Annotated in this window: 51 protein-coding genes (1 of these 51 running past the window's edge); 17 read left to right on the top strand and 34 right to left on the bottom strand. The window is 61.2% G+C overall.

The features are described from left to right. The 10 genes from ABID37_RS22380 to ABID37_RS22335 form a co-directional block, all read right to left on the bottom strand. On the bottom strand, positions 1-363 hold the 5' end (the start) of the coding sequence (locus tag ABID37_RS22380; protein WP_435521618.1) for an HAD family hydrolase. Its footprint begins 663 nt before the window's first position; 363 of the gene's 1,026 nt are visible here — the first part of the coding sequence; it begins with the start codon at positions 361-363; its stop codon lies beyond the left edge, outside the window. Positions 364-367: 4 nt separating this feature from the next. After that, on the bottom strand, positions 368-1,312 hold the full coding sequence (locus tag ABID37_RS22375; RefSeq protein ID WP_354198855.1) for a DUF2950 domain-containing protein: 945 nt from the start codon (positions 1,310-1,312) through the stop codon (positions 368-370). A gap of 19 nt (positions 1,313-1,331) precedes the next feature. Next, the gene (locus tag ABID37_RS22370) at positions 1,332-2,660 is read right to left on the bottom strand and encodes a DUF3300 domain-containing protein (RefSeq protein ID WP_354198853.1); all 1,329 of its coding nucleotides are present in this window, start codon (positions 2,658-2,660) and stop codon (positions 1,332-1,334) included. A 10-nt stretch (positions 2,661-2,670) separates the two neighbouring features. Further along, a complete protein-coding gene (locus ABID37_RS22365; protein WP_354198851.1) occupies positions 2,671-3,885 on the bottom strand; it encodes a hypothetical protein in 1,215 nt (404 codons plus the stop codon). 86 nt (positions 3,886-3,971) lie between these two features. Continuing rightward, entirely contained in the window at positions 3,972-4,358 is a 387-nt protein-coding gene (locus ABID37_RS22360; RefSeq protein ID WP_354198850.1) for a DUF1622 domain-containing protein, read from the bottom strand. After that, complete coding sequence (locus tag ABID37_RS22355; RefSeq protein ID WP_354198922.1) at positions 4,355-5,281, bottom strand: formylglycine-generating enzyme family protein; 927 nt, start codon at positions 5,279-5,281, stop codon at positions 4,355-4,357. The genes ABID37_RS22360 and ABID37_RS22355 overlap by 4 nt, the downstream gene beginning before the upstream one ends. Positions 5,282-5,343: 62 nt before the next feature. After that, positions 5,344-6,270 carry an HAD family hydrolase gene (locus ABID37_RS22350; RefSeq protein ID WP_354198848.1) on the bottom strand — a complete coding sequence of 309 codons (927 nt, stop codon included), beginning with the start codon at positions 6,268-6,270 and terminating at the stop codon, positions 5,344-5,346. Further along, complete coding sequence (locus ABID37_RS22345) at positions 6,267-7,127, bottom strand: bile acid:sodium symporter family protein (RefSeq protein WP_354198846.1); 861 nt, start codon at positions 7,125-7,127, stop codon at positions 6,267-6,269. Before ABID37_RS22345 ends, ABID37_RS22350 begins: the two co-directional genes overlap by 4 nt. A 74-nt stretch (positions 7,128-7,201) precedes the next feature. Next, entirely contained in the window at positions 7,202-8,764 is a 1,563-nt protein-coding gene (locus ABID37_RS22340) for an arylsulfatase (protein ID WP_354198844.1), read from the bottom strand. A 73-nt stretch (positions 8,765-8,837) separates the two neighbouring features. Continuing rightward, entirely contained in the window at positions 8,838-9,284 is a 447-nt protein-coding gene (locus tag ABID37_RS22335) for a YidH family protein (protein WP_354198842.1), read from the bottom strand. 456 nt (positions 9,285-9,740) lie between these two features. On the opposite strand from ABID37_RS22335, the gene ABID37_RS22330 reads away from it, so the two are divergent. The 3 genes from ABID37_RS22330 to ABID37_RS22320 all read left to right on the top strand — a co-directional run bounded on the left by ABID37_RS22330 (position 9,741) and on the right by ABID37_RS22320 (position 12,918). Beyond that, a complete protein-coding gene (locus tag ABID37_RS22330; protein ID WP_354198840.1) occupies positions 9,741-10,346 on the top strand; it encodes a response regulator transcription factor in 606 nt (201 codons plus the stop codon). A 62-nt stretch (positions 10,347-10,408) separates the two neighbouring features. Continuing rightward, the gene (locus tag ABID37_RS22325; protein ID WP_354198838.1) at positions 10,409-10,807 is read left to right on the top strand and encodes a response regulator transcription factor; all 399 of its coding nucleotides are present in this window, start codon (positions 10,409-10,411) and stop codon (positions 10,805-10,807) included. A gap of 194 nt (positions 10,808-11,001) precedes the next feature. Further along, positions 11,002-12,918 (top strand): sensor histidine kinase, encoded by a 1,917-nt coding sequence (locus ABID37_RS22320; protein ID WP_354198836.1) that lies wholly within the window; start codon positions 11,002-11,004, stop codon positions 12,916-12,918. A 52-nt stretch (positions 12,919-12,970) separates the two neighbouring features. Here ABID37_RS22320 and ABID37_RS22315 read toward each other — a convergent pair whose 3' ends face one another. The 11 genes from ABID37_RS22315 to ABID37_RS22265 all read right to left on the bottom strand — a co-directional run bounded on the left by ABID37_RS22315 (position 12,971) and on the right by ABID37_RS22265 (position 26,823). Continuing rightward, complete coding sequence (locus tag ABID37_RS22315) at positions 12,971-14,020, bottom strand: helix-turn-helix domain-containing protein (protein ID WP_354198834.1); 1,050 nt, start codon at positions 14,018-14,020, stop codon at positions 12,971-12,973. Positions 14,021-14,029: 9 nt separating this feature from the next. Then, positions 14,030-15,100, bottom strand: coding sequence for a helix-turn-helix domain-containing protein (locus ABID37_RS22310; RefSeq protein ID WP_354198832.1), 1,071 nt, complete (start codon positions 15,098-15,100; stop codon positions 14,030-14,032). 506 nt (positions 15,101-15,606) lie between these two features. Then, positions 15,607-16,584: a helix-turn-helix domain-containing protein gene (locus ABID37_RS22305; protein ID WP_354198830.1), complete on the bottom strand. Its 978-nt coding sequence runs from the start codon at positions 16,582-16,584 to the stop codon at positions 15,607-15,609. 468 nt (positions 16,585-17,052) lie between these two features. Beyond that, positions 17,053-18,495, bottom strand: a complete 1,443-nt coding sequence (locus ABID37_RS22300; RefSeq protein ID WP_354198828.1) for a metal-dependent hydrolase family protein — start codon at positions 18,493-18,495, stop codon at positions 17,053-17,055. A gap of 158 nt (positions 18,496-18,653) precedes the next feature. After that, positions 18,654-18,983, bottom strand: coding sequence for a hypothetical protein (locus tag ABID37_RS22295; RefSeq protein WP_354198826.1), 330 nt, complete (start codon positions 18,981-18,983; stop codon positions 18,654-18,656). A 29-nt stretch (positions 18,984-19,012) separates the two neighbouring features. Then, positions 19,013-19,750, bottom strand: coding sequence for a L,D-transpeptidase (locus ABID37_RS22290; protein WP_435521617.1), 738 nt, complete (start codon positions 19,748-19,750; stop codon positions 19,013-19,015). Then, positions 19,738-20,691 (bottom strand): ABC transporter substrate-binding protein, encoded by a 954-nt coding sequence (locus ABID37_RS22285; RefSeq protein WP_435521616.1) that lies wholly within the window; start codon positions 20,689-20,691, stop codon positions 19,738-19,740. The genes ABID37_RS22290 and ABID37_RS22285 overlap by 13 nt, the downstream gene beginning before the upstream one ends. Positions 20,692-20,774: 83 nt before the next feature. Continuing rightward, the gene (locus tag ABID37_RS22280; RefSeq protein ID WP_435521621.1) at positions 20,775-21,938 is read right to left on the bottom strand and encodes a M14 family metallopeptidase; all 1,164 of its coding nucleotides are present in this window, start codon (positions 21,936-21,938) and stop codon (positions 20,775-20,777) included. 81 nt (positions 21,939-22,019) lie between these two features. Further along, on the bottom strand, positions 22,020-23,858 hold the full coding sequence (locus tag ABID37_RS22275; RefSeq protein WP_354198818.1) for an SLC13 family permease: 1,839 nt from the start codon (positions 23,856-23,858) through the stop codon (positions 22,020-22,022). Between the two features lie 157 nt (positions 23,859-24,015). Then, on the bottom strand, positions 24,016-25,227 hold the full coding sequence (locus ABID37_RS22270) for a M20/M25/M40 family metallo-hydrolase (RefSeq protein ID WP_354198816.1): 1,212 nt from the start codon (positions 25,225-25,227) through the stop codon (positions 24,016-24,018). Positions 25,228-25,272: 45 nt separating this feature from the next. Continuing rightward, entirely contained in the window at positions 25,273-26,823 is a 1,551-nt protein-coding gene (locus tag ABID37_RS22265) for an AbgT family transporter (protein ID WP_354198814.1), read from the bottom strand. A 614-nt stretch (positions 26,824-27,437) separates the two neighbouring features. On the opposite strand from ABID37_RS22265, the gene ABID37_RS22260 reads away from it, so the two are divergent. Then, a complete protein-coding gene (locus tag ABID37_RS22260) occupies positions 27,438-29,243 on the top strand; it encodes an SLC13 family permease (protein WP_354198812.1) in 1,806 nt (601 codons plus the stop codon). Positions 29,244-29,438: 195 nt separating this feature from the next. Further along, on the top strand, positions 29,439-30,476 hold the full coding sequence (locus tag ABID37_RS22255; protein ID WP_435521620.1) for an AI-2E family transporter: 1,038 nt from the start codon (positions 29,439-29,441) through the stop codon (positions 30,474-30,476). A gap of 47 nt (positions 30,477-30,523) precedes the next feature. Here ABID37_RS22255 and ABID37_RS22250 read toward each other — a convergent pair whose 3' ends face one another. The 4 genes from ABID37_RS22250 to ABID37_RS22235 form a co-directional block, all read right to left on the bottom strand. Beyond that, on the bottom strand, positions 30,524-30,868 hold the full coding sequence (locus tag ABID37_RS22250; RefSeq protein WP_354198808.1) for a hypothetical protein: 345 nt from the start codon (positions 30,866-30,868) through the stop codon (positions 30,524-30,526). Between the two features lie 49 nt (positions 30,869-30,917). Next, positions 30,918-31,418: a DUF1269 domain-containing protein gene (locus ABID37_RS22245; protein WP_354198806.1), complete on the bottom strand. Its 501-nt coding sequence runs from the start codon at positions 31,416-31,418 to the stop codon at positions 30,918-30,920. Positions 31,419-32,126: 708 nt separating this feature from the next. After that, positions 32,127-32,471 carry a DMT family transporter gene (locus ABID37_RS22240; protein ID WP_354198804.1) on the bottom strand — a complete coding sequence of 115 codons (345 nt, stop codon included), beginning with the start codon at positions 32,469-32,471 and terminating at the stop codon, positions 32,127-32,129. Next, entirely contained in the window at positions 32,468-33,112 is a 645-nt protein-coding gene (locus ABID37_RS22235; protein ID WP_354198803.1) for an FMN-dependent NADH-azoreductase, read from the bottom strand. The genes ABID37_RS22240 and ABID37_RS22235 overlap by 4 nt, the downstream gene beginning before the upstream one ends. An 89-nt stretch (positions 33,113-33,201) precedes the next feature. Here ABID37_RS22235 and ABID37_RS22230 point away from each other — a divergent pair, with 89 nt between their 5' ends. Then, positions 33,202-34,065: a LysR family transcriptional regulator gene (locus ABID37_RS22230; RefSeq protein ID WP_354198801.1), complete on the top strand. Its 864-nt coding sequence runs from the start codon at positions 33,202-33,204 to the stop codon at positions 34,063-34,065. Between the two features lie 180 nt (positions 34,066-34,245). Here the strand turns inward: ABID37_RS22230 and ABID37_RS22225 are convergent, their stop codons facing one another. The 8 genes from ABID37_RS22225 to ABID37_RS22190 form a co-directional block, all read right to left on the bottom strand. Continuing rightward, positions 34,246-35,571 carry a uracil-xanthine permease family protein gene (locus ABID37_RS22225; protein WP_354198799.1) on the bottom strand — a complete coding sequence of 442 codons (1,326 nt, stop codon included), beginning with the start codon at positions 35,569-35,571 and terminating at the stop codon, positions 34,246-34,248. A 45-nt stretch (positions 35,572-35,616) separates the two neighbouring features. Next, the gene (locus tag ABID37_RS22220; RefSeq protein ID WP_354198797.1) at positions 35,617-36,969 is read right to left on the bottom strand and encodes an 8-oxoguanine deaminase; all 1,353 of its coding nucleotides are present in this window, start codon (positions 36,967-36,969) and stop codon (positions 35,617-35,619) included. A gap of 371 nt (positions 36,970-37,340) precedes the next feature. Next, on the bottom strand, positions 37,341-38,354 hold the full coding sequence (locus ABID37_RS22215; protein WP_354198795.1) for an ABC transporter ATP-binding protein: 1,014 nt from the start codon (positions 38,352-38,354) through the stop codon (positions 37,341-37,343). Further along, entirely contained in the window at positions 38,351-39,331 is a 981-nt protein-coding gene (locus ABID37_RS22210) for an ABC transporter ATP-binding protein (protein ID WP_354198793.1), read from the bottom strand. Before ABID37_RS22210 ends, ABID37_RS22215 begins: the two co-directional genes overlap by 4 nt. Beyond that, positions 39,328-40,164, bottom strand: a complete 837-nt coding sequence (locus ABID37_RS22205; protein ID WP_354198791.1) for an ABC transporter permease — start codon at positions 40,162-40,164, stop codon at positions 39,328-39,330. Before ABID37_RS22205 ends, ABID37_RS22210 begins: the two co-directional genes overlap by 4 nt. Next, complete coding sequence (locus ABID37_RS22200; RefSeq protein WP_354198789.1) at positions 40,161-41,132, bottom strand: ABC transporter permease; 972 nt, start codon at positions 41,130-41,132, stop codon at positions 40,161-40,163. The genes ABID37_RS22205 and ABID37_RS22200 overlap by 4 nt, the downstream gene beginning before the upstream one ends. A gap of 39 nt (positions 41,133-41,171) precedes the next feature. Continuing rightward, positions 41,172-42,782, bottom strand: a complete 1,611-nt coding sequence (locus tag ABID37_RS22195; protein WP_354198787.1) for an ABC transporter substrate-binding protein — start codon at positions 42,780-42,782, stop codon at positions 41,172-41,174. A gap of 46 nt (positions 42,783-42,828) precedes the next feature. Beyond that, positions 42,829-44,202: a M20/M25/M40 family metallo-hydrolase gene (locus ABID37_RS22190; RefSeq protein WP_354198785.1), complete on the bottom strand. Its 1,374-nt coding sequence runs from the start codon at positions 44,200-44,202 to the stop codon at positions 42,829-42,831. A gap of 96 nt (positions 44,203-44,298) precedes the next feature. Between ABID37_RS22190 and ABID37_RS22185 the strand changes: the two genes are divergently transcribed. Then, the gene (locus ABID37_RS22185; protein WP_354198783.1) at positions 44,299-45,198 is read left to right on the top strand and encodes a LysR family transcriptional regulator; all 900 of its coding nucleotides are present in this window, start codon (positions 44,299-44,301) and stop codon (positions 45,196-45,198) included. A 154-nt stretch (positions 45,199-45,352) separates the two neighbouring features. Here the strand turns inward: ABID37_RS22185 and ABID37_RS22180 are convergent, their stop codons facing one another. Then, entirely contained in the window at positions 45,353-46,267 is a 915-nt protein-coding gene (locus ABID37_RS22180) for a LysR family transcriptional regulator (protein ID WP_354198781.1), read from the bottom strand. A 104-nt stretch (positions 46,268-46,371) separates the two neighbouring features. Here ABID37_RS22180 and wrbA point away from each other — a divergent pair, with 104 nt between their 5' ends. The 10 genes from wrbA (at position 46,372) to ABID37_RS22130 (ending at position 57,621) form a co-directional block, all read left to right on the top strand. After that, positions 46,372-46,998: an NAD(P)H:quinone oxidoreductase gene (gene wrbA / locus ABID37_RS22175; protein ID WP_354198779.1), complete on the top strand. Its 627-nt coding sequence runs from the start codon at positions 46,372-46,374 to the stop codon at positions 46,996-46,998. Next, positions 46,998-48,245: an MFS transporter gene (locus ABID37_RS22170; protein WP_354198777.1), complete on the top strand. Its 1,248-nt coding sequence runs from the start codon at positions 46,998-47,000 to the stop codon at positions 48,243-48,245. Before wrbA ends, ABID37_RS22170 begins: the two co-directional genes overlap by 1 nt. After that, complete coding sequence (locus ABID37_RS22165) at positions 48,245-48,634, top strand: VOC family protein (RefSeq protein WP_354198775.1); 390 nt, start codon at positions 48,245-48,247, stop codon at positions 48,632-48,634. The genes ABID37_RS22170 and ABID37_RS22165 overlap by 1 nt, the downstream gene beginning before the upstream one ends. 345 nt (positions 48,635-48,979) lie before the next feature. Further along, entirely contained in the window at positions 48,980-50,302 is a 1,323-nt protein-coding gene (locus ABID37_RS22160) for an acetamidase/formamidase family protein (protein WP_354198773.1), read from the top strand. Positions 50,303-50,572: 270 nt separating this feature from the next. Further along, positions 50,573-50,977, top strand: a complete 405-nt coding sequence (locus ABID37_RS22155; protein ID WP_354198771.1) for a baeRF12 domain-containing protein — start codon at positions 50,573-50,575, stop codon at positions 50,975-50,977. Between the two features lie 54 nt (positions 50,978-51,031). Then, a complete protein-coding gene (locus tag ABID37_RS22150; RefSeq protein ID WP_354198769.1) occupies positions 51,032-52,003 on the top strand; it encodes a calcium/sodium antiporter in 972 nt (323 codons plus the stop codon). A 36-nt stretch (positions 52,004-52,039) separates the two neighbouring features. Further along, positions 52,040-54,853 carry a cation-translocating P-type ATPase gene (locus ABID37_RS22145; RefSeq protein WP_354198767.1) on the top strand — a complete coding sequence of 938 codons (2,814 nt, stop codon included), beginning with the start codon at positions 52,040-52,042 and terminating at the stop codon, positions 54,851-54,853. Between the two features lie 103 nt (positions 54,854-54,956). Then, positions 54,957-55,385, top strand: a complete 429-nt coding sequence (locus tag ABID37_RS22140) for a DUF2267 domain-containing protein (protein ID WP_354198765.1) — start codon at positions 54,957-54,959, stop codon at positions 55,383-55,385. Between the two features lie 3 nt (positions 55,386-55,388). Further along, complete coding sequence (locus ABID37_RS22135) at positions 55,389-56,054, top strand: phosphoribosyltransferase (protein ID WP_354198763.1); 666 nt, start codon at positions 55,389-55,391, stop codon at positions 56,052-56,054. 202 nt (positions 56,055-56,256) lie between these two features. Further along, positions 56,257-57,621, top strand: coding sequence for a PAS domain S-box protein (locus ABID37_RS22130; protein ID WP_354198761.1), 1,365 nt, complete (start codon positions 56,257-56,259; stop codon positions 57,619-57,621). The last annotated feature ends 50 nt before the right edge of the window (positions 57,622-57,671 follow it).

Raw genomic sequence — 57,671 nt, 5'->3', positions numbered from 1 at the left:
GCCGGAAAGGACCGACTTGTAGGGTTCGATTCCGGCGAGGCCGGAGTTGACGGCGGCGAGCGCCCTGATCCGGTCGAGCGCGAAAGCGAGCTGGAAATAGACCGGCTGCTCGGACCACAGGGTGCCGTCATTGTCGAAGACGGTGATGCGCTCCTCGGGCGGCACGAAATCCGGGCTGCCCTGCCCCGTCGTGCGCTCGACGAAGGCGACGATGGCGTTTCTGGCCGGGCCGTCGTGCCATGAGGCAAGAGGCGTTTCCTCAGCCGATGCCCGCGTCGCGAAAGCGGGGATGGCCATGGTGCTTGCCAACAGGGAGGAGCCTCCGAGAAATTCGCGGCGGGTGGCGAAAGAAGGTGTTGCCATGCCGTCAGTCTCCAACAACGTTCCAGTTCCTGTCGGGATTGAAACTCCTGATGCGCTTGACGAGCGCTTCGGTTTCCCCGCCGAGATCGGCCTCGTAGACGATGCCACTCTGGTTCACCTCAAAGGTCTTGACGCCTGTTTCGCCATAGCGGACCGGCCAGGCGATGAGGGCGAAGCCGACGATCATGTTGCCGTTGATGATGTAGTCGTGGTCGCCGCCGGCTATGTGGACGCCCTGCCGCGTCAGGATGCGGTAGCGGTAGCCGAAATAGCCATCGTTGCCGTCCGCGAGCACGGCTTGGTCGACAAACTCGCCGGCCGGGCTGTCGCCGTCTCCCTGTTCGGCGGGCCAGTAGAGCCCATCGGTCCGGCCCTCGCTGCTGATCAGCCGCTGGGCGTATTCGAGCACGCCATCGCCGTCACGATCGAGCGCCCGATAGTCGCTCTGGGCGTCGACATAGGCGCGCATGGTGGCGATCGCCTCCAGTTCGTTCTGGCCGACCCGCCGGTTCACGATCTCCTGCAGGCCGGCATAGGTGTCGAAACTCCATTTGCCATCCCCATCCTTGACCAGCGGGAAAGGCAAGGGCCAGAGCTTGTCGCCGATTTCGACAAGCTTGCGATCGTCCACGTCCTCGACGACCACCCGTTTTTCCGCACCGTTGCGGATCTGCGCAAAGGTGGCGGCGGTGTTTGCGTCGGCCTTGAGCTTTGCGGCATCGAGGCCGAGCAGAACGGCGAGCGCTTCGAGATCGTTGTCCCAAAGCGCCGTCTTCATGGCGGTGACAGCCGCATCCGCGCTATCGAAGGTGGGCGGTTCGGCAAAAGCAGCAAGGGAGGAGATGCGCGGCAGATCCTCGCCAAAGACCATGGCGGGCATCAGCGCCAGACCGGCGAGGATCGTGGTACGCAGCGTGTGTATGGTCAGGGTGTGAAGGGCGGCGTTCATCGCTTCGGTCCTCCTCTTCTCAATGCCGGCGCCCGGTGGGCCGTTTGACGGCCTTGTGCGCGCCGCCGCGCAGCCCGCCACCCATGGACTGCCGGCCACGATCCGACCGCATCTGCGAGACCTTGCCGCGATCGACATCGCCGAGGCCGGTCGCCTGCCGTGGCCTGTTGTCTACCCTGGCCGCCGGCTTCACCTTGCCGGCAGGGCGGGCGGCGGCGGCAGGCTTCTGGACCTTCGGCTTCGACACCTCGCGCTTGACGTTTGCGGGTTTCTGCATCGCCGGCCTGCTCGCCCCAGGCCCCGGCTTGAGCCCTTCCAGCGTCAATTTGCGGATGTCGGCGGTCTGCGCCTTCCCTTTACCGGACCGGCCGGCCACATTTTCCCGCTTGATGTTCGCCGTCCGGTCGCGCAGCGCATTGTCGCCGCCGGCCTTGATGCTGTTCCTGATGCCGTTGCGCTCGAGGCTGGCGAACTGGTCGCGGTCGATCCTGATCTTCGAACGGTCGACATTCTTCCAGTCGATGTCGCCGAAATTCACCTTGCCGTTGAGATCGATGTTGTTGAGGCAATGGTTGCAATCGATGTCGATGTCCGGCCCGTTCCAATGCCCGCCCCAGACATCCCAGTCATCCCAATCGACCGCGGCCGCCCAAATGGCGCCGGTAACCGCGCCGGCAAAGAAGGTGGCTCCCGGATTCCAGTAATAGGGATAAGGGTCCGGATAGTAGGCGACTGGGGCCAGCGGATAATCCGCGACATAGAGCACCTGCGGGTCGTAGCGCGGGACATAGATCACCTCGGGGCTGGCCGGCTCTATGATGACGTTGCCGCCCTGCTTGTCGACCTTCACCTTGTCGTCGGTCTTGATGACGCCCTTGGCGACGGCTTCCTCGCGAAGCTGCTGGATGGCGATGAGTGCGTCCTGCTGCTGGTAGGCTATCGCCTGCCCCAGCGCCTGCGTCCAGTCGAGGTCCTCACTCATCATCTTCACGATCTCGGGATAGTTGAGCAGCGAGATCACGCTGCCATCCCAGCCATCCTTGGGCTGCAGGCTCTTGTCCTTGGCGTAGCTCTCCAGATAGCGCCCGGCTTCCACCACTTGCAGCGGATAGAGTGCGGATGCCGTAATGACCGCAACGAGATCGTCCGGATAGAGCGCGATGCGTGCCACCAGAATTTCCATCTCGTCGGCATCGAGGGGCGCCGGCACGTCGGAGGCGGCGGCTGCCGGATCATCGGCGGTGACCTGCTGCTGTTGGGCGCGGGCGGGTAGCGTGGCACCGCCTGCCAGCATCAGCAGGGTGATGGCGGCAGTACCCGCCAATTTGAAGAGCCGGAGTGCAAGCATGGTCTCCTCCTCATCCAAGCAGGGAAAACAGGCGTGTGATGAGTTCCTGCACGCCAAGGGCAAGAAGCACCACGGGGACCATCGGCAACACGGCAGGCAGTGCGATGCCGGCCAGCACGTAGCGGTTGACAGGAACGATGGACAGGTTCTGGACGACCGCATACGCCTGATTGAGATCGGTCAGCGTCCCGTATTCGCCGCCCATTTCCCCAAGGGCCTCACTTTCGGTTGCAGGCCGGCGGGCTGGGCGAAGCCATTTCGCCTCGAATGCGCGCAGATAGGCATCGCCAAGCGCCCCATAGGCGAACAGGCCCTGTCGCTTCAGCAGGGCAAGGCGTGGCGCCAGCACGAACAACGGCAGGCACAGAAGCAGGGTCGCAATGATGATATAGGCGATGAGCGGGCCCCTTATGCTTTCGACCGTGGCGCCTGCATAAATGATCTCGTTGGCCATAGCGCCGGCGATGACGACGCCGCCGGCGAAGGAGAACTTGGACAGGCGCTGCTGGAGGGCCGGCAGGAAACCCAGTCCACCGGCCCCGTCCGGATGAGCGGCATGGAGGGCAAGGTCGAGCCGGGTGATACGTCGCAAAAGAAGCGCCCACAGCACGAGCCGCCAGATCCACAAGAGGGCCACCAGCAGCCAAATCGGCTTGGCGACGAACTGGAGCCACATGCCGGCCGGGGTCAGGCTGTAATCGGCATCGAAGCTCCATCCCGCCACGGTACCGACCAGCGGACCGGTACCCGGCGGCAGCAATGCGGGAAGAAAGGCCACGACCACGAGGAGCAGTTCCGGCCATACGGTATCGCGCAGACGCACGACGCCTTTCACGATTTGCATGAAGGCTTGCCGACCTTCCGCTTGAACAAGACCCGCATCGAGGAAATGAGCTAGCGCCCGGCGCGAGAGCGCGTCGCTGTCGGGCGCGATTAACACCAGCGCCGGCAGGGCGATCAGGAAGCGGCAGAGCGTGGCCACATCGCCGGCAAGCGGCATCCCTGCCTGCCGAGCCAACAGCGTGCCGTCCATGGCCGAAAGGATGACCAGCGGCAGGAAGCAGACGGCGACGAGAACTGCACAAAGCAGTGCGGCGCCGCGCCACCCGGGCGCGGCCAGCCCAATACGCCTCAGGAACAGATAGATCGGCCCACCGCGGATCAGCGAGAACCATGCTTCGCCACCAGGACCTGGCGCGGACGCCTTTTGAGTTGTGAACTGCATCTTCACGATCGGTCCCGACGCCTCCGTGTCACGTCCGGATTCTCTCCTTACAAAGCCTGAAACGACACCGTCGCCATGGGCCGGGATCATGCCGGTTCTTCCGGCTCGGCAAGCCTGGCTGCCGTATCTTCCGCTTCCAGTTCGCGCAGCTCGCGCTGGTCGCGCTCCAGAAAGAAGTTGAGGAAGGTGCGAATGACGGCGATTGCGCTGACCTGCCCGATCTCCCCCCAACTTGGCGTCACCGAGGTCTCGATGATGTCGGCCGCAAGCTGGAAGGTGAGGCCGGCGACCAGCCAGCGGGAATAGCGCATCCAGATCGAGCGGATGGCGGGGTGTGCGCTATCGCCCTTCAGCGCGCCGGGAATGCCTCTGAGAAACGCCTCCACCGTGCCGATCACGATGACCGCGAGCGCCATCAGCTCCACGATCGGAACAACCTGTTCGGTAAGCTCGACGAGCAGATCACGCATCATGGCCGGTCAGCCTCCCTTTGCGGCCGCGAGATGCACCTGAAACCGAGGTGCGAGATGGATGTGTCGATCGGCTGCGCCATGCGCGCGGCGGGCCGGTAGCGGCGACAGTAGTTCGGCGCGCACAGATGGGAGCCGCCCTTGGTGACCTTGCGCGGGATGCCGGCGGCCGTATTGCGCTGGTCGATGCTTGCCTCGCGCGCGGCCCCGCGCGGGTTGGTCGCGGTGCAGCAGGGACCGTCGATCCTGCCGTGCTCCTGATACCAGTCGCTCGTCCATTGCCAGACATTTCCGGCCATGTCGTACAGCCCGTAGCCGTTGGGGGCGAAAGACCCTACCGGCGAGGTGAATTCGTAGCCGTCGTCCTGGGTGTTGCGATAGGGAAACTCGCCTTGCCAGGTGTTGGCCATATACTTGCCGCCGGGGGTGAGTTCGTCGCCCCACACGAATTCCCTGCCATCGAGACCGCCGCGCGCGGCAAACTCCCATTCGGCTTCGGTCGGCAGTTCCTTGCCGGCCCATTTGGCGTAGGCCTCGACATCCTCCCACGCCACATGCACGACCGGGTGGTCCATGATCTTCCTGACCGAGGTTCCCGCGCCGCGCGGGTGACGCCAGTTGGCACCGCGCACATAGGTCCACCAGTTATAGTGGTTGCCCATGTCCACAAGTCCGGCCGGCTTCTGGAACACGGTCGATGCGGGCGCCAGCATTTCCGGCAAGGCCCCCGGATAATCGTCCGGGTCGGCCGGGCGTTCGGCCACCGTCACATAGCGGGTTTCCTTGACGAAGCGCTCGAAGTCGGCATTGGTGACCGTGAATGCATCCATCCAGAAGCCGTCCACCTGAACGCGATGCGCCGGCGCTTCCTCCGGATAGTGCTTGTCCGAGCCCATCATGAACCGGCCGCCCGGAATCCAGACCATGCCGGCCGGCGCCGCAAGGTGCGCCCGGGCGTCGTCCATCGGGGCTGGTTGCTGGCGGATACTCATCCTGGCTGATCTCCAAAGATGCGATTCCAGTCGCGCTCCATGCTGACGACCGTAAGCCCGTACTCGTGCGCCCTGTCGAGCGCCTCTACGAGGGGACTGAGCGCGAAGTTGCCGTCATAGGCATATTCACGCTCCGCATCGTCATGATGCAGCAGCAGCGCGAGACTTGGATAGGAACTGCTCTTCGTATAGCGCAGCATCGCCAGATCCCCGTCGGAATTGCCGAAGGCCAGGATCGGACGCCGCCCGATGTGGAGATGGATGTTTGCCGGCTTGACTTCCCGATCATCGAAGCTGCCGAGTTCGGCCAGCTTGACCATATCTGCTCGTCCTTCATCGATCTCGAAACGGGTTTTCACGCTCGAGCCGATCACCTGATGGCGCGGAATGCCGTAGATCTCCTCCGAAACAGAGCGGACGAAATCACCGCCTCCTCCCGTTACGATGAAAACCGTAAATTCGTGGGCGCGCAGAAAATCGAGAAGCTCCAACTGTGGCAGGTAGACATTATCGATGAAGCGCCGGCGCAGCTTCGGATGCTGCGCGCTTGCCAGCCACGCATGGGAAAGCCGGTCGAAATTCTCAGGCGTTTCGCCCGAATGCGTGGTCAGGACGAAACGGAAAGCGCCCTCCTTACCGAGCGCCTTTATGGCGGCCAGGTCGCGTTCCAGAAATGCCTTGAACGGCGGCCGATCCTTGAGCGATGGATCGGCCTTGGCCATTTCCGCCAACCTGTCGAAGGCGAAAAAGAGCTGGACCTGGATCGGCTGCTCGCACCAGAGCGTGCCGTCATTGTCGAAGGTGGCGATACGATCTACCTTCGGAACGAAATCCGGACCGTTCCCATCGCTCACGCGCGAGACGAAATCGATTATCGCGCGCTTCGCCTCACCATCGTTCCACGAGTTGAGAAAGCCGCTCATAATGTGATCTCCGCGTTGCTGGTGCGCCGTGACCTCACATATGGGATCGACACGATTGCCCCGATAACGAGGTGATAGAGCACCACGGCCAGCACCGCCTTTTCGTCCGGGAAATTGGTGCTGGCGATGGCAATGGCGACACCGGGATGGCGCGTGCCCGTGGCGAGTGCGAGAACGGTGCGGTTCTCCGGATCCGGCCCGCCGAGGAGGTGGCCGATGGCGAGCCCGATCAGCGTGAAGGCCGCGAGCGCAACCGCCACGCCGTTGCCTACCAGTTCCCAGATCGCCCGGGTCGCCACGAACAGGACCGGCAGTACCGACAGAACGAGAAGAGCCGTTGCGAGGATCGAGACAGGCCGCGCCGCGCGTTCGGCCAGCAGCGGCGCAAACATGCGCACAGCGATCCCGAGCCCGAGCGGCACGAGAACCGTGACCAGCACGGTCTTTGCGACGGCTGCAGGCGATATGCCGGCCTCCCGCCCGAAGAACGCGCCGGCCAGACCGACCGCCAGCGGCGCGAGCACGATCGCGGCCATGGCGGCGGCGGCAAGCAGGCTGATGGAGTAGGAGGCCGAGCCGCCTGCCTTCGTCTGCTTCTTGGGCAGAATCGGCGGCACGGGCGAAACGGCCAGGGCGATCAGCGCGACTTCGACGGGAAACGGCAGATCGAAGAGCGCGGATGTCGCGACCGCGACCGCGACCATGGCGATGTTCATGGACAATATGGAACGCAGGAGCAGCGAGGGGCGCCGCAACAGATAGACGGCATCGCCCTTTTCCGTCTTCAGCCCGAGCGCGAAGACGATGAGGAAGATGCTGATCTTGATCGCCAGCGGGATCAGTTGCGCCAGTGTCACACGGAGCCCCTTCTTCGAGATGTTTCCGGGACAGGCGATGCGGGAGCATCGCCTGTCCCTCAAATTTTCGACGGCTAGTTGTTGGTGGTTCTGCTCGTCTCAAGCCGATCCATCGCCGCCTCGAGCGCCTTGTGGAGGCTCAGCGTGTCGGCAGCCTGGCGCGGCGGGAAGGCTTGCAGGCTCTTCAGATGCGCGGCGATGAACGGAGTTGCCGCAGTCGGCGCCCACAGCTTCTTCACCATGAACTTGCGTCCGATGTAACCCCACTCATGTGACTCGGGATCCATCTTCTCCAGCGGATCCATCAGCAGGTTGAAAAGATAGGGGCCGCTCGGATATGACTTCTCGTTGAACCAGCCCCCATCCTTCTTCACGCCGATATGCATCTTCCAGCCGTCGACACGGACGGCCATCAGATCATTCTCGTCGTAATAGTAGAACTCGCGGCGCGCCGACTTCGGCGACTTGCCCGTCCAGTGGTCGAGGTTATTGTATCCGTCGAGATGAACCTTGTAGGTCGTGCCGTTCATCTTGTAGCCGTCGAGAAGATCGCTCTTCAGGTTCGGCAGACCGGCGGCGGCGGCCAGCGTGACGTACAGATCCTCGTGCGACTGGATTCCGTTCGAGCTGGAATGCGCCGGGATCTTCGCCGGCCAGCGAACCGCGCACGGCACCCGCAGCCCGCCTTCCCAGCTCGTGCCCTTCTCGCCGCGGAACGGCGCATAGCCGGCATCGGGCCAGAACATCATCTCGTTGCCGTTGTCGGTCGTATAGACGACGATGGTGTTATCGTCGACGCCCATCTCCTTGAGCTTGTCGAGGAGGACGCCGACATGCTCGTCGTGCTCGATCATCTTGGCGCGGGCAACATCTTCCTCGGCTCGACCTTCATCCACTGCCTTCTGGATGTATTTCTTCGGCACGTGTGACCAGATATGGATCGCGCTGCTGTTGAACCAGCAGAAGAACGGCTTGTCGTCCTTGGCGGATCGGTCGAGGAAGTCGAGTGTCTTGTCGAGCACCTCGCTGTCATAGGTTTCCATGCGCTTGCTGGTGAGCAGGCCCGTGTTTTCGATCTTCTGCTTGCCGACGCGGCCGAACACCGGATCCTCGGTCGGATCGTCGACATCGGTCGCCCAGGCATGCAGCACGCCGCGCGGCCCGTATTTCTTGAGATATTCCGGGTTCCTATGGCTCGGATGGTCGAGCTGCTCCGGCTCCTCCTCCGCGTTGAGGTGGTACAGATTGCCGAACCACTCGTCGAAGCCGTGCACCGTCGGCAGGAATTCGTTGCGGTCGCCGAGGTGGTTCTTACCGAACTGGCCGGTCGTGTAGCCTTGCGACTTCAGCACTTCCGCGATCGTCGGGTCCTCCTTCTGGATACCGCGCGGTGAGCCGGGAATGCCGATCGTGGTCATGCCGGTGCGCACCGGCACCTGGCCCATGATGAAGGCCGCGCGCCCCGCCGTACAACTGGCCTGGCCATAGTGGTCGGTGAAAAGAATGCCTTCGTTGGCAATCCTGTCGATGTTGGGCGTCCTGCCCATCATCCCATGTGTATAGGCACCTACGTTCCAGTAGCCTATGTCGTCGCCAAAGATCACAAGGATATTCGGCTTGCCAGATTTCGCGGCCATATTGATCTCCACTTCATAAAAGACACGACTTCCTTGGCCATGATCGAAATCGATCGGACCGACTGCTTTTCCGCTAGTTGAATGGGCCTACGCGGAAGACCATGCTGGTGATCGCGGCAATGCCGATGATCAGAAGCACGACGGCAGTGACCAGGGTCAGCGATGGCGGAAACTTGCTCTCGCCATGAATGAGGCCGGCCCTTCCCATTTCGTTGCGCTCGGCACGAAGCCCGAGCATGAACTGGATGTGGTACAGGATACCAAGCACCAGCATGGTGATCCCGACCGCGACCAAGGCGACGCCAAAATTGCGGCCGGCCCCTCCATGCTCGATGACAGCACTTTGCTTAAGCTTTTCAAAGAATTGGTAGATCGTGAAACCGAAGCTGATCAGCGAGAGCGAGGTGCGGATTACCGACATCAACGTACGGTCGGCACTCATGCGGGTACGTTGGAACGACATGCCGGTACGGCGGGCCGACAATTCCGTCGAAGAGTCTTCGAAGATGGGGTCCGTCATCGCTCACTCACTCGAGCCACAAGCTCCGTTCTATAGGCGCGCATCGCCATACCCAGACACTTCAGTCCGAGGCCGAAGTGTCCGATGACAAGTTACCGCCAACTGCTTCATCGAAAGCGCAAAGTAATTTTTGAACCCATTCGGGGTCCGACGATAGTTGGACCAAGGGCCTACCTTCCGCCAGGCGGCCCAACAGCCGGGCGCATCGACATGTCTGCATTGGGGAGAAGCTATATTTTGAGCATGCAGGGGTATTGCGTGAAGCAGAATTCAAACGGGGACGTAACGTCTTGGACAAGTGCCAGCAAAAAAGCGGATCCTACGAAATGCCATTGCTAGATCAGCCATTGCTGACGTAAAATTGGCTGGTTCTATCGTCAGCGGGGCACATTCAATCTTGATGTGGGGATAAAGGACCCTCTACTTTGGTTTATTAACAATGTATTGGTTTACACCATGGCGGAACCTTCATTCCAGATATATCTTGTCGATGACGACCCGAGCATACTTAGGGCGCTTTCACGCGTGCTTTCCTTGCCAGGATATGAGACGCGCACATTCGTCGACGCTGAATCGTTCCTGGATGAGCATGATCCCGAGATCGCCGGTTGCGCGATCGTCGACCTCAGCCTGCCCGGCAAAAGCGGATTGGAAATTCAGAAGGCCTTGGATTCCAGCGAAAGGGCCGTAATTTTTCTAACCGGCCATGGCGACATTCCGACATCTGTCCAGGCGATGAAAGCTGGAGCGCTGGACTTTTTGACCAAGCCTGTGAGTTCGGAAGCGCTGCTTGCAGCGGTTGAGCGGGCGATGCAGGTAGATGTGGCCCGACGAAAGTTATTCTCTGAACGCAAGAGCTTTGAGGAGCGTTTCGCAAAGTTGACGCGACGCGAATATGAGGTGCTCCGGTATGTCGTCGCGGGCAAGCTGAACAAGCAGATCGCCGACGAATTGGGTATCGTCGAAAAAACGGTCAAAGTGCATCGCGGCCGGATGATGGGAAAAATGGGCGTCAAGACACTGGCCGATCTCGTTCGGCTGGTGCAACAGTTTGGCCTCTGACCTTCTGTCGTTGGACCCAAGGCCAACTACGCGGGAAGTCGGTTGTGGCTTAGTAGATAGCCATGGACGTCGCGGATCCGGTCATAGCCATAGTCGACGATGATGAATTTGTGAGGCGCGCATTGAGGCGTCTCATCGGTATGTTGTCGTATCGGCCGGTTGCATTCTCCTCGGGCGAGGATTTCCTTGCAAGCCTCGCATACATGGTCCCGGCATGTGTGCTTCTCGATTTGCACATGCCGGGATTGAACGGCCTGGAAGTTCTCAAGGAAATGCGCTCTCGCAGCTTCAACGTTCCCACAATCATCATTTCGGGAAACGGGCGACCGGAATTCCGTACACTTTGCATAAGGGCGGGCGCCATTGACTATCTTCAAAAGCCATTAAGCCCCACGATACTGGACGCGACAATCCAGCAGGCCCTAGCTCGCCGCAACGGGAGTGCTCCACCCTCCAACTGAAACTGATTTCCATATAGGACTGCGACACAACACTGCAAATTCCCTCAGGCCCGGCATCGTGGCCGAGATGCGGCACCCGATCATTGACGGCCATGACCGCTTCTTGTTTCAACGAGGAAATATACAAGGCTGTTCGCCACCGGGATTTGTTTCACCAACCGCATACAGGCTACTCATGACCCGCCATATTTCGATTGAGTCTGATTTTCCTCCTGAAGTATGATGTGAACTCGGAATCGGTGATTATTGAGGGCGGTTATATTCAGGTGAAGCTCATTTTCTTGAGTTTGCTACGTTGGGCCGTTACATTCATCACTATATGGGCAGGTTCCGCCATGGCGGACGCCGAGCCCATTAGAGTTCTTCTCATCTATGAACCCGATGGCAGCAAGGCCTCTACTATCGAGTTCACCGAAGGCTTTCATAGCAGGCTGGACGCACCCAACCCCACCGCCTTTGAGATATATAGCGAGTACCTGGACAGTTTGCGCTTCCCGGAGCCTGAGCACGTGACGCGCATGGCAAATTTGTTGAGCGCCAAATATCGCGACAAAAAGCTGGATGTCGTTATCGTATTGGGACCGTACGCGCTCAGCTTCATACTCGACAATCGTGAGAAAATTGCGCCGGATGCTCCGCTGCTCTTCGGAGGAATAAGCACGCGCTCTACGAGATTGCATGAGCTTCCACCTGATGCAAAGGGAATTCTCAGCGAGTTCGACCTTAGGCAAACCTTGTCCTTGGCGCAGAGGCTTCAGCCCTATGCAAAGAAAGCCTTCGTCGTATTTGGCTCCGGCCCCTTCGATCAAAGCTGGGGAGCCTCTGCAAAGGCTGCTCTGGGTGACCGCTATCTCGATTTCGAAATCGAATATTTGACAGGGCTCAACCTCGATGGTTTCGCCGACAAGGTCCGGCATCTGAGGCGCGAGGATGTCGTGCTGCTGCTCACCGTCAGCCAGGACGCCCAGGGCAGGAAATATGACCCGCGGGAGGTTACCGCAAAGCTCGCGCCGATTTCCAGTGTACCGCTCTACACCGTCTACGACACTTTCGTGGCGGCAGGTGCGCTCGGCGGGCAAATGGGTACATTTCGCAGCGTGGGCGAACAGATGGCGGATCTCGTGGTGAAAGTGACGTCCCAAGATCAGACACTGCCACAATTCGTACGGCAGGTGTCCCAGCCGATCGTCAACGAACTTGTCATGAAACGGTTCAATATCGATCCCAAATTGCTACCATCCGGCTCCGAAATCCTCTTCCATCAAACATCGGCATGGGAAGAATACAGTACCGAAATCATGCTGATAATCGCCGTCGTCCTGCTTCAGTCGGGGTTGATTACGGCACTTGTACTTCAAGCCTCGCATCGCAGGAAGATCGAGGCGGAGCTCGCACTGGGACAACGCGAACTCGCCCATCTGTCGCGCGCTTCCATGCTTGGCGAGCTTTCAGGTGCGTTTGCCCATGAGTTGAACCAACCGCTTACATCTATGCTGGCAAATGCCGAGGTCGGAAAACGTTTGCTGAACAGTCCGATGGAAACAGGCAAGCTGGGGGAACTGAAGGAAATATTTTCCGACATTATCGCCGATAACAAGCGCGCTGCAGACGTCATCATCCAGCTCCGTCGCCTGCTTACGAAGGGTGAGGCCTCTCTTGAACCCGTCGAGCTGAGCCAAGTGGTCAACTCGACGCTCGCCCTCGCCAACGCCGAATTCGTGGTCCGGCAAACAAAAGTGAACTTCAAACGACCATCATACCCGGTCGAAGTACTGGGCAATTTCGCGCAGTTGCAGCAGATCGTACTAAATTTGGTAGTCAACGCTATGGATGCAACCTCCACCTTGCCTCCGGCTAACCGGCAAGTGGAAATTGTGGTGCGCAAGGATGGCCGTTTCGGCGAATTGATCGTTCTCGACAACGGGCCGGGTCTGACACCGGACATGATGAACGACGCCTTCAAGCCGTTTGTAAGCACGAAGCCCGGCGGGCTGGGCCTCGGACTTCAGATTTGCCATTCGATCGCGACGGCGCATGGGGGCACATTGGCGTTCGACGAGGGCTACCACCGAGGCGCTCGAATCGTCCTTCGGCTTCCCCTACAAGAATAGATGTTTGAAAGTACATTACATATAGAAGGAATTGGAGTTTTCATTGGAACAATCAACCGGATAGATAATTGTTCAGGAGAATATTGCTTAGCGACGCCGCATAGTCATTCGGCCGCCCTGCCGAAGGTACAACGCGGATGCCGAGCCAACCGGCTGCGCGGGCGTCTTTAGGTGAAATTCCGAACTCTTTCTTGAACGTCCGGCTATAAGCTGACGGATCCATAAAGCCCCATTTCTCGGCAATAGTGGAGATCGGGCTTCCATCTGTATTGTCACCCAGGGCATCGCGCGTCTTTAACAGTCGCTGTCGCCTGATATGGTTCGATACGCCTCCGGCCGGCTCGAAAATCCGATAGAGACGGGAGCGGGAAATCCCAAGCTCCTGGCACAGTTTTTCCGGCGTCAGGCTCCGGTCGCCAAGACTCGCTGCGATGAGCTTGTTTGCGCGAGCCATGAGGACCGCGTCGATCGCTTCCCGTGCTTCGAGAAAATAGTCTCGGGACGGCGTAATGCAGGCGGCGAGAAGGCTGGTGGTTGCCGCAGCGACATAGGGGACATCATTCACCGTGCGGTCCGGAAGGGAACCATAGAGCAAAAGGATATAATCGGCGATGAACGTCGCCATTTCCGGACGAATGTCGAGAGTGAAGGCTTGAGAGAACGCGAAATCCCGCGGCAGGAACAGGCAAAGAACGCCATCGTCCTCGCCCTGATCCTGATGTGGCTCCGCCAGACATTGCCAGCGCAATTGTCCTGTTTGGAATGGGGTGCCGTCGGAGGGAATAGTCTGCGGTATGGAAAGAACCCAATGATCGAAGACCGGGTTCTTCCTGCTGCTCCAACGGCGGCGATAACCGGTCCCGGGATATTCGATGAAGGCCAATGTCAGGCTACCCAGTTGCCAGACCCGCTCCCGTGCGGCGAACGACCCGAACGCGTCCCGGAGCAGTTCAACGTCGACGATATTCGAGTGCCAGCTTCGAAAAAGATCGAATTGCTCGATCGGAGGCGCAGACGAGGTGTCCACATCGACCGCACACGTCAACGGTCCCCCGGCACCAGTTCCGTCGCTTTCGACCTCTCCTCGTACTTTGTCCTGCATTAAGACAACTCACCGGCTGGAGGATGGTGACAGGCCCAGGGAATTGTTGATCAAGAGATTACCCAGGTTGCCGACACCCTTGATTGGCCGATCTATGCTCAGCCAAGCCGAATGCCGAACGCCCTGCCATCCAAGTTCGCGCGCCTCCTTGGGGGACAAGCCGAACTCCGCTCTGAACATCCGGCTATAGGTCGAGGCATTGGTAAAACCCCATTCTTCGGCGATATTGGAAATCGTCCGCCTGTCCGCGCTGTCGGCCAGGGCATCGCGTGTCTTGAGCAATCGCTTGCGGCGGATGTAGTTGGAAACCCCGCCGGCCGGCTCGAATATCCGATAGAGATGGGATCGCGAGACGCCGGCAGCGCGGCAGAGCTTGTCCGGCGTCAGGTCGCGGTCGTTGAGCTTTTCCATGATGAGTTGCGCAATACGCACGGCCGCGACTGCGGCCACCGGGCCATGTGCGGCCGAGGGATTGTCTTTGGATGGCATGAGGGCGGCCGTGAAAAGATTGGCGGTCGCCGAGACGATGTGAGGCAAATCCCCTTCTGTGAGATCAGGAACAGAGCGATGCAACAGAAGCAGGTATTCCGCTAGGAAGCTCAGTGTAGCGTCGCCGACTTCAACTCTCGACGGATCGGCTGGCAGCAAGCTGCGCGGCAAAAGGAGCGCGACGAACAGATGATCGTTGCTCGATCTGGCGTCAGGTAACGCGAGGCTCCTCAAGGCCGGCTTTCCAGTACTCATCCCGACCTCCGGCAGCCGCGAAAACGAAACGTTCAACAACCAGTGGTCCAGAATTGGCCGTTTCCGGTGCTCCCATCGAATAGTATAGCCGGAACCCGGACATGTTACGTCCATCAAAACCAGATCGCCGAGTTGCCACACCCGCTGGCGGGCATGAAACGAGGGTCCCGCGGACTGCTGAAGCTTGAGATCGACAAGTCCTTCGCTCCAACTCCGGTAAAAGTCGAACTGCTCCTTGGCCGGCACCGCTGAGGTGGCGATGTCAATGGCACAACGAAGAGGCTCGTCGGCGAAGGGGTCGATGGGAATGCGGCCTGAGTTTACCCTTGCGTCCATGACAACGCCTATCTTGCCGTCATCGGGGAGGCTCGTGTAGCACCACCATTGCGTCTCGCGCTTCCGGCCATCTGTCGGAGGATTCGTTCCGGCTCCATCCCGACTCCGGCCGCCGGCTTCGAGTTTCCGGTAGTCAGGATGATGGCGACATAGCCGCTCCCGGCGCAGGGGCAGACTGGCATGACGGTCGCGGCTAAAGGTCGTTTGAGCACCATTGCCCTCCCGGCATTTCCGTTCGAACTCCGACTGCCGCGCGTTGACGACAGCAACGAGGCCGTACGATCAGAATCTCCTGAGAGCGAGCCGATCTCTATCCACTTTCCGACAGGGTGAAACGGGTGTCGGGAAACCTCCGCCAGCGGCGCCGAACCCGCTGGAGAACAGACCTGAAGTGCCGGCCGTGGAAGCGATGAAGCGTCGACGCACCCTGTCGCGCGCTTCCTGCGGATCACGGCGCAGGCGGTGCGTATCGGCCTGTTCATTCATCCCTCCCTCAACGAGGTCTTTCAGTCGTTCGGCACCCCCCAAATGCGCCGCCGTGTCTCGCTGGGCGAGCACCCGAAGAGCGCCGTATAGGCCCCGGCAAAGCGGCCCAGATGCCAGAAGCTGAAGCTCATGGCGATATCGGTGATCGAGAGGCGATCACCCTTTGTCAGGATCAGGCCGTGCGCAGCCCGTAACCGCCGCTCCCGCTCGTAGGCGCGAGGGCTGACTCCCAGATGTTCCCGAAAGGCGCGCTCCAGTGTCCGCTCGCCGATGCCCAGCACCCCGCAGATGGCGCAGATCGAAACCGGACCATGCGGACTGGCCTCGAGGATAGCGAGAGTGGCATCGACGATTTTGCGCCGTACGCCGGAACCGGGACTGCGGGCAGACGGCTCCTCCGTGCAGGAGAGCACTCGCGCGAGCGCGGCGCCCGCCTCGCTCGCCGCAACTGCCAGGCCGGCGCTGAGGTCGTAGCCGCGCCGCGCGGCAGCTTCCGCGAACCCGACGGCCCGCAACAGTTTCTGCTGAAGCTCAAGTTCGGTTTTGGGGGCAAAGCACTGCTCGTGAACCCCAGGCATCAGCCAATCTCGTCGACCCGAGTGGGCGGCAGACGCGGTACGCAACGAATCGAGCGCGGAACCCCGCAGGCCGATACGCATGAGGCGATAGTTTCCGGGCATCGCCAAATCGAATTTCGTTCCCGGGCCGAGGATCCGCAACCGCGGAATTTCGCTCTGCTGACCGTTAAAGGCGGCACCTTCGCCCCAAAAGAATACTGCCGTCAACGCATCGTCATTGATCGCCCCGGACATGGCGATGCCGCCTGCGTCCCGCAAGTCGAGGACAAACGCGTCACTGTAGTCGATGGTCGCCAGGCGTGATGAATGATGCTGCGCACCGATCTGCCGGATATGGAATTCCGCATCGGGATCAGACTCGCGGGTGCGGGCCACGACGGAGTTGTATTTGCGCGCGTACCAGTTCGGCGCCTCCAGCATTCATGGCCTCCACAACCTGTGGTCCGACCTCGGAGTCACCTCACGTGGTCGCTTCTCTCCAACCAAGCCTTTGGCTGCTACGTCATTTGCTGAGCGAGCATTCTTCCGTATTCACGACGGCCCTATCCTGTCGGCGTCACTATAGTGCAGCAGACAACTGCACGACAAGCCGATTTCTTGCCAATGAAACGAACCCTCAACTTTCCAATATATCAAAATCAATTCAACATTATCTCAATCATTCATAATTTTCTTAAAGTGCTTCAGGAAATCAAAACCTGTACATAACGTTAATTTCCTGCATGCCCAAATGAAACCGGCGGCCAAATACGTGGACACTCTTCCGGACCACCAGAAAATCTGACTCGGGACACATTCCTGCAAGAGTGACCCGAGCTTGTTGGAGAGTAGCGGCAGCATTACTCCATCGCCACTCCCACCCGATCTGCGGGATCGTTGGCCATGTGCTCACAGCGCGTTCCTATGAACCCTACCGTCTTTCATGATGACGGCCAGGCTCGTTTCAGGCTCTTCGATCAGGCGAATGTTATCGAGGGGATTGCCGTTCAGGACCAGCAAGTCTGCAAATGCTCCTGCCTCGATCACGCCCAGCTTGCCTTCATACGGCGTTCGCAGATTCGAAAGGGCAAGCAGTTCCGCATTGACAGACGTCGCTATGCGCAGGATTTCGGCATTCGTATACCAGCGGCTGAGATGGGTCAGCATGATGTTCTGGCGCGGCGTCAGTTCGGGTGAGAACAGCACATCGGAGCCCCAGGCCGTCTTGATGCCGTACTTCTTGACGAATTCGTAGACCCTAGGCGTGCCGACGAAGAGCTGCTGCGCACGCTCGACACCTGGCCCGGTCTGCGAAGCAGCATCCTCCATTGTCAGGAAAGGCTGCATGCTGAGCCAGACGCCCTTGTCTGCGATCATCCTTGCGGTCTCTTCGTCCATCAGATGTGCGTGCTCGACGCAGGTGACACCGGCTGCGAGGGCCCGCTGTACGGTGTTGGGGGCATAGGCATGGACGGTGACGTAAGTGTTCCAGTCTCGCGCCACATTGACCGCCGTGCGAAGCTCATCTTCGCTGAAGGTGGTCATGTCGAGAGGACTACGTGGAGACGACACGCCACCGCCCGCCATGACCTTGATCTGCGAGGCACCCTGCAGCAACTGCTCCCGTATACGAAGCTGCAGGGCACCGGCATCGTCGACAATCGCCGCGCCGCCCAACAGTTCGCCATGGCTGAGTTGTCCACCATTGCGCGGAATCTCCGATGGCATGCGAAGATCGCCGTGCCCCCCGGACGTCGTGATCATGGCGCCCGATGGGAAGATGCGTGGCCCTGGTATGATGCCACTGTCGATCGCCTGCTTGAATGAGAAGACGGGACCGCCCAGATCGCGCACGGTGGTGAAACCACGCATCAGGGTGCGTTCTGCCTCCGCGGTGGATGTCGCAAAGATGATGCCGGGATCGCCTGCCATAAGAACGGGCAATGGAACTGCGGCAAACACCGCATGCCAATGCGCATCGATCAGGCCCGGCATGAGGACACGATCTTCGCAATCTATCACGGTCGCATCAGCGGGTGGAGCGCTGTTCGTCGTATCGATCGACGCGATCCGGTTGCCTTCGACCAGGATCTGGACGTTTGGCTGGAGCGCGTCCGACTTGCCGTCGAAGAGCCTGGCACGGGTGAACAGAACCTTCGCATCAACTTCCGCTGTCTGGGCGAAAGATGCCACGGGCGTTGCTGCGGCGATCGCCGCCGCACCTGCGCCCCTGAGGAACGATCTTCGCGAAAATTCATCCAGGCGTCTCGACGCCTGCAGAAGCATCGGACTTGAACAGCCACAACCAACGCCGTGAACCAGGTGTTGATACTTCATGCCCAATCGAAACATGGGAAATCCTCCTAGTTCATATGACTAAGTTCTCACCGCACTCCAGTCAGAAACGAATCAGTTCTTGGGATCGGAGCAACCGAAGCGGAAAATGCCGTTCTCAACATGCGGCTAAAACGAGCTATCATCACGAGCCGCCGCGAAACATCCAATATATCTTACGCGGCAGTGACGGAACTAACCATCCCCTGATCGTCCACGACACAGTTCATTGTCGTGCCACTTGCGTTGAGTTGCACCTGATAGGTTCTTGCGTCGAGTTTGCGGGAGCTTGTCGGCAACACGGTAGCAGTGTCGACGCCTCGCGATTGCGCCGCCGCATTGGCGCAGATCAGTTGGAGGTCGGCCGGCGCGGTCTCGACGGCCGTTCTCGTCATCTGGTCCGGCGTCGGGCTGCTCTGACACGCGGCCAGAACGGAAGAAAGAAACAAAGATATGGCTATAAGCCCACGTCCGGCGCCGGATTGTCTGTCGGTTGCGTTGTTCATCCTGATTTCCCCTCTGCACTCGGCTGAATCTATACGCCCTTGTAAAGGGCTGCCCCTTGCATGAGCACGATCACCTTCGCGCCGACCTGCACGCGCGCGTGCAGGTCGATGATGTCGTCGTTGACCATGCGGATGCAACCAGACGACACGTCAAGGCCCATCGTCCATGGCTCGGGCGTGCCGTGGATGCGGTAGATCGTGTCCTGATCGCCCTCGTAGAGGTAGAGCGCTCGCGCTCCAAGCGGATTGTCCGGCCCGCCCGGCTGGCCTCCAGCCCATTTTGCGGCGTTCGGGTCACGAGCTACCATCTCGGCCGGCGGCGTCCATGTCGGCCATTCTGCCGTGCGGCCGACGCGCACGATGCCCGCCCAGCCGAAGCCCTCCCGTCCTACCCCGATGCCGTAGCGGATCGCCTGCTGGCCCGGCTGGACGAGATAGAGAAAATGCTGGTTGCCATCGATGATGATGGTGCCTGGCTTCTCCGCGGTACGGAACTTGACAACCTGCATCCGGAAGGGTTCCGGCACCTGCTTGTGCTGGCGGTAGTAACGATAGGCGGCCGTCCGGTCGTAGTTGCTCCAGGTTCGCGTCTGGGGATTGTAAACCTGCGTCCCGGCAGCGAGCGCGATGGTGGAAAATCCGACGCCGACAGCAATCATCATCGCCTTCCGCGCAGACCGGGTACGTCCGAGGCGCTGTGAGCATCTTATCAAAGCGAAAGCCGCCTTCATCTTCTCCAATCCCTCGCTCATCATCATCTGGCCCATCCCTTGACGCGAGCCTCGTGCCCGGCCACCCATTGTTCGGCGAACTCGTACGGGTCCTGCCGTTCGACCTGGAGCGCGTAGCTCATTTCCGTCGCCTCTTCCGGGGTGAAGTCGACGCGATCAAGAAACCGGGCGACTTCCGGATGTCGCTCACGCAGCGATGTCGCATAGGCGATATGATAACGGGCTGTGTCCCAGCCGACCGCCGCGCTCGATTTCTGCTCCCACAAAGGATCTTCGGAGGGTAGCACGATGTTCCACTTGGCCGGATCGTAGGGCGGCTCCGTCAGCCGTACTATGTCGTGCAGCTTGAACACCGCGTGCGGCGCATAGCAGCCGAAGATGATCGGCCGGCCCGTCGCTTCAGCGGCATCCACGGCCGCCATTCCTACATCCTCCGGCATTTCGAGGAGCGTCATGGTCTTGCCGTAGCCGTAGCTGTTGGCTCGGATGCGCTCGATGGCGGTCGAAGACCAGGCCGGCGCGCCGATCCATATCTCGCCCTTGCCGTCGCCGTCCGTGTCGAAGATCGCCGTCTTTTGCGGATCGTTGAGGTCCGAAATGTCCTTGATGCCGTTCTCCTGGGCGGCCCGCGTCTCGCAGATGCCCTGCCACGCAGCTACGCCGATCGGGCTGAGCGCAACCGTGCCGGCATCTTTCACATATTTCTCCACGAGATTGTCCAGGTTCGGCAGCCAGACCTCCGGATGGATATCGACCGCACCGGACTCGAGCCCCGCGAAGGCTATCAGCGTGCCCATCTCCACTGCGTCGGCCTCGATGCTGAACTCCTTCTTCAGAGCCACCTTGATGATGTTCGCGCCCGCCTGACCCGAGAACCAGTTCGGCATGGCAATGACGAGATCGGCTGCACCCGCGGTGGGAGCTGCAAGGAAGACCGCGGCAGCCGCTGTCATGGTCATTTTCGCCAAGTCTCTCATCCCCTATTCCTTTTCATGCGGTTGTCTCGGGAACCGTTTGCCCCGTGCCTCTTTGTTGCTGTGGTGCAGCGAAGGGCTGTGCTTCATTCCGGATACTGTTCCATCCCGCTCGGCGGCGTCCGGTTGAAGACAATGAAGGCGATCACATTGCCGGGCTCTGACGTCGCATCGCTCCGAAGACCGCCGATCTCGCCATCGACCTGGCTGGTATATTCCGCAACGATCTCGCCGAACATGTCGCGCTGGATTGCGATTTTCTGGCCGGGGCTGACCGCGTCCGTAAGCTTCACGAGATGTTCGACAATGCCGCCTGCGGTCGCAATAACCGGGAAGAGGCTGTTGCCCACGAAAATCCCCGTATCGCGTCCGGTGCGTCCGATCGGCCCCTCGATGATGCCGTGCAGCTTGAGCACGTTCATCGTGCCCTCCACGAAGAGAGGGATCATTGTCAGATCAAGGCGCCGGCCATTGCCGATCTCGGGCGTGAAGGCCGGAATACCCACCTGAAAGAGGGCGTCCGACAGAAGACCGGGATAACCGGCGTTGTCGAAGATCTGGTCGATCGGGAAAAGTTCCGCCATGGCCCTGATCTCTGGCACGTCCATCTTCGCCAGGTGAAACGCCGGGGCATCGATGCCGGTATGGCCGGTATGAAAATCAAGGACATAGTCCGAGTTCGGACGGATCAGCCGATTGAACAGAAGACCGGCATGGCGCACTGGGGCGCCCGGCCCGCTCTCGTCGCCCGGCCAGACACGGTTGAGGTCGATCAGGCCTGCACCGCGGCTGGAGTTCGGCCAGCTCCGGCCCATGCTTTCGATCGCAGGCCGGGACACATCGAAGATCGCCATCACGGTGCCGCTCATCGCGGCCGGGTCGAGCTCGTTGACGATGGTCTGGACGGCGTGGATGGAACTCATCTCGTCGCCGTGGACACCGCTCACCAGTGTGACGCGCTTGCCCGGGTTCGCCCCTTTCAGGACGGCCACCGACACCAGCCATGGCTGGCCCGTGGGCCCTTCGACACCGCGGAAGTAGAGGCGATGAAGCTTCCCCGGCTCAAGGTCGGCAACATCAAGCGTGCTGACGACCTGCTTTCCGTCGGCGACATCGCCTGTGTAGACGGTCCCTCCCGACATATTGGATGCCGCAGTTTGCGCCGCGGCGTGATCCGAAGCGAGAACAACCGATGCGGCGGCACCGCCGATGGTCGCGAGCATGAAATCCCGACGATCGAGGCCTGGCATATTTTCCATGACACACTCCCTTATCAAGAAAATTTCGAACCGCGTGCCGGCTGCCGGGTCGCCAGTCTCGGCCAGGCCATCTCAAAAGCTCCATATCAACGGTACGATGAATACCGAGACGACGAAGAACCAGATTAGCAATGGCAGTCCCAGCTTCCAGTAGTCGCTGAACGCATAGCCGCCCGGCCCCATGACCATAAGATTCGTCGGGGTTGCGATCGGCGTCAGGAATGCAGCCGCCGCTGCCACCGCCGTGCTCATGAGGACCGGGCGAGGCGATATGCCCATGCTTGTGGCGGCGGCCACACCGATCGGGATGATGATCAGCGCGGTCGCGGTGTTGCTGATGAGCTGTCCCATGATGGCGGTCAGGACGAAAAGCCCGGCGAGCAGGGCAAACGGTCCGGCATCGCCGACGAACCCAACAAGATGCTCGGCCATGAGCTGAGCGGCTCCGGTTTCCACCATCGCGGTCGAAAGGGGCATCATGGCTCCGACGAGGATCACCGTCGTCCAGCCAATCGCGCGATAGGACTGCTCCACGGTCATGATCCCCGACAGGATGATCGCGCCGGCCGCCAGCAATCCCGCGACGGCGGGCGGGACGATTCCCGTCGCGAGCATCAGCACCATGGCGAGCAGGATCGTAACCGCCTGCTTGGCGCCGGGGCCCATCGGCACGGCCTGGCGGCGAACCAGTTCGGGAGAACTGACGACCAGCACGTCAGGGTCGTCAAGGCGGACATCGAGCGCCTTCCAGGTCCCCTGCAAAAGCATCGTGTCGCCGGCCTGCAAGGCGATCCCTCGGGCATCGCCTTTGACTGTCGACGATGCGACGTCCGTGCCCGCACGCTGCACCGCCAGAATGATCAAGTCACCGCTCTCGGTGACCATACCGGGAAAAACGGTCTGGCCGATGAGGCCAGAGCGCGGAGGAATAACCACCTCGGCAAGGCCCGACTGGCGATTGAACAGCGTCTCCTCACCCTGGCCAGCGTCCGGCTCGCCCTCCCTGAAGGAAAGGTGCATTTCGGCCGCAAAACTCGCCACGGTCTCAGGCTCGCCCCGGATCACCAGGTGATCCCCCTCGGCCACGAGCGGCCTGCGAAGCGGTTCGGCCGATTCACCTTGCTGAACGGCAACCAGCTGGAGGCCTTCATATGCGGCAAGATCGATCGCCGATGGCGCAGCATCGACATATGCCGAACTGGCCCGCACACGCATCCGGTAGACCCCGGTGGCGAGGCCGTATTGCTCTACCAGCGTTTTTGCGTGGCGGCTGAAGTCCGCGGGCATGGTCGCGCCGTTGCGTTCGGGCAGCAGTCGCTGGCCGAACAGCAGGATGATCGCCATGGTGCCGATGAGAAGCGGGACACCCACAAGGGCGAACTCGAAAAATCCGAAATCACCGACGCCTGCGTCCGCGCTTGCCTCGGAAACAAGGACATTAACCGGCGTCCCTGTCAGGGCCAGCATGGAACCTGCATGGGCCGAGAAGACAAGCGGCATCAGGAGCTGCGAGGAGTTTCGTTTAAGCCGGACCGCGATGACGACAACAACCGGCAGCAAGGCGGCGACGGCGCCATTGACGCTGATCAGAGCCGTCAGGAGCGCGACGAGGCCCATCATGAGGAGCAGAAGACGGGTCCGGCTTTCTTCGCCCGCGCCGCGGATCAGAAGCTGACCGGTCCAGGCGGTCACGCCGGTTATCTCGAGCCCGGAGCTGACGACGAAGAGCGATGCGATGAAGATGACCGCGGGGTCTCCGAAGCCTGCCAAAGCCTGGTTGAGCGTCAGGATGCCGGTGGCCCACAGCGCCAGCCCCGTCGCCATGGCCACCACGACGACCGGCAGCTTGTTCGAGACAAACAGCACGATAGCAAGAGCGATGATCGCTGCGATGTAGGCTATGGGGCTCAATCGTCAGTTCCTTGCTCGATCTTGCTCTGTCGTTTGCGCTTTTTCGGCTCTACAGCCCCTGTCGCCGCCAGGCATTGCTAGGGCATGTGGTCAGGGGACTATAAGGCCGGCCCCAAGCACCGGGCATCCGCTGCCATGCGAGACGGCGACTGTCCCACTATCCCTCCATGGTCGCCATGATCAGGCCCAGGCGGCAGCCTTTCTCGTACTCGGTCAGGTTCACATATTCGTTGATCGTGTGGATCCGAGCCTGGCCTGCACCGATGGTAATGGTGGGAATTCCATGTTTGTCGAGCCAGTTGGCATCGAGCCCGCCGTTGGAGAACAGATAGGTCGGCTCAATGCCGAGCATTTTCAGCGCTTCGGTGGCCCGCTTCACCACCGGCGTGTCCTTGCCCAGTTCGAAAGGAGGATAGGCCGGCTGTCGGCGGAAGGTCACGTCGGCGGTTTCTCCCTCGTGATCCTTCACCTCGGACCTGGCCCGGGCGAACGCTTCCTCGTAGCCATTGACGATCTTCGTGGCGAAGGTCAGTTCGGGGCTGCGCGCCTCGCCCTTGATGTAGGTATAGTCGGTGACGACATTGGTCGCATCGCCGGACGGCTTGCCATCCTTGCCGCCGAAGATGCCGACATTGCTTGTTCCGTGACCATCCGGCTTGACGACCTTGCCGAACCAGCCGGCATTGCGGGCCTCGGCCAGCGCGATGGCTCCCACCAGCGTCGATGAGATGCCCTCGTCCGGAGCGACGCCGGCGTGGGACGCCTTGCCCTTGATCTCCACCTCCCAGTTCTCCTGCCCCACCGCTCCGATGATCAGTTCGGAAGCGAGCTGACCGTCGACGTTGATGCACATGACCGGGACTTTGAGATCTGCGGGATTGAGTTCGCGTGCACCGTGCAGGCCGCTTTCCTCACGCACGGTAAAAAGCAATGTAATCGGCGGATGCGGAATCTGGTTCTTGAGCAGCGTTTCGGCAACCACGATAAGTAGAGCCACGCCCGTGCGTGCGTCGCCGCCCAGCGCCGTCGTCCCGTCCGAGACGATCCGGTCACCCTCGCGCCGGGGCTTGGCCCCGGCGCAGAGTGGCACCGTGTCGAGATGGGTCGAGAACAGCAGGCGCGGTCCCGGCCGCGTACCGGGCAGGTCGACAATCAGATTGCCGGTTTCGGTCGGCAGCGGGATACGCTCGTTGACGTCGTCGAAGCGGATGGCCGAGGCCGGCACGCCAGCCTTCTTCAGAGCCTCGCTGACGGCTGCCGCGATATTGGCTTCCTGGCCTGTAATGCCCTCCACCGAGAGCACATTCATCAAATGATCGATCGCAACCTCGACGTCGAGGGGAACGGAAGTATTGGTCATGGTATCCATCCGATCATTCTTGAGCCGTTTGATGTAAGGGTGGGCGATCAGCCGTCATATGCCCCAGGGCAGGCCCAGGATTTGCCAGATCGCGAAAAGTGCGGTCCACAGCACAAACAACCACACGACATAGGGCAGCATCAGCGATACGATCGTGCCGACGCCCGCTCCCTTGTCGTATTTCTGCGCGAAGCCGACCACCAGGGCGAAATAGGCATTGAGCGGGGTGATCGCATTCATCGGCGAATCGCCGACGCGATAAGCCGCCAGAACCGCTTCCGGCTCGACACCGAGTTGCATGAGCAGCGGCACGAAGACGGGGGCGAAAATCGCCCATTTCGCGATCGCCCCGGTCAGCAGCAGATCGATGATCGCGACGACGACGATGAAGCCGAGCAGCAGGGGAAGCGCGCCGATGTTGGCGGCCTGCAGGACGCCGGACAGGCTGAGCGCCATGACCGTGCCGATGTTGGTATAGGTGAAGTAGGCGACGAACTGGCTCAAAATGAAGAACAGGAAGATGGTGCCGCCCATGCTCTTGATCGACTTCTCGATCGCGCCCACCACCTCCGTCAAGGTCCGCAGCGTGCCGGCGCCGATGCCATACGCCCAGCCGGTGACCAGGAACATGAGCACTATCAGACCAATGAGGCCGTTCATGAACGGCGAGTCGCCTATCAACTCGCCGGTCCCCGGATTGCGCAGCGGTCCCCAACTCGGAATCGTCAAGAGGCAGAAGACCACGATCAGTCCGAGCAGCCCGACACCGGCGAAGCGCAACCCTCGCGATTCCTGCTCTCCCAGCATCGTGCTCTGGTCGGTCGTGGTGCCCGCGGCAGCATCCTGCGGTCTGTAGGCCCCCAGGCGCGGTTCGATCATTCGATCCGAGATGAAGGCGATGATGACGGTCAGAAACGCGACGGATGCGATCGAGAACCAGATATTCGACGCCAGCCCGATCGACGTGCTGGGATCAACGAGGTGGGCGGCGTCATTGGTGAACTCGACAAGCACCGTGTCGAGCGGCTTGATCAGCATGTTGACCGTGAAGGCGCCGGCCACCGCCGCGAAACCCAGCGCAAGGCCGGCAAGCGGGTGGCGCCCGACTGCAAGATAGGCGATGCCGGCAAGCGGGATCAGCACGAGATAGCCCGCATCCGCCGCAACGCTGGCCAGGATGCCGACGAATGCCAGAATATAGGTGAGCGCCCAGCGCGGCGACACGATGACGAGCTTGTGGATCAGTGCTGTGACCAGGCCCGACTCCTCGGCAACGCCAGCGCCGATCATGGCGGCGATCATCAGGCCCACCGCGGTGAAGGCCATGAAGTTGGGGACCAGCGACACATACATGAAGCGAATGCCGTCTGCGTTCAGCAGACTGCGTATCTCCGTGGTCGCCGTTTCGATCTCATGCGTGTCGGCGTTGATACGCTCGAAGGTGACCGCTGCTCCAAAAAGGCTCAGCAGCGCGGACAGGGCAATGACGATTGCGATGAGGATAAGAAAGATGACGACCGGATGAGGAACCATGTTCCCTACTTTCTCGACACCGTCGAGAAACCGTTGCATCGTCGTTTTTGGAGCCGTACTGGCCTTTGACATCCCTCAATCTTCCCCTCTGCCGGAATGCGTGGCCGCGATACCCAATACCGCCAGTCCACCCGACAATGACACTGGGAGATTAGGCCAGCATGTCGAGAAGTCATGAGCCCAGAATCCAGAACCTAGGCCTGCCGTCCCGAAGTTGGAGCTCGAACGCGCTTCCTGGAGTGTCTCCCCTGATCGAAAAAGGGAAGCCCTGCGGCACCGTCGTGGACGGACTTGAAGCGCTTCGACCTGCCCGCGGATCAAAGTCCGGGGCAAGGGATGTCCGGCGGATGGGCCACTCCGGAGATAGCACCGGCCGTGCCTGAACACGCGTAAAAAATGGGATGAGTGGTGCAGAGTTGGGATTCTAAGCTCATCCGTGTCGCCCGGACAGTTGTTAGCGTCGAGAGATTGCCACGTTGGGGGGCAGCCGTTTCTCGCGCGCCTTGACCCTCCTGTCTTCTTCGGGGCCGAGGGAAGAAAGCGGAAGCGATGGACTCGAGCGGCTTGCGACAAACACCGGATCCGAAGGAGTACAGTTCGCGCGCTCGTTCCGCATCGGTTGCAACGTGCACCAGGCACAGTAGAGCCGCCTCGCAGATGTCTTCGGCCAATCCAAAGGGCAAACCGTGACGCAGATCGAGAGCACAGGCCTCATCATAGCTGCAACAATAGCCCTGTTCGCCTGGAACAGGCTCCCCGTGGTGGCCGTTGCCATCGCCGCGGCGCTCTCGCTCTGGGCAATGGGTCTAGTCACGCTGGAGCAGGCGCTCGGGGGCTTCGGCGATGGGGCAGTGCTGTTCATCGCCAGCCTGTTCATCGTCAGCGCGGCGCTGGACAAGACCGGAGTGACGGCCTGGGCCGGACAGTTCCTCATCGCAAAGGCCGGCAAGAACAACCAGTCGCGGCTGCTGGCCATCGTCATGGCCGCAGTGGGCTGCCTCGCGGCTTTGATCAGCGGCGGTGGGGCCGTCGCGGCCTTGATGCCGGTGGTTGTGATGGCATCGATCCAGTTGCGTCAGTCACCTGCGCAGCTACTCATGCCGCTCGCCTTCGCAGCCCATGCTGGAGCCAATATGCTGCTGACCGGCGCACCCAAGAACATCCTCGTCTCGGAAGCGCTGGAGGACGCGGGGCTCGAAGGCTTTGCCTTCGCGGAGTTCGCCTATGTCGGCGTGCCGTTGCTCGCCGGAACGATGCTGATAATCCTGCTCGTCGGCAAGAGGTTGTTGCCGCAAAAGACCAGCGTGAGGTTATCGGCCGACTTCAGCCGGCATGCGGAGACGCTCGTTGAACACTATGGCCTGCGCGACGGTGTATTCCGCATGCGCGTGCGCGAGAGTTCACCCTTCGTCGGCGCGGCCCCCACCAATCTCGAGGTTGGCGATCCCGCGCGGCTGCAGATCATGGCCGTGCAAGCCGGGGGCTCGGGATTGCCCCTGAGGGAGCCGGCGCTCGTCTCACAGGGCGACTACCTGCTGGTTCGCGGCGAGGCCCAGGCGGCAGCGGAGCTAGCAGCAGAAAAGCACCTGGCCCTGCGTGAGGAGGCGGCAGGAACGGCGATGTTCAACCACCGCTCGGGCCTGGCCGAGGTCATCATTCCGCCGCGCTCCGCCCTGATCGGCCGGGCGATGCATCCAGGGATGGCAACCGATAGCGGCGACCTGATCGTCCTGGCCGTGCAGCGGGCCGGCGTCGATCTCAACCTCAGGGACCCGCGACTGAAGGCCGGAGACACCATCTTGCTGGAAGGGAGCTGGGAGGCTCTCGACGTCAGGCTCAGGGACCCGGATGTGCTGGTCGTCAACTCGCCCGATCTCGTCAGGCGGCAGGCCGTGCCGATGGGCGCGGGGGCCGGCATGGCGGTAGCCGTCCTGGCCGGACTTGTCGTGCTGCTGGCGACGGGCATCGTACCGCCGGTCGTTGCCGGCCTGGTCTCGGCGGGCATCCTGATCGTTGCCGGCACCGTCACGGTCGAGGAATCCTACCGCGCCATCCACTGGACAACCGTGATCCTCGTTGGCGCAATGATGCCGATGTCGGTCGCAATGGTGCAATCGGGCGCAGCGCAATTCGTGGCCGATCATCTGGTGGCGATGACGGGCGCCGCGGGACCGATCGCTTTCCTGGCAGGACTGTTTGTACTTACCGCGAGCCTTGGACAGATCATGAGCAACACGGCGACCACCATGTTGGTCATCCCGGTCGCGATGGCCGCGGCCACCAGCATGGGCATCTCGCCGCGTCCTATACTCATGAGCCTGTGTATCGCGGGCTCCGCCTCTTTCCTGACACCGATTGCGACCACGACCAACCTGATGGTGATGGGACCGGGTGGATATGCTTTCGGCGACTACTGGAAACTCGGCCTGCCACTGATGATCTGGTTCTTCTTCATGGCCGTGTTCTACGTGCCGCTGGTCTGGCGGTTCTGAAAGAAAGGAAGACCTGCAAGGTGCGTATATCAAGACTGAAAACCAAACGGATAGAGCTGAGTTTTCCATTAGTGAGACACTGGCCGCGTCGCGGCAGGAATATGCGTGCATCCCTGGCCTTATTGGCTGATTGCGCTGCATGGTGCTAGACATACCTCCAATGCCATTATTGCCGATGGGGAACTGGAAAATATCATGACGGAGCGAGCGCTTGTCGTGGCAATCTCCATCTTGGCGATTATTGCCGTAGTGTCGGCGCTCCAGATAGCGGCAGCGGTTTTCGCGCCGGTTTCTGGTGCGCTGTTCATTCTGGCGCTCGTCTGGCCTCTCCAGCGCAATTTGCAACGCTTTTTACCAAAACTTCTCGCCCTGGCACTGGTGGTCTGCTTCATCGTTCTCGTGTTTTTCGTAGTCGCATCGATCACGACCTGGGGCTTCGGGCGGATCGGCCGCTCAATCGTATCCGACAGCGCACGCTTCCAGGTGCTCTACAATCAGCTTGCAGAGTGGCTGGAGGGTCACGGCATCGTGGTTGCCGGCATGTGGGCCGAGCATTTCAACATTGGGTGGCTCGTGCGGATTTTGCAGGGCGTAACCGCACGGCTGAACATCATGATCTCGTTCTGGATCGTTGTCGTCGTCTATGTGCTCCTGGGCCTTCTCGACACCGAAACCTTCGCCCGCAACGCTCGTGCCGCGCTCAGCCCCAGGGCTGCGGGCATATTGATCGATGGCAGTAGGCAGACGGCGGCCAAACTTCGGCACTACATGTTGGTCAGGACGCTGATGAGCCTTGCGACAGGTTCGATGGTGTGGGCGCTTTCAGCCGCGTTCGGCCTTCGCTTTGCGGCCGAATGGGGCATTCTCGCCTTCACGCTGAACTACATACCGTTCATGGGTCCCTTCATTGCAACGCTTCTACCCTCGTTTTATGCTTTGGCGCAATTCGGATCGCCGCAAGCCGCCATGCTGATCTTTGCGGGCCTCAACATCATCCAGTTCGTCATCGGCAGCTATATAGAACCGCGCGTGGCAGGTCGTGCGTTGGCGATTACGCCCTTTGTCGTGTTGTTCTCGGTGTTCTTCTGGTCGTTCTTGTGGGGCCTGTTCGGTGCCTTCATAGGCGTTCCGATCACGATTGCGATTCTCACCTATTGTGCGCAATCATCATCGACGCTCTGGATCGCCCAGTTGCTGGGTTCGCCTGACGTGATCCGCCATGACCGGGCCTAGGGCGGCGTCACAACAGGCCCAGACAAATTTTCGCGGTCGCCCCTGTGTTATCGACGCGGGGAACCCGCGCGGCGCAGGAAGGCGACGAGACTGATCGAAATTACGCCTCCCAGCAGCCCGGCGACACCCGCGCCGACCAATACCGTAGGCGTAAGACCGCCAGTGCCGCGCGAAGCGGCGTCGATAACGTTCTCGACGTGGCCGACAAAGCGCCCCACCCCTGGAATCTGGGCGGGAAGCAGCGTCAGAACCACACCGCCAAGCATGCCGATGACAGCGATGGATCTCCACCCGAGATCGATCTCGCGCCAGAGCCGTGCCACGGCCATCGCCCCTGCGGTGCCGCAAATAATCTCGACCACGAGCAGGGTCGCGATTTCAGGACCGGACACGATGGGACCCGCTACGTACTTTGGGAGCGATCTGCCGGGCCGTCATGCACTATGCAGAGGCGGCCGACGCTTGCAGAAGTGCATCGCGCAGCACCTGCTCCTTGGTTTCATCCAGCGACGTCTTGAGTACCACACCGCCGAAACCCTGGATTTCCTTGAGCACCTTGTCGGCCGTCATTTCCTGGACAAGCACGAAAAGGGCGCCGTTGCCCGGTTCGATACTGGTCGACAAGTCCCGCATGAATGCATCGTTGATGCCGACATCCGTCAATGCGCCACCGAGCGCTCCGGATGTGGCGCCCAGCGCAAGTCCGACGAGCGGATTCAGGAAGAGAATGCCTATGAGCATTCCCCAGAAGCTACCGGATACCGCGCCCGTTGCAGTCGCATTGAAGAGCTGGTTCAGCTTGACTTTGCCCTCTTCGGTCTTGGTCGCTATTACAGCGTCGCCGAGTTTGATGATGTATTCCTTCTGCAGCTCAAGAAGGCGCTGGCGCACCTCTTCAGCCTTCGTTTCGTTCGGATAGACGATAACGATCAGGTCGGACATAGGAACTCCCAGGCTGAGGGGTACGAAACGATTGCATTCTACCCAACCGCGAAGCGGAAAGAATGAGCCGGGAATCCGGATACTGTGCCGTTCATCCCATTTTGGCAGACCAACTTGGTCGCTGGCTGCGCAAGCGCCCTGCCCTGCCATTCGCTCGAAAATTCGCGAAAGCTATCTCAACCAATCCCGAACGAATGACAGTTTCCCAAATAGAAGAACGCTGACAATGGTACGAGCGACCACTCATCTACGGATACGGCGCACATCCACTACTCGAGCGGTGCGCGAACTAACCGCAACCTCAAAACGGCTGTTGCCACGGCGCGTGTGATAGATGAAAAACCGTCCTCTGCAATCTACGCGCCGAACATCCCGAAACCCGCGATTGCGCAACAACCTTTGACCCTGGCTACACGTGATCGCCCTCCCGTTGTTGAGGTTGGTACCGACTGTTATGTTTACGGTCACGGCGTGAGCAGGCGCCGGTGCGGCCAGAGGCATCACAAGACCGATAGCGAGACCGATAGCGAGCGCATATATACGCATGTCATCCTCCGAGCACAGGAGCGGATTGGCAACATCAATTCACAGGCAACCGGATTGTCAAGGAATGGGCAATGCCTCCAGGAATCTTTGGGATGGCCAGCCAATGTTCTGGATTCTGAGTCTATCATACGTGTCGTAGTGGCATTGTCGTCAGTCATGGCTCTAACCGGCCACATCCCCGCCCGTTCCGAGATGCAGTCCAACGATTGCTATGACAATGATTGTCACATAGGCGATGCGTTGCGCGCCAAGCGGCTCGCCGAAGACCATGGTCCCGACCAAGACGGATCCAACGGCTCCAATGCCTGTCCAGACGGCATATGCGATACCCAGCGGCAGTACGGAGAGCGCCTTGCTGAGCGACAGGACGAAGGCGGCAAGCAGCAGGAGCGAGAGAAGGCCCCAGCCCCAATTCGTCATGCCGTTGGACTTTTTGGTGGCGAGTGCCCAGAAAACGTCGAGTATGCTGGAAATGACGAGCAATATCCAACCGGTCGAGTAGGTCATGCCACTGCCCTCGCAAAGCGTTCGGCAAGGGTATCCAGCGCTTGGCCGGCGCGCTCGGCGGCCGCTTCTATGCTTTTCGGCCTGCCGATGGTCGGCCCCACGGCGACGATCTCGGCGTCGATCAGACCGATGAACTTGAGCGCTTGCCGGATATACGGCGACGCCAGATCCGGACGGCCCCACGATGGACCTTCGGAGAAATCTCCTGAACTGGCCAGGATCGCGACGACGGGTCGGGGACGCAGGAGAGGCGTATAGCCGGTCTTCGGATCAGAGGTGAAGCTCAGTCCCGGTTGGGTGATGAGGTCAATATAGTGCTTGAGCCGATAGGGAATGGAGAGGTTCCACATCGGGCTGGAAATCAGCACGATGTCGGAAGCATCCAGATCGCGAACGAGCGCCTCGATCTGCGCCCATGCCTGTGCCTCCTCGCGGGAGAAGCCCTGCCCGGAAAGCCGGGCGTATTTGGCGGCAAGCAATGCGCCGTCGAATGACGGCAGATCAGCTTGCCACACGTCGAGTTCCGTCACCTGGACATCCGGGTCACGGTTCTGAAGCGCTGCGATGAAACGGTTGGCCGCCATGCTGGAATGGGAGCGTTCGCCGCGGGGTGAGGCCTTGATATGGAGCAGTGTCGTCATGTCAGCATCCTTTTTCGGTAAGCATATAGAATTGCGTCAGTGCGAATTCATATGCGATTATTGCGAACTGGATTCGCAAGGATGCGAAAATGCTTTCGGCCAACGACCTCTTGCTGATCGGCGTTCTCGCCCGCGACGGAACGGCGGCTTCGGCTGCGGCGGCGCTTAAGGTGCATGTCGCAACTCTTTACCGGCGCTTGACCGAATTGGAGAGGGAAACAGGAACGCCGTTGTTCCGGAAGATCGGAGGACGTTATAGCCCGACTCCTCTCGGCGCCGAGCTGGCACGTTCGGCGGCGGCTGTGGAGGCGAGCCTCGCCGACGCACAGCGGCGCTTGTCCGGCGGCGAGCAACGCCTGGAAGGGCGCATCACCGTCACCACCGCAGATTCGCTGGTCCCGCTGGTGGCCGAACTGCTCCATCCCTTTCGCAGGGAGCATGCCGGGATCCACTTCGATCTTGTCGTCTCGAATAGCTTCGCCGACATGGCACGCTACGAGGCGGAAGTTGCCATTCGTCCGACGCGCACGCCGCCAGAAACGCTGGTCGGCCAGAAGGCCGGAACCTTCGGCTACGGGATATTTGCCGCAGACAGGGACGCAAGCGCATTGCCTTGGATCGTTCTGGACGACAGTCTCGCCAGCGTTCCGGCGGGGCGCTGGCTCGCGAAGCATACGGTTGGGTCGGAGGTCGCGCTGCGCGTGAACAGCATGTGGGTAGCCGGCCAGGCCGCGGCTTCGGGTCTCGGCAAAGCACTATTGCCGGACTACCTGGCGAAACAATTCGGCCTGCTTCCATTGGGCGAGCCAATCGATGGCCTTGAATCCGAGGTCTGGCTACTTATCCACGCGGATCTACGGCGAACACCGCGCATCCGCTCGTTCATGGATTTTGCTGGGCCCCTGTTGAGGAGCCGATTGACAAGGGAAGCGCCCACGAGTTCAAAGCCATAGGCTACGGCCATGATGATCCGACCGGTATTCATTTCTTGCGCAACGCCAACAAGGCGCAGGGAAAACTCCACGCGACCCTGAAGCACGATAGTAGCGATGGCTCGAAATCCAGGCCTCGACTTCGGTCGCCGGATCATGTCCGATCAAGTGCAAACTTTGCCACCCGATCGGAGGACCTAGCTATTCTGATCGAAACAGTTCCGGGAGCTTGACCAGACAGAGTTCAGCGACCATTACCGTCACAGCACCGACGACAATCGAATGCCCAATCATCTCGCCGAGAATGGGCGGCAGTGACGGCGCCAAGCTTCCCGATAGCGCCGGAATACCCAGTCCTGCCATAAGACCTAATGGCGCTACAAGATTCTTGATCGGGGATCTGCGCTCTTTGCTGGCAAGTTGAAGCCCCGCCATGATGACAGTGGCAGCAGCCGGCAAAAAGAGCCCCCCAACAACAGGCGCAGGCGTGGCCACAAGGATCGCGGCGACCTTGGGGAAAAAAGCAAGCGCGATAAAGATGCAGCCTGCAACCCGGACCACATGCCGGCTACCAACTCCGGTCATTTTTACGACACCGAGATTTTGCGCATAGGCCGTTGTTCCGAAGCCACCGATCAAGGCTGCAACCATTGAACCGCCCGCCTCGCCGGCGATGCCCATATTGACGCGTCGATCGGTTAATTCGGTGTTGGTAAGTTTGGCCGTCGCCTCATACATTCCCATCGCTTCCACCACGGCAACCAGAAAAACGATGAACATCGTGACTGTTATAGCCAAGTCAAACTGGAGTGCGCCGTAAGGCAGCAGTGTCGGGACGGCCAGCCAAGGTGCCGTTCCAACGCTCGAAAAATCCAGCATCCCAAAGCATAGCGCAATGAAATTCCCGACCAAAAGCGCAATCAGAAAGCCGAACATCCGAAACCTGCCACCTATGGCAGCGCTAACGAGAACCGTAAGCGTCGTGGCACAAGCAATAAACAGGCTCGTACCGGTTCCAAAGTTAGCTGTCCCGACCCCTCCAAAGAATTCCATGAATGTAAAACCGGCCAAGGCCACTCCGACAAGGGTGATAATGGTCCCGGAGACGGCCGGCGAAAGCAGGCGGCGCAGCCTCGCAAACTGACCTGAAACTGCCGCAAGGAAAACCAGCCCTGCGGCAATGAGCAGCCCAAGGCTTGCAGAAGATATCGTTCCGGCTTTGTAGTAGCCGATAGCCAGCGGCGAAAACGCCGACGATGGCCCTTGCACAATCGGCAAGCGCACCAGTTTGGTGCTTTGCACGACGGTGACAACGCCAGCAGCAAGGAAAGTTGCCGTCACAAGGTTTGTTGCCAGCGCGGCAGAAAACCCCGCGACGGATGCGATGAAGATTGGGTCCAGCCAGGCATTCGAAACCAACGCCTGTTGTGCCCCCAGCGCGAACTGGCGCTTCGCGGGAATTATTTCTTCGATGTCGCCAACCGTCACGTCTTCAGCTTCATCGTCGTCTAGGACAATAGCACTCATTCCGATTCTCCTCCCTGAGTACGGCATTATGGGCTGTTGTACGGATCAGACCTCGAAGCACTGGATTCGGCGGGCATGCTTTGCATGTTCTCGCAAGACCGATGACAATTGGGACATTACCGGTTGTGTGTTTTCGACAAGCGGCTTGCCATTCACGATGGTTGTGCCGGCCACTGCCGGTCCGCATCTCAACCAAGATTCCACCGGATCGCTATGCGCGCCTGCCAACGCTACGTCGGACATCTGCCAGATAACGAGGTCCGCGCACGCACCTGGACGCAGATGGCCAATCTCATCTTCCCAGCCGAGACATGCCGCACCGCCCCGCGTTGCCACGTCCAACACATCGCGTGCCGACATGGAGTTCGGACCATTGCGATAACGGCCCAAGAGCAATGCCGTTCTCGCTTCAAGCCACATCGATGCATGGTCAGTCGAAGCAGATCCGTCGCAGCCGAGCCCCACCCTCATGCCTCTGCGGCGCAATCCCATGACATCTGCCGACCCCCCACCGATCAGCATATTGGAACATGGGCATTGGGTCGTGCAGACGCCGGCATGGGCGAGCCTGCCGATTTCCTCGTCATTGGGATAAATGAAATGCGCAACCCAGGATCTGGGCGTCGCCCAGCCAACCCGCTCGAAATATTCGACAGGAGTGCACTTATATACCTCAGCGCAGTATTCGTCCTCCTGCGGATCCTCAGCAAGATGAGTGTGCAGCCGTAGATCGTATTTCTCGGCGAGTTGAGCGGACTCTACCATTATATTTTCCGTGACCGAGAAGAGCGAGCACGGCGCAAGCGCTACACGTCCCATCGAACCGGGTTTTGCATCGTGATATTTCTCGACCAGCCGCACGCTGTCGGCAAGAATTTCATCCTCAGTTTGGACCACACTTGCAGGCGGCAAGCCGCCATTCTCCACTGAACGGGTCATAGATCCGCGGGTGGCATAGAAACGAAAACCTATATCTCTTGCTGCTCGGAATTGCGCATCGATCAGGAATGGCTTGGGATGAACGTACATATGATCCATGGACGTCGTACATCCGCCCATGAGCAATTCAGTCATGGCAATGTATGTAGAAAGATAAACCGACTCTTCGTCGATATTTGCCCAAAGCGGATACAGCCCCGTCAGCCATTGGAACAGCGTGCCGTTCGTTACCGGGGCGTAGGACCGGGTCAGATTTTGATACATGTGATGATGGGCGTTTATTAAGCCCGGCGTCACAAGTCTGCCGTTCGCGGAAATAACCCGCGCGCTCACCGGCTCATCGCCAGACTTGCCAAGCGCTTGAATGCGACCGTCTTTAATGGCTATCCAGCCACTCTCGATTTCCCACTCACGGTCTACATAGATATACGCATCGCGTACAAGCAGATCGACGCTCATTCTGTCCCTCCCGGCCAGTCTCAAACTCGAAAAAGCTGTATCCAGCTTCTCCGCGCTGTGAGCCCTGTCCCAGGAGGTGCGAACTCCGGATCGTCATCGACTTAATGTTGAGCGGGCTTGCTCTACACCGCTGTGGCGACTTGCAACATCGGTTCGCTTAGGAAAGATTAAGCCGTGTTCACTGTCAAGCACGTTCTGGTATTTGTTATCCGCTTTTCGCTTGGTCCTTCGCCAGCCGACCGCTCTGCCAGGACAAGATCATCGGACATGAAACAAGGCAAAGCGTGTTTCACGCACCGCAGCAAGCACACAGCATTCCGACCGGCGCCCACGCCACCTCCAAGGAAGCGGCATTGGCCGAAGTCGCTGCTTCACAGGTTGGCAGCCGTCCTGGCGTTTGTGGTCATCGAGGGCAGCATCGATTCCGCGTAGTGACAACGAACCTCGCGTCCAGCTACCCGGCGCAGTTGGGGTGGTTCGGCGGCGCAGCGCTCTGTCGCGAATGGGCAGCGGGTGCGGAAGCGGCAGCCTGAAGGCGGCGCCAGCGGGCTCGGCACGTCGCCCGACAGCGGCTCGGCGCGGGCGCCGTTGCGATCGCGGCCGATCTCCGGCGACGCGCTGAACAGGGCACGGCTGTAGGGATGCAACAGCGCCGCGTCGAGCGTATGGGTGTCGCCCATTTCGACCACCTGGCCGAGATACATCACCGCGATGCGATTGGAGATGTGCCTGACCAGCGAAAGGTTGTGCGAAATGAAGATGTAGGCGACCCCGAGCGAGGCTTGCAGGTCGTTGAGCAGGTTGATGATCTGCGCCTGTACCGAAACGTCGAGAGCCGAGACCGGTTCGTCGCAAACGATCAGCCGGGGTTCAACCGCCAGGGCCCGCGCAATCGCCACGCGCTGGCGTTGGCCGCCTGACAATTCGTGCGGATAGCGGTCGATATGGTCGGGGGACAGACCCACCTTGATCAATAGGTCCCCGATGCGGTCCCGGCGTTCCGCGCGCGGGCAGATATTGTGGAGGCGCAGCCCGTCTCCGATCGACTGGCCGACGGTGCGGCGTGGGTTGAGGCTGGCATAGGGATCCTGGAACACGATCTGCACGGCGCGACGGAAGCGTTGCGCATCACGGCCGCGCAGCTCTCCGGTCGCCGCACCGTCGAGGCGTATATCGCCGGCAGTTGGCGCGACGAGGCTGGTCAGGCAGCGCGCCAATGTGGACTTGCCACATCCGGATTCGCCGACGATCGACAGGGTCTCGCCGGCATCCACCGACAGGTTCACGCCGCTCAGGGCGTAAACGGTGCGCCGCTGCCCGCTCCAACCGGAGCCGATATTGTATTCCTTGACCAGGCCGGTGGCTGAGAGGACGGGCATGTTCATGCTACTGCTGGCTCCGGATGGTAACAAGCAAATTGCCGTGCGTTTCCAACCAGCGGCGGTGCCGCCAGTGCACATTGTGGGGTGGCGCGCGAGCAGCGGGGCGCAAAGCTGCATCCCGGCGGCATCGACAGCGGCGACGGCACGGCTCCGCCGATTTCGGGCAGGCGACCGGAGCTGTCATTCTGCCAGCTCGCCGCCTTCAGCAGGCCCTGCGTGTAGGGATGGGCGGGAGCGGCAAACAAGTCGTCCACTGCCGCCTCCTCCACCTTGCGGCCGGCATACATGACCGCGACCCTGTCGGCGACCTCCCAGACCACGCCCAGATCATGAGTGATGAGCAGCACGGCCATCCCCATCTCGGCCTTCAGGCGATTGATCAGGGCCAGCACCTGTGCCTGGATGGTAACGTCGAGCGCTGTGGTCGGTTCGTCGGCGATCAACACCTTGGGCTCGCAGGCCAGCGCCATGGCGATCATGACGCGCTGCCGCATGCCGCCGGACAGATTGTGCGGATACTGGTCGTAGCGCTCGGACGGCGAAGGAATGCCGACCAGGTCGAGCAACTCCACGGCACGGCGGCGGGCAGCGGCAGGAGACAGCCTGAGATGCAGCTTCAGGGCTTCGGCGATTTGCCAGCCGATCGTGAACACCGGATTGAGCGCCATCATCGGGTCCTGGAAGATCATGCTGATGCCGTTGCCACGCACGGCGCGCATCTGGCGCTGTGACAGCTTCATCAGATCGTGTCCCTCGAACAGCACACGCCCGCTGACCCGACACGGGGACTTCATGGCCAGAAGGCTGAGGATCGACATGGCGGCTGTGCTCTTGCCGCAGCCCGATTCGCCCACAATGGCCAATGTTTCGCCGGCGCGCAGCGAGAAAGACAGGCCGGTGACCGCCTTCACCCCGCCACTTGTGGTCGGAAACTCGACATTCATGTCTTCTATCGACAGGACGTCCCTTGCCTCGCTCATCGTTGCTGAAGCCTCGGATTGAGTGCATCGTTCATGCCCTCGCCAACCAGGTTGATGCAGAGCACGGTGATCAGGATTGCGATGCCGGGGATAGCGGGCATCCACCAGGCGGTGCGCAGCACGGTGCGGCCGACGCCGATCATGTAACCCCAGGAGATCAGGTCGGGATCGGTAAGGCCGAGGAACGACAGTCCGGACTCGGTGAGGATGGCCGTGGCCACCAGCAGGCTCGATACCACAATCACGGGCGGCAGCGCATTGGGCATGATCTGGCGTGTTGCGATCTCGAGATCGGACATGCCGAGCGCCCGGCAGGCCTGTACATATTCGCGGTCGCGTTGGGCCATGAACTCGGCACGGGCGAGCCGGGCGACCGGCGGCCACGACACCACGGCGATCGCAATGGTGACGCTGGCGATGGACGGGTTGAAGATCGCGATGATGACAACCGCCAAGACGAAGGAAGGAATGGTCAGGAAGAAATCTGTCAGGCGCATCAGCACGGTGTCGAACCAGCCGCCCTTGTAGCCGGCGATCGCTCCCACCGTGACGCCGATGACGGTGGCACCGAGACTGGCGATCAGCCCGATCAGCAGCGAGACGCGCGCCCCGCCGATGAGGCCGGCCAGGATGTCGCGGCCCGATACGTCGGTGCCGAGCGGGAACTCGGCCGAGGGCGGCATCGAAGGCCGGCCGATCATGTCGTAGGGATCGACCGGATAGAGCATGGGGCCGAACAGCGCGGCAAGCACGATACAGAGCAGGAAGAAGAGACCGACCACAGCCGCTACATTGCGCCGAAAGCGGCGCCACAGATCGAGGAAACCAGTCATTTCGCCATCCTCGGGTCCAGGACCCCATAAAGCATGTCGACGGCTAGGTTCACCACCACGACGAGGATCGATGAGATGAAGAGGATGCCGAGCAACAGGTTGAGGTCGCGCTGCTGGAGTGCGTCGAATAGCAGACGTCCGAGGCCCGGCCAGCCGAACACGGTTTCGACAAGGATCGAACCGCCAAGCATATGGCCGATCTGCACGCCTACCATGGTGAGCACCGGCAACAGTGCATTGGCGGCAGCATGGATGAAGCCGACGCGTGTCTCCGACACCCCCTTGGCGCGGGCGGTGGTAATGAAGTCGAAGGTGAACACCTCCAGCATCGAAGCCCGCATGAGCCGGGTGTAGAGCGCTACGTAGAACAGACCGAGCGTCACAGAAGGCAATACTAGGTGGCTGGCGATGTCGAGCACGTGCAGGTGCCAGGGCAGGTCGGCGTCGATCGTCATCATGCCACCGGACGGGAAAATGCCGAGCATGACGGAGAACAGCACGACCAGCATCAGGCCCAGCCAGAACTGCGGCGTCGCATAGGCCAGAAGGGCGATCACCGAGATGACGCCGTCCAGCCATTTGCGATGGCGCATGGCGGCGATCATGCCGAACACCATGCCGAGCAGCGTTGCGACCACGATGGCCGTCAGCATCAGCAGGACCGTCGCCGGAATCCGTTCCAGGATCAGGTCGAGGACTGGTCGTTGCTGTACGTGGGAGAAGCCAAGGTCGAAGGTGAGCAGTTTTCCCAGATATATGAAGAATTGCTCGTAGAGCGGCCGGTCCAGGCCGAAGGAGCGGCGCAACTCGTCGACATAGCCTTCGTCTCCGCCGCCGGATTGGGCGGCAACGATGTCGGCCGCGTCGCCCGGCGCCATATGAAGCAGCGCAAAATTGAGGACGGCAATGCCGAGCACGCTGGGCACGATCTGCCCCATACGCCTTGCCACTGAAAGAAATCTTTGCATTGCCGGGCTCCGTTCCTCCTCACCGCGGATCGTGCACGCCTATTCCTTCCATACCGCGTCCCACGGCGAATACATGGAGATGCCGTTGGTGATGAAACCCTTCACCCGCCTGTTCCAAACATGGGTGTAGGACATCTCCATCAGGAATATGACCGGCAGCTCATCATGCACGATCTGCTGCAACTCATCGAACTGCTTGCGTCGTTCGGCCGGATCGACTTCCACCGCGGCCTTGGCGAACAACTCATCGACGCGTGGATTGCTGTAGCCCATCGAGTTGGTGAAGGTCACCCCCTTGCGGATCGAAGCGGTGCCGAAGTTGCGCTCGCTGCCGATCGAAGGGTCGGAATAGTTGTGCACGAAAGAGCTGGTCAGGTCGAAGTCCCAGTCCGTGTAGATCGTCTTGAGCCAGCCACCGAGGTCGGCGCTGCGGGTTTCCACCTCGATGCCGATCTTTGACAGTTCCTGACGGATATATTCGCCCAGCCGCACCCAGTTTTCGCCATAGGGCAGGAAGTTTTGCCTCAGCTTGAAGCGCACGTCTCCAGCGCCACGCGGATAGCCAGCCTCATCGAGCAGCGCCTCGGCCTTGGCCGGGTCGTATTCATATTCGGGCAGCGACTTGTTGAAATAAGGATTGGCGCTGACCAGCAGGCTGCGCGCCGGGGTGCCCTGACCATACCAGATGACGTCAACGATGCGCTGGCGGTTCAACCCCAGGCTGATTGCCTGCCGCACCTTCAGATCCTGCAACGGTTTTTCACGCAGATTGATCTCGAGCCACATGTTCGGCCCCAGCGCCTCGCTGCCTTCGCGGGAGGCTTCCAGTTCCCGCGCTGAGGATAGTCGCTCGATCTCCGCTTCGGGCATGCCGCTCATCGGGATCAGGTCGAGTTCGCCGGTCTCCAGCGCGATGGCCCGGGCTGCTCCGTCGGGAATGACGCGGGCGACAATGCCGTCGAGGCACGGGAAGCCCTTGCGCCAATAGTCGGGGTTGCGTTCCAGTGCGATATGGCTGCCCTTCTGCCATTCCTTGAACTTGAACGGCCCGGTTCCGACCGGGTTCTGCATGGCGGATGCACCGCGCACGGCGGCGATGTCGGACATGTCCACACCCTCGAAGGAGTGCTCGGCGAACATCGGCGCCTCGCCGGGCTGGAACACCTTCATGAAATAGGGGACGGGTTCCTCCAGCGTGAAGACGACGGTCAACGGGTCAGGCGTGGCGATATCCGATACCTTGCCGAAATTTGCCGTGCCACGGGAATGGTAGGGCCGCACGATCTTCTCGATCGAGAACTTGACATCGGCCGAAGTGAAGGGCTTGCCGTCATGCCATTTGACGTCAGGCCGAAGCTTGAAGGTCACGGTCTTGTGGTCGGGTGAGACGGACCAGGTTTCCGCCAGCCCCGGCTTCGGCTCGAGCGCGCCACCCTCGTAGTTGAGCAGGCTTTCGAACATCTTGGTGGAGATGATCGATACCGGCACTGCCGAGGTCACGATGGTGGTGAGGGCACTGGGTTCCTGGCTGTAAGCGTAGGTCAGAGTTCCCCCGCTCTTGGGGCAGCTTTCTTGCGCCTGCGCGGCGGTGCCAATGACAAGGGCAACGGGCGCTGCAAGCAAGACGGACTTGATGGTTGTGGCACGCATGTGGTTTCCCCTTTTGCTTCTTGTTGTCATTGACGGCGTGGCCCGATTATTCGACCCCGCACCATTCGGCAATGAAGAGCGCCAACAGTTCGATGGCCTCCAGATATTCAGCGACCGGAATATACTCGTCGGGCTTGTGGGCCTGGGCGATCGAGCCGGGACCGAACACGATGCCCGTCATGCCGCCCTGATTGACGAAGTGGCGCAGGTCGCAGCAGAAATGGCCGGGATAGGCTCCGGTATCCGCACCCTGGCTTGCCAGCACCTTGCTCATCACCCGCGCCACTTCGAGATCCGCTGGCTGGTCGGTTGCATCGTCATGATGCAGGAATTCGAGCTTTGCCGGATGGCGTTTCAGCCGCCCGTCGGTGGCGTTGGCCTCTGTAATGGCGGCGCGGAAGCTCGCCATCACATCAGTGACGCTGCCAACCGATGGTGCGAAATAGGCGCCGCCCTTCAAAAGGGCCTCGGCCGCGCTAGAGGTTTCGTAGTGGCCGCCGCAAACGCGGCCTATGGTCAAGGCAAAGGGGGCCTTCTCACCCGGCGGCGTTGCCACATTGTAGCGACGCTCCAGTTCGAGCAGCGCCTCGATCACTGGCGGCAAGGCATCGATGGCGCCCAGTCCTTCGAGGTCGGTGCCATCCCAGCGCGCACCTGGCGAACGTGGCACGCCGGTGAGAGAAACCTGCCAGTAGAGCCCGCCCGGATGGGTATGGCGGATCGTATTGCCAGTCGGTTCGAGCACAATGGCGGCATCGGCGCGCAAACCGCGGCGTATCAGGTCGAGTGTGCCGTTGCCGGCATGTTCCTCGTTCACCACGCATTGCAGGCTGACATTACCGCGCAGCCTCACGTCCGCCTCGTGCAGATAGGTCAACGCCATCAAGGCGGCCATGAGCCCGCCCTTCATGTCGCAGGCACCGCGTCCGTACAGGCGTCCGTCGGCGATTTCGGCGCCGAATGGATCGAAGCTCCAGCCGGCGCTGGGCTCGATAGTGACGGTATCGACATGGCCGTTGAGGATCAGCGAACGTCCGCCGCCACTGCCGCGCCAAGTGCCCACCACGTTGGGGCGGCCATCATAATTGAGCACGACGGCAAGGCCGCTCTCCTTTAGGGCGGTGAAGCTCGGCATGTCAGTATAGGGGAGGATGAGATCGTGCTGCCAGTGAGTGGGATATTGGGCGATTTCGGGATAAGCGGCGAACATCGCCTCGACGTCCGGTTCGGCCTTGCTCACGTCGGCCCCGACAGCCTCCAGCATGGCGCACAGATGCGCCTGCGCAGCGCCTTCCTCGCCGGTCAGCGAGGGGATTCGGACAAGAGTGGCGAGGGCCTCGATACTGCGTTGGCGGTTGGCCCGCGCGACCTTGACGGCCTGTGCTGCGGCGTTCGGGAGGATGCTTGTCTGGTCCATCATGAAGGGTAGAATTCTGCTTCCGGCGCTATAAGGCAAATTAAAACTATTGCCGTATATTCGAATAGAATTTATACCTTGACCAAAGAATGGATGGTCATGATCTATACCCAGATAAGGGCTTTCGACGCAGTCGCCCGGGAGGGCAGCTTCTCGCGGGCCGCCGAGGTTCTGGGTTTGACGCAGCCGGCTCTGACCATTCAGGTTCGCTCACTTGAGGAAAGGCACGGGCTCAAACTTTTCGAGCGCGATGCGCGGGGTGTGCGCCTTACTCAGGCAGGCGAGCGTCTGTTCACGCTCTCGCGCCAGCTAGCCAGTCTCGAGGAACAGATCGACGAGACCCTTTCCGTTTCCAGCGAGGAGCAGCGCGGCCAGTTGCGCCTGGCGGTCGACGGGCCGCAAATCGTCATGGGTTTGTTCGCCAAGTTCCTCGCCCGCCATCCGCGTGTGCGCCTGTCAGTATCGACCGGCAACACCCAGGTGGTACGCCAGAAGCTGCTCGACCGGCATGTGGATGTCGGGGTATTGCCGCTGATCTTTGATCATCCGCGCGTGCATGCGGTGACGCTGTGGCACCATCGCGGCGTTCTCATTACTTCGCGCAGTCATCGCTTTGTCGGGCGCAAGACGGTGAAGCTGGAGGAACTGGAGAACGAACCGATGATCGGCCGCGAGGACGGTTCGACCACGCAGGCTCTCATCAACGCCGCGCTGGGGCGCATCGGCATCAAGCCGCGTATCGTGCTGGAACTGGGCAGCCGCGAGGCCCTGATCGAGGCCGTGGCGTCGGGGCTCGGCTGCGGGATCGTGTGGGAGTTGGAGGCGCTGGCCTCTACCCGTGTCCAGGCCATACCTATCGAGGACGACGAGCTGATGACGACGGATTACATCGCCTGCCTGAAGTCAGAGCGCGAGCGCTCGATCGTCAAGGCCATCTTTGCAGAGGCAGCCAGGATGCCCGCCGACCGGCGCGATATCACGGCGCTGGGCTGGATGTAGGCAAGCTCCCAGCCCGTCCGCCCGCCGTGGCACGGCAAATTCCCCCGATGCACGCCATCGCAAGGCGCCAAGACTTACCGGCTCCCACCCCCCTATACGGGCACGGAATGGCGGGCAGCGTCGAGGCCGAGCATCGGTGGCCTTCGTTGTCACGTCAGGCGCTGCGTTTGGTCAGATTGATGAGGATGTCCGCAAGCTGCCGCGTCGCCGGCCCCATGGATTCGTCCAGGCGATGCGCAATATAGGCTTCAGACACGACTTCACCGTTACGTCCGAGCGCGCTCACATTCATCCTGATGAGGCGTCCTTGTTCGAGGTCGCGCTCCACCAGCCAAAAGGGCAAGCGCCCCCAGCCAACGCCGCCCAGAATGAGGTTATGCTTGGCATCCTGGGTATTCACGCGACATGTTTGCGGCGAGATCACTCCAAAGTCACGACCCTCTGATATCGGAGAGGGGTCGGACAAAACGATCTGAAGATGATCGGCGAGATCCAGAGCCTCCAGTGACCGACCTCCTTTGCCCTGGGTGAGTGGATGCCCGGATGCGACCACGGCAACTTGAGTTATGGAAGTCAAAGCGTCGAATCTGATGCGCGGATCACGGAATTCCTCGCCAACCATAATGGAGAGCGCGCAACGCTTCTGCCTGAGAGCCTCAAGTGGCCCGCCGAGAGGCACGACCTGGACACGAACGGACACAGACGGAAAGCTCTCGCGCATCTGGGAGATCACCCGACCAACCTGCTGCACAGGAAAAAGCGTATCAACCGCGATCCCGAGTTCGGTTTCCACTCCTGCTGCAAATCCGCGCGCTTTGGCCCGCAGCGCATCAACACGAACAATGATGTCTCGCGCGTTGCCAAGGAGTACCTGGCCTTGTGGTGTCAATACAGGCCGGTGTCCGGATCGGTCGAACAATTCGACGCCGAGCTGTGCTTCCAGGTTGGCGATCGCAACACTCACCCCTGACTGAACACGCGACAATCTCTGCGCGGCGGCCCGAAAGCTGCCGGTGTCTGCGATCGCGATGAATGTTCGCATCTGGTCAAGGGTCAGCGCATCGAGCATGATCACCTCAGTTGATCGACTTGATAAAAATTATATCACTTAAATCGGTCGATCAAAGCGGGCAACCTCAGCTCCATGCTAAGAGCTGAAGTGAGGTGGCAAGGATGGCCAAGGTTCTGATACTCTACTATTCCTCTTACGGTCACATTGAGACGATGGCCGCCGCAGTCGCGGAAGGCGTTCGCCAGACAGGCGCTTCCGTTGATGTGAAGCGTGTTCCTGAACTTGTGCCCGATACGGTTGCCAGGAAGTCGGACTACAAGACCGATCAGCAGGCGCCCGTGGCCACGGTGGCCGAGCTTGCCGATTATGACGCCATTATCTTGGGCACACCGACGCGCTTTGGCAATATGGCCTCACAGATGAAGAACTTCCTCGACCAAACCGGCGGCCTTTGGTTCGAAGACAAGCTTGTTGGCAAGGTCGGCAGCGTCTTCACCTCGACCGGCAGCCAGCATGGTGGTCAGGAGACAACCATAAAGTCCACACAGACCGTTCTCTTCCATCTTGGGATGATCATTGTCGGCCTGCCCTACAGCTTCAAGAGACAGATGCGGATGGATCAGATTACAGGCTGCTCCCCCTATGGCGCGTCTACCCTAGCCGATGACGGCAACGGCGGTGACCGCCAACCAAGCGAAAACGAACTCGCGGGAGCCCGCTTCCAGGGGCGGCATGTCGCCGAGATCGCGTTGGCGTTGGCCACCGGTCGCCAGGCAAAGGCGGCGTGATGAAGGATCATGCCATGATGTCGGAACCATCGTCCACCCGATGGGCCGCCGTGTTTCTGATCGTTGGTGCGGGCATCGTGGCGGCATTGCAGGTTGGGAAGGCGGCCATTGCCGCCCCCTTGCTGCAAGCCGATCTCGGAATCGGATTGACGGCGATTGGCTGGTTGACGGGGATTTTTGCGGCTCTTGGGCTTGTCGGGGGCATTCCGACCGGAGCGCTTGTCGGCAGTTTCGGCAGCCGGCGCCTGTTGATCATCGGGCTGCTCGTTACGACAACCGGGGCTGCATTCGGGGCGGTGGTCACCGGCTTGTCAGGGCTCTTGCTTGCGCGCGTCATCGAAGGTGCTGGATTCCTGCTGATCAGTGTGGCGGCGCCATCGATCCTAAGCCATGTCGCGCAACCGTCCGACCGCGATCTGGCGTTTGCACTTTGGAGTTGCTTCATGCCGGTCGGCATGGCGGTTGCAATGCTGGTAGGCCCCATGTTCGGGGATTGGCGGATCATGTGGTGGGCGAGCAGCGCGCTTACCCTGGTCATCTGCCTGCTTGTGCCGTTCGTCATTCCCTCCTCCAACGAGCGTCAACCCTGGTCCTGGCGTCGTCTGCAAATCGATACGGTTGCAGTCTTCCATGCCGGGGGGGCCCTCGCACTTGCCGTTACATTCGCACTCTACAGCCTGATGTTTTTCGCGCTGTTCAGCTTCTTGCCCGTCCTGTTGATGGAGCGAATGGGTGTCTCTCACCAAACCGCAGGACTGCTGAGCGCCCTTGCTTCGGCGATAAATGTGATCGGCAATCTGGCGGCGGGCGTCCTGCTTTCCCGCGGAATCGGCCGGACTGTGCTGCTTATCGGGGCCTGCTTGATGATGGGAGCAGCCAGTTTCGGCATTTTCCTCTCCATATTGCCAGACACGGCTACCTTCATTCTCTGTATTTTGTTCTCGGCCGTTGGTGGACTGATCCCGGCGACCCTTCTGTCATCCGCCCCGATCGTGGCGCCTGCAGCGGGACTGGTCCCAGTGGTTATCGGTCTGATCGTTCAGGGCAACAATTTGGGCCAGATCCTCGGCCCCACGGCTGTCGGAACCGCAATAGACACTTACGGCTGGAGTGCGGCAGCCTACATTGTCACCGGAGCGGCCTTGCTCGCAGTGCCTGTGGTGGCGGCATTTGGAAAACGCATTCAGCCGAAGGTTCAGCATTCTCCCACCGTCAACCTCCATCCTGAAACGAAGGAGAACCGCTAATGAGCGTCGATTTCAACCACACGATCCTCTCGGCAAAGGATTCGCAAGCGTCTGCTCATTTCCTTGCCGAAATGCTGTCGCTGCCAGAGCCCAAGCAATGGGGCCCGTTCTGGATGGTCACGACCGACAATAGCGCAAACCTCGACTACATGGACGTCGATCACGAAATTGTCTCGCAGCACTATGCGTTTCTGGTCGATGACGCGAGTTTTGACGCGATCCTGGCACGTATCCAAACTGGGAGCCTGCCGCATTGGGCGGATCCCGGAAGGCGCACACTGGGGCTGAACCACCATGATGGAGGCCGGGGCCTGTATTTCGACGATCTCAACGGGCATCTCCTAGAAGTGATCACGCGCCCCTACGGCAGTGGCGGTTGGCAACCCTGAAGCCGCACAGAATCCAGCGAATGGGGCCCGGTGGAGGGCAGGGTGTTTCTGGCCCAGATAGATGGTCGATAGCGGTGCAAAGGTGTCGGGTGGGGCAGTCGCGGGCTTGATCCGCATCAAGGTTCCCGAAACCTGCTCGTACTGTCGATGCCGATCAGGCACCTGCCGGGCGCGGCTGGTTCGGCTTCGCGAGACTGCCATTGCCGGCCATGGCCGGCCTCGCGGAACATGATCGCCGGAGGGTATAAACTGTAACAAATGCCTATGTTGGAGGCTTACCGACCAGACATCCCCATGGGCGAGCACGATGTGATACTCTGTCAAAAACATGGAGGGAGTCGTGAGATGAACAAGGAAAGCGCGATCTCCGCATCGCCTCAGCGTAGTGTCATCGTCCATGGCTTCACCAACAGCGTCCTCGATCCGAACGCCCCGATGCTTGGGCCAGTGGAGAACGGTGGCACCATCATCGCGAACACAGCTCCAGGCTGCTGGGGACCAATGATCACCCCGCGCCTGCGCGGCGGCCACGAGGTCACGCAGCCTGTCTGTGTCGACGGGGCGGAACCGGGCGACGGGATCGCGATGCGCATCCGCGATATTACCGTGACGGCCATCGCCACCGCATCCGGGCACGACTCCTCACCGGAAGGCTTCTGCCTCGGCGATCCCTATGTCGCAGCCCGATGCCCGACCTGCGACGAGGTGTGGCCGGAGACGCACGTGGAAGGCATCGGCCAGGACGCCGTCAGGTGCGACAAATGCGGCAACGCGGTGAAGCCGTTCGAGATCGTACACGGCTACACCGTCGTCTTCGACGAGACGCGCCGCGTCGGCGTGACCGTGCCGAAAGAGGCGGCGGAGAAGATCGCACGCAACGCGCATCACTATGCCGCCCTGCCCGATGAATCGGTGCAGCATCCGATCCTGACCTATGCGCCATCGGACATGCCCGGCGTCATGGTGCGCATGCGCCCCTTCCTCGGACAACTCGGCACGACTCCTTCGCACCCGATGCCGGATTCGCATAATGCCGGCGACTTCGGCGCATTCCTCGTCGGCGCGCCGCATTCCTACGCAATCACAGCCGAACAGCTCGCCGAGCACAAGACCGACGGCCATATGGACATCGACGCCGTGCGGCCGGGGGCAATTCTGATCGCGCCGGTCAAGGTGAAGGGTGCCGGCGTTTATATGGGTGATATGCACGCCGCCCAGGGTGACGGCGAGATCGCCGGCCACACGATGGATGTCGCAGGCAGCGTCACCTTGCAGGTCGAGGTGGTGAAGAACTATCCCATCGACGGCCCGGTGCTGTTCCCGCTTCCGGAAGACCTGCCGCCTCTTGCGCGTCCCTTCAGCACCGACGAGCGCGCACGGGCCGAGCGTCTGGCCCGCACATGGGGCATGAACAGTCTTGAAGAGCTTGCGCCCATCTCCGTCATCGGAACCGCGGCCAACATGAATGCAGCCATCGACAATGGCCTCGAACGGGCGGCGAAGCTTCTCGGCATGACCGTTCCCGAGGTGCGCAACAGAGCCACGGTGAACGGCGCAATCGAGATCGGCCGTGCTCCGGGCGTCATTCAGGTCACCTTCCTCGCTCCCATGGAACGGCTCGACGCCGTGGGTCTGGGTGGCTATGCGCGCGAACAGTATAATTTGTGAAATGTAGGCCACGTTTTCCCCATCGACCATCATGTGATGGGCGTGGCTTGGAGAAACCGCCCTATCGGACAACGGCATCGCCCACACAAGAGGGGACGATGCCGTTTGAAGCTGCCACGACGACCATATCCGGCTTGCATCTGGCTACCTTCAAGCCGACTGGCCGGGATGCGAGATCACCTCAACCGGTTTCTGCTTTGACGCCAATCAAGGCTTCGCCATCCGGCAGGCTCATACTTCACGCATCGCCATCGCCTGAAGGAGAGCCCGATGATCTTGCCGCACGATGCCACCGTCGCCGTGATGGATGGGGAGAAACTGCGCCTGTTCCGCAACAAGGCCGCCGAGCCGCATATCCAACTCGTAGCGCTGGATATCCCGGATATCGAGGCTGTCAACCAGGGCTCGGGAATGCGGCACCGCAGCGTGGCGGCCAATCCGGATGCCGCGCGGCTGCGTGAGGACGACTTCGCCGCCGCCGTGGCTGCCTGCCTGAACCGGTTGGCGCTGGAGGGCCGCATCGATGCGCTCTACATCGTCGCCGATCCGCGCTCGCTGGGCGAGCTGCGCCGGCACTATCACGACGAAACCCGCTCGAAGCTGATCGGCGAGATGACGAGGGACCTGACCGGACATGCGGTCGAGGCCATCGAAGCCGCGCTGGCGAAGGGGTAGCATGGGCAGCCACCTCACCATCGCCCGCTGTGTCGCAGCGCGGCGGGGGCCGGCGTGACCGCGCTGGCTTGGTGCCTGTTCGGTCTTTCCCTGCTCGTTGCCGGGTCGGAGTTGGTGGTGCGGGCCGGCTCCAGGCTTGCGGCTCTCATCGGCATCCCGCCCATCCTGATCGGCCTGACAATCGTGGCGGTGGGGACCAGTACACCCGAGCTTGCGGTGGGGATCGAGGCGGCGCTGCAAGGCAATGGCTCGTTGGCCGTTGGCAATATTGCCGGCACCAACAGCTTCAACATCCTCTTCATCCTCGGCCTCAGCGCCCTGCTGATGCCGCTGTCGTTGGAGATGCGCACGCTGCGTTTCGACCTGCCGGTGATGACCGCGGCGGCGCTGGCCCTGCTCGCCATGGCTTGGGATGGCATGCTGACGCGTGTGGAAGGCATGGCACTCTTCCTGGCCGGCATCGCCTATACCGGCGCCATCATCCGTTGGGCCCGCCGTGAGAGCCGCGCCGTCATCGCCGAGTTCTCGAGAGAATATCCGGTGCCGCCCGCCAACGGCCACACACGCAAGGCCGGCACGAGCCTGATGGTGCTGCTGGCCGGCATCGCCATCGTGGTGGTCGGGGCCGAATGGCTCGTCCACGGCGCGGTCGATCTTGCCCGGATGATGGGCGTTTCCGACGCCTTCATCGGGCTCACCATCGTGGCTATCGGTACATCCTCGCCGGAACTGGTCACAACGATCGTGTCGACGCTGCGCCAGGAGCGGGATATCGCCGTCGGCAACCTTTTGGGCAGCAGCGTCTATAACATCCTCTTCATTCTCGGCATCACGGCACTGGCGCCCTCCACCGGCATTTCGGTCGAGCCGGCGCTGGTCCACATCGACATTCCGGTGATGGGCGCCGCGGCCATCGCCTGTGTGCCGATCTTTCTCAGCGGCCGCCGGGTCACCCGGGCGGAGGGCGCGGCCTTCGTCACCGCCTATCTCGCCTACCTCGCCTATCTCGTGATTGCGCGCGGATGAAGAACGCAGGTTGAAGATGACAGGAACCGAACCACGATGACCGCCATATCCACTCCTTCCGATATCGCGGTACCCTGGCGCGATACGGCGACAGCCATCTCGTCGGCTCTGGCGGTGGACCCGGACAACGGCCTGAGCGGCTCGGAAGCGCAGGTCAGGCTTGGAAGGTTCGGCGAAAACCGGATCAGGGAACACCCGCCCGTGGCGGCGTGGCGGCGGTTCCTTGGCCAGTTCACCGACGTTCTGGTGTTGCTGCTGCTGGCCGCCGCCGCAATTTCGGGAACGCTCTGGCTAATCGAGCGGGAATCGGCATTGCCCTATGAGGCGATGGCGATCCTCGGCATCGTGCTGCTCAACGCCGTGATGAGCCACGTCCAGCAGGCGCGTGCCGAAGAGGCCCTGCGGGCTCTGCGCCAGATGGCGTCTCCCCGCGCGACCGTCATTCGCAATGGCGTGAGGCGGACAATCCCCTCCAGGCTGCTCGTACCCGGCGATATCGTGCTTGTCGAGGAAGGCGGGACCGTGCCGGCAGATGCGCGGCTGATCGAGGCATCGGCCTTACAGGTGGCCGAGGCGGCACTGACGGGCGAAAGCGCGCCCGTATCGAAAAATGTGGACCCGATCAGCCAGGAGGTTGCGTTGGGCGATCGACGCAACATGATCTTCAGCGGCACATCGGTGACGCGCGGCCATGCGAGAGCTATTGTCACAGCCACGGGGATGAGCTCGGAAATGGGCAGGATCGCCGGCATGCTTGAGGCGACGCCCGACGAGGCCACTCCGTTGCAGGCGGATCTCGACCGGGCCGGACGGCTGCTCGGCATGGTCGTGATCGGCATTGCCGCAGTCATCGTCGTAGCCGTTCTGTCTGTGTCGGAGGTGCGCGGCCTCCCCGGCTTGTTCGACATCCTTCTGCTGGGTGTGGCGCTGGCCGTGGCTGCCGTGCCGGAAGGCCTGCCGGCGGTGGTGACGGCGGTGCTGGCGCTCGGCGTCCAGCGCATGGCGAAGCGCAACGCGATCGTGCGCCGGCTGGCGGCGGTCGAGACGCTGGGATCGGCCAACGTCATCTGCTCGGACAAGACCGGCACGCTCACCCGCAATGAAATGACGGTGCGCAAGGTGGTGACGGCAAGCGGGACCATGCAGTTCGGCGGCACCGGCTATGCGCCCCATGGCAGGGTCGAGCCGGACGGGACGCCGGACAACGAGGAAGCTCTGCGCGCCGAAGCCTTCCGCACTCTCGCCGCCGCGGGCTGCGCCAACAATGCGGTTCTGACGGAGCGCGACGGGCGCTGGTCGATCGGCGGCGACCCGACCGAAGGGGCGCTGATCGTGGCCGCCCGCAAGGCAGGCTTCGAGCAGGCAGCACTCAAGAGCCGGTTCGCGCGCATCGGTGAAATCCCGTTCTCGTCGGAACGCAAGCTGATGAGCACGATCCATGCCGATGCGGAGCGTGACGGCACACGCATTTTCACCAAGGGCGCTGCCGACGTCCTGCTGCAAAAATGCACCGATGAACTGGTGGGAGAGACGACACGGCCGCTGACAGGGGGGCGCCGAACCGAAATAGCGCTTGCCAACGAGGCACTGGCGGCGCAGGCGCTGCGCACGCTCGGAGTGGCGTTCCGCACGCTGGATGGGGAAGACACGCCGCCGGACGAGCGAACGGAGACGCGGCTCGTCTTCCTCGGCCTCGTCGGAATGATCGACCCGCCGCGAGCCGAAGCACGCGAGGCGGTGGCACGGGCAAAGGCGGCAGGCATCCGCACGATCATGATCACCGGAGACCATCCGGGCACCGCTGTCGTGATCGCCCGCGAACTGGGCATAACGGAGGATCGGCGGGCGGTTACCGGCGCGGAGATCGAAAGCATGTCCGACAAGGAACTCGACGCTGTGGTGCAGGAGATTTCCGTTTATGCGCGAGTGGATCCCGCCCATAAGCTGAGGCTCGTCACCGCCCTGCAACGGCAGGGCGCAACGGTCGCCATGACCGGAGACGGGGTCAATGACGCCCCGGCTCTCAAGGCCGCCGACATCGGCATCGCCATGGGCATCACCGGTACCGACGTTTCGAGGCAAGCGGCCGACTTCGTGCTGGCAGACGATAACTTCGCCTCCATCGTCGCCGCGGTGGAAGAAGGGCGCATGATCTTCTCCAACATCCGGAAGTTCCTCCGCTACCTGCTGTCCTCGAATGTCGGCGAGGTCATGACCATGTTCTTCGGCGTGCTGCTGGCCGGGGTGATCGGCCTTTCGGACGGCAGCGGGCTGGTGCTGCCGCTCCTGGCCACCCAGATTCTGTGGATCAATCTCGTTACCGATGGGGCCCCCGCCCTCGCGCTCGGCATCGACCCCGCCAACGGCCGTGCGATGACGCGGCCGCCACGCCCGCGTGGGGAAGGCATGATAACGCCGCGCATGTGGGCCGGTATCGTCTTCGTAGGCCTTGTGATGGCCACTGGCACGCTGATGGTCCTCGACGCCTCGCTGCCGGGCGGCCTGATCGAAGGGACGGGTTCCACACGCTATGCGCAGACCATGGCCTTCACGACGCTGACGCTGTTCCAGCTCTTCAATGTCTTCAATGCGCGCTCCGACGAGCGCAGTGCCTTCGACGGACTGTTCTCGAACCGCTGGCTGTGGGGCGCGGTCGCCCTGTCGGTCGCCCTCCACGCCGCCGTTATCTATACACCTTTCCTTCAGGAGGCCTTCTCTACCGTTGGCCTGGGCCCCGGCGACTGGTTGCTGTGCAGCACCGTCGCAAGTTCCGTGCTCTGGCTGCGGGAAATGGAAAAGGCTGTCCTTGCCCAATTCAGGCACAGGCGCAGTTTTGATCGCCATCAATGATGGAAAGCGGCGGATGGAGTTTGCTGTGGCCCTTGCCGGATCGGGCCCGACGATACCAGATGCATCGCTGTGCGGGCTCGACCGAAACCAGGGAGCTGGCATCATGAGCGGTACGTCCATAGCAACATTCACGCACGCAGCGCAGCAGGCCCAGCAATGGGTCAACGAGCTTGCCGACGATCTGGACTGGACCGACGCGAGGGCCTATCGTCTCTTGCGCAACGTCCTGCACACGCTGCGGGACTGGCTTCCGCAGGAGGAGATGCTCGATCTTTCCGCGCAACTGCCCGTTCTCATCCGCGGCATCTATTTTGAAGGCTGGAAGCCGAAGGAAACGCCGGTCTGGGACCGCAGGAAGGAAGAGTTCGTCGCCCGGATAAAGGAAGCCTTCCGCGACGACGGGCTGGACGATCCGGATGAAGCCATCGCCGCCGTTTTCAGCGTGCTTGAGCGTCATGTCTCGCGCGGCGAGATCGAGGAGGTCAGGAATTCCATGAAGAAGTCGCTACGCGCATTGTGGCCGACGGACTGAGCCATGTTCCGCGACCGTACGGAAGCCGGACAGAAGCTGGCCGCCGAACTGGGCGGGCTCGGCCTGCGCAATCCCGTCGTTCTGGCATTGCCGCGCGGCGGGGTGCCGGTCGCGATCGAGATCGCCCGGGCGCTCAAGGCGCCGCTCGACCTGCTCATCGTGCGCAAGGTGGGGGCACCGGGAAACCCCGAACTGGCTGTCGCGGCAATGGTCGACGGCGACCCGCCCGACCTGGTCCTCAATCGCGAGATCGTCGAGGCCTACAGGCTCGACGATGCCGAGTTGCGGATGCTGACGGACCGGGAGCGCCCGGAGCTGGAACGGCGGCGTCATGTGTACCGGGCGGGGCGACCGCCGATCCCGGTCGCCGAGAGGACGGTGATCCTGGTCGATGATGGGGCCGCCACGGGAACGACTATGAAAGTGGCAATCCGTGCCCTGAAACGCCGCTCGCCCCGCGGGATCGTCATCGCCCTCCCTGTCGCCCCGCCGGCAACGCTGGAGGAACTGGGTCGGGAAGCGGACAAGGTCGTCTGCCTCAACCAGCCCGCCCGCTTCCTCGCGCTCGGCTATCACTATCGCGACTTTCCTCAGCTTACCGACGATGAGATGATCGCCATGCTGCCGAAACCGGAACCGCTGAGGAAGGGTCCTCCACCGCCAGCTTGAGATTCCGACGTCTCCCGTTTCGTCAAAGGTGCGCCGTTTGTCGGGCTGTTATTTGCACGAAAGCGGATGTAGCATTGCTCCGGTCGACAATACCCTGACCTTGTAGTGCGAGGGGCGCCGTCCCAGAGCTCGGAGTGACCGCCGGGTGTTCCGGAAGCAGCGGCTGCACGCAGGCAGGATGGTTGAGAGATCCGGAAGAGGCATGCCAGCTATAGACATAGCCGGACAGAATGGAAGTTTTCTACAGGCTGTGTTTTCCCGCCGCTTCGAAGGGTGGCGGGGTTATCTTCTTGCCGCCGCCGCCGTTGCCGTTGCGCTGGCAATCCGGCTTCCATTGCAGGAGGTGCTGGGAAACGCGGCTGTTTTCGTGCTGTTCGTGCCGGCGATCCTTGTCGCGGCGATTGCGGGGGGCATTGGGCAGGGCCTGTTTGCGCTGGCGCTTTCGACCATGGTCGTCTTTTTTCTTGCCGGCTCCGACCCGACATTCTGGTTGCAGGTTGCGGTCTTCGTCCTCGTCGGCCTCGTCATCGCCTGGATGGGCGAGATGCTGCATCACGCGCGCCGGGTGCTCGAACACACCGAAAGCACGTTGCGGGCGAGCGAGGCGCATTTGCGCTCGATCCTCGATACGGTTCCCGATGCCACGATCGTTATCGACGACAAGGGTATCATCACATCCTTCAGCGCCGCAGCCGTGCGCCAGTTCGGTTATGCGAAGAACGAGGTCGTCGGCCGGAACATCAAGCTCCTGATGCCCGAGCCGTATCGCGGTGAGCACGACGGCTATATCCGGCGCTATCTCACCACCGGCGAACGGCGCATCATCGGCATCGACCGCGTTGTGGTGGGGCGCAGGAAAGACGGTTCCACCTTTCCGATGAAACTCGCCGTGGGCGAGATGCAGTCCCATGGACAAATCTTCTTCACCGGCTTCATTCGCGATCTTACCGAGCGCCAGGAATCGGAAGCGCAGTTGCAGGAGCTTCAGGCGGAACTGGCCAGGCTGGCGCGACTCAGCGAGCTGGGCGAAATGGCCTCGGCGCTGGCCCACGAGCTCAACCAGCCGCTGGCCGCGATTTCCAACTACACGCAAGGCTGCGTGCGGCTTCTTGAGCGGCCCGGAGGCGCCAACTCGCAACAGTTGAAGGAAGCCTTGCAGGAAACGGCTCAACAGTCGCTGCGCGCCGGCGACATCATCAGCAATCTGCGCGAGTTTCTCAGCCGTGGTGAAAGCACGAAAGCGCCGGCCGACATTCGCAGGGTGATCGAGGAGGCAGGCGCGCTAGCGCTCATCGGCTCGCGCGAGAGGGGTGTCCGCTCCACCTTCGACTTTGCCGCCAACACCGGCGACGTGCTGATCGACCGGGTCCAGATCCAGCAGGTGCTGATCAATCTGATGCGCAACGCGCTGGAAGCCATGGGCGACAGTGAACGGCGCGAACTCCATGTCAGGACGAGGCGCAACGGCGACGAACATATCATGATCGAGGTGGCCGATACGGGACCGGGAATTTCCGACGACTGTTCGGCGTCAGCGCCTTTGGCACAGATCTGGGGTTGCGGATAATGGAGGGATTGGGTCTCGTCGCAGTGACGTAAGGAACGCAGATGAGACCC

This window comes from Aquamicrobium terrae (genome assembly GCF_040545735.1).
GTDB lineage: Bacteria > Pseudomonadota > Alphaproteobacteria > Rhizobiales > Rhizobiaceae > Mesorhizobium > Mesorhizobium terrae_A.
The sequence above is the reverse complement of the archived record's forward strand: the minus strand, read 5'-3'. Positions and strand labels throughout refer to the sequence as shown.

Excerpts from the sequence above, each read along its gene's own strand:
- ABID37_RS22375 (WP_354198855.1), bottom strand. The coding sequence starts at position 1,312 with ATGAACGCCGCCCTTCACACCCTGACCATACACACGCTGCGTACCACG.
- ABID37_RS22370 (WP_354198853.1), bottom strand. The coding sequence starts at position 2,660 with ATGCTTGCACTCCGGCTCTTCAAATTGGCGGGTACTGCCGCCATCACC.
- ABID37_RS22365 (WP_354198851.1), bottom strand. The coding sequence starts at position 3,885 with ATGCAGTTCACAACTCAAAAGGCGTCCGCGCCAGGTCCTGGTGGCGAA.
- ABID37_RS22360 (WP_354198850.1), bottom strand. The coding sequence starts at position 4,358 with ATGATGCGTGATCTGCTCGTCGAGCTTACCGAACAGGTTGTTCCGATC.
- ABID37_RS22355 (WP_354198922.1), bottom strand. The coding sequence starts at position 5,281 with ATGGTCTGGATTCCGGGCGGCCGGTTCATGATGGGCTCGGACAAGCAC.
- ABID37_RS22350 (WP_354198848.1), bottom strand. The coding sequence starts at position 6,270 with ATGAGCGGCTTTCTCAACTCGTGGAACGATGGTGAGGCGAAGCGCGCG.
- ABID37_RS22340 (WP_354198844.1), bottom strand. The coding sequence starts at position 8,764 with ATGGCCGCGAAATCTGGCAAGCCGAATATCCTTGTGATCTTTGGCGAC.
- ABID37_RS22335 (WP_354198842.1), bottom strand. The coding sequence starts at position 9,284 with ATGACGGACCCCATCTTCGAAGACTCTTCGACGGAATTGTCGGCCCGC.
- ABID37_RS22330 (WP_354198840.1), top strand. The coding sequence starts at position 9,741 with ATGGCGGAACCTTCATTCCAGATATATCTTGTCGATGACGACCCGAGC.
- ABID37_RS22325 (WP_354198838.1), top strand. The coding sequence starts at position 10,409 with ATGGACGTCGCGGATCCGGTCATAGCCATAGTCGACGATGATGAATTT.
- ABID37_RS22315 (WP_354198834.1), bottom strand. The coding sequence starts at position 14,020 with ATGCAGGACAAAGTACGAGGAGAGGTCGAAAGCGACGGAACTGGTGCC.
- ABID37_RS22310 (WP_354198832.1), bottom strand. The coding sequence starts at position 15,100 with ATGGACGCAAGGGTAAACTCAGGCCGCATTCCCATCGACCCCTTCGCC.
- ABID37_RS22305 (WP_354198830.1), bottom strand. The coding sequence starts at position 16,584 with ATGCTGGAGGCGCCGAACTGGTACGCGCGCAAATACAACTCCGTCGTG.
- ABID37_RS22300 (WP_354198828.1), bottom strand. The coding sequence starts at position 18,495 with ATGTTTCGATTGGGCATGAAGTATCAACACCTGGTTCACGGCGTTGGT.
- ABID37_RS22295 (WP_354198826.1), bottom strand. The coding sequence starts at position 18,983 with ATGAACAACGCAACCGACAGACAATCCGGCGCCGGACGTGGGCTTATA.
- ABID37_RS22290 (WP_435521617.1), bottom strand. The coding sequence starts at position 19,750 with ATGGGCCAGATGATGATGAGCGAGGGATTGGAGAAGATGAAGGCGGCT.
- ABID37_RS22285 (WP_435521616.1), bottom strand. The coding sequence starts at position 20,691 with ATGAGAGACTTGGCGAAAATGACCATGACAGCGGCTGCCGCGGTCTTC.
- ABID37_RS22280 (WP_435521621.1), bottom strand. The coding sequence starts at position 21,938 with ATGCCAGGCCTCGATCGTCGGGATTTCATGCTCGCGACCATCGGCGGT.
- ABID37_RS22270 (WP_354198816.1), bottom strand. The coding sequence starts at position 25,227 with ATGGATACCATGACCAATACTTCCGTTCCCCTCGACGTCGAGGTTGCG.
- ABID37_RS22265 (WP_354198814.1), bottom strand. The coding sequence starts at position 26,823 with ATGTCAAAGGCCAGTACGGCTCCAAAAACGACGATGCAACGGTTTCTC.
- ABID37_RS22255 (WP_435521620.1), top strand. The coding sequence starts at position 29,439 with ATGACGGAGCGAGCGCTTGTCGTGGCAATCTCCATCTTGGCGATTATT.
- ABID37_RS22245 (WP_354198806.1), bottom strand. The coding sequence starts at position 31,418 with ATGTCCGACCTGATCGTTATCGTCTATCCGAACGAAACGAAGGCTGAA.
- ABID37_RS22240 (WP_354198804.1), bottom strand. The coding sequence starts at position 32,471 with ATGACCTACTCGACCGGTTGGATATTGCTCGTCATTTCCAGCATACTC.
- ABID37_RS22235 (WP_354198803.1), bottom strand. The coding sequence starts at position 33,112 with ATGACGACACTGCTCCATATCAAGGCCTCACCCCGCGGCGAACGCTCC.
- ABID37_RS22230 (WP_354198801.1), top strand. The coding sequence starts at position 33,202 with ATGCTTTCGGCCAACGACCTCTTGCTGATCGGCGTTCTCGCCCGCGAC.
- ABID37_RS22225 (WP_354198799.1), bottom strand. The coding sequence starts at position 35,571 with ATGAGTGCTATTGTCCTAGACGACGATGAAGCTGAAGACGTGACGGTT.
- ABID37_RS22220 (WP_354198797.1), bottom strand. The coding sequence starts at position 36,969 with ATGAGCGTCGATCTGCTTGTACGCGATGCGTATATCTATGTAGACCGT.
- ABID37_RS22215 (WP_354198795.1), bottom strand. The coding sequence starts at position 38,354 with ATGAACATGCCCGTCCTCTCAGCCACCGGCCTGGTCAAGGAATACAAT.
- ABID37_RS22210 (WP_354198793.1), bottom strand. The coding sequence starts at position 39,331 with ATGAGCGAGGCAAGGGACGTCCTGTCGATAGAAGACATGAATGTCGAG.
- ABID37_RS22205 (WP_354198791.1), bottom strand. The coding sequence starts at position 40,164 with ATGACTGGTTTCCTCGATCTGTGGCGCCGCTTTCGGCGCAATGTAGCG.
- ABID37_RS22200 (WP_354198789.1), bottom strand. The coding sequence starts at position 41,132 with ATGCAAAGATTTCTTTCAGTGGCAAGGCGTATGGGGCAGATCGTGCCC.
- ABID37_RS22195 (WP_354198787.1), bottom strand. The coding sequence starts at position 42,782 with ATGCGTGCCACAACCATCAAGTCCGTCTTGCTTGCAGCGCCCGTTGCC.
- ABID37_RS22190 (WP_354198785.1), bottom strand. The coding sequence starts at position 44,202 with ATGATGGACCAGACAAGCATCCTCCCGAACGCCGCAGCACAGGCCGTC.
- ABID37_RS22185 (WP_354198783.1), top strand. The coding sequence starts at position 44,299 with ATGATCTATACCCAGATAAGGGCTTTCGACGCAGTCGCCCGGGAGGGC.
- ABID37_RS22180 (WP_354198781.1), bottom strand. The coding sequence starts at position 46,267 with ATGCTCGATGCGCTGACCCTTGACCAGATGCGAACATTCATCGCGATC.
- wrbA (WP_354198779.1), top strand. The coding sequence starts at position 46,372 with ATGGCCAAGGTTCTGATACTCTACTATTCCTCTTACGGTCACATTGAG.
- ABID37_RS22170 (WP_354198777.1), top strand. The coding sequence starts at position 46,998 with ATGAAGGATCATGCCATGATGTCGGAACCATCGTCCACCCGATGGGCC.
- ABID37_RS22165 (WP_354198775.1), top strand. The coding sequence starts at position 48,245 with ATGAGCGTCGATTTCAACCACACGATCCTCTCGGCAAAGGATTCGCAA.
- ABID37_RS22160 (WP_354198773.1), top strand. The coding sequence starts at position 48,980 with ATGAACAAGGAAAGCGCGATCTCCGCATCGCCTCAGCGTAGTGTCATC.
- ABID37_RS22155 (WP_354198771.1), top strand. The coding sequence starts at position 50,573 with ATGATCTTGCCGCACGATGCCACCGTCGCCGTGATGGATGGGGAGAAA.
- ABID37_RS22145 (WP_354198767.1), top strand. The coding sequence starts at position 52,040 with ATGACCGCCATATCCACTCCTTCCGATATCGCGGTACCCTGGCGCGAT.
- ABID37_RS22140 (WP_354198765.1), top strand. The coding sequence starts at position 54,957 with ATGAGCGGTACGTCCATAGCAACATTCACGCACGCAGCGCAGCAGGCC.
- ABID37_RS22135 (WP_354198763.1), top strand. The coding sequence starts at position 55,389 with ATGTTCCGCGACCGTACGGAAGCCGGACAGAAGCTGGCCGCCGAACTG.
- ABID37_RS22130 (WP_354198761.1), top strand. The coding sequence starts at position 56,257 with ATGCCAGCTATAGACATAGCCGGACAGAATGGAAGTTTTCTACAGGCT.